The sequence below is a fragment of the Oerskovia sp. NPDC057915 genome, assembly GCF_042887685.1.
In the GTDB taxonomy this organism is placed as follows: domain Bacteria; phylum Actinomycetota; class Actinomycetes; order Actinomycetales; family Cellulomonadaceae; genus Oerskovia.
The window spans coordinates 56,402-112,374 of record NZ_JBHVOS010000015.1 but is presented as its reverse complement, the minus strand read 5'-3'; the positions used below and the strand labels follow the sequence as shown (position 1 = coordinate 112,374).

Below are 55,973 nucleotides of genomic sequence, written 5' to 3'. Positions count from 1 at the left end.
CACCCGCTGACGAGCAGCATCGCGAGCACCGCCGCCGTCGCGGCCATCCAGGTCTTCCTGGTCGATCGATCCCTCATGCACGTTCCCCCTCGACGTGGAGACCTCCGCGGGTCCCCTGTGACCACGGTCCCACGGTGTCGCGGGGCATGGCGTGCCCAGGGCGCAGGGGTTGTGGAATCGTTGTGAAACGAGGCTTCGGGGTGGTGGCCCCGGTAGCCGTTGTCGGAGAGGCCGGCCGGCGGGCGCTGCCCGGGCCTACCGGCCTCGGTCGCCGTGGCCGCGCAGGAGCTCCCCGCGCACGAGGTCGAGGATCGCGTCGTCGTCCAGGCCGGCCTCGCGCACGGACGCCACGAAGGTGCGTGCAGCCTGCCGGGCGACGACGTCGGCGGGCGCCACGCCGTCGGACACGACCGTTCCCGCGCGCCGGTTCGTCGTCGTGACGCCCGCCGCCTCGAGCTCGCGGTAGGCGCGCGCGACGGTGCCCGCCGCGAGCCCGAGGTCGGTCGCGAGCGCACGGATCGTCGGGAGCCGGTCGCCGACGAGGAGCCGCTCGGAGGCGACGTGCGCGACGACCTGCGACCGGATCTGCTCGTACGGCGGGACGCCTGAGGCGACGTCGATCTCGAGGTGCAGCCCGCGGCCCGCGGGAGGGTGCTCGGTGGAGGACACGTTCAGGCTCCCTGGGTGGAGTGGGTCGGCGGCTGCACGGGGTGGACGTCCGGAGCGACCCGGGACCGTCGGACCGCGGGCTCCTCGACGACCGAGGTTTGTAGCGCGATGTCGATACAATGGCAGCCTGCTCGCGGCGATGTCAACAGCCGCGTCCCGCCGCCGATGCCGACAGCCGCGTGAGAGGACTCTCACGCAGCCCTCATGTGCCCATCACACCCGGACGGTGTGCTCGCTCCCATGGACACCGCTGCGCAGCTCCTCACCGGCCCCCGGGCGGGAGACCTCCTCGAGGCAGCGCTCGCGATCGACCACGTGACCCTCGGATCGTGGCGCGTGCACCAGGTGCACGCCCGCCCGGGCGCCGAGGTGAGCGTGGGGTACGAGGTCACGGTCCGTGGCGACACCGACGGCGCGCGGACCCCGCCCGGACGCCCCGAGTACCTCGTGGCCACCACTGCGGACCTCCCTCCGGACGTCGTCGAGCGGCGGGGGATCCTGCGGCTCGTCGACGGTGAGCAGACCGTCCACGTGTGGCGCCACCCCGTGGACCCGCTGCTGCCCGGTCTGGCGACGGCCTGCGACCCTGCGGTCCTCACCGACCGGTGGCGCTCGCTCGACCCCCACGCGCCCCTCGTCCTGGGGCTCGACCTCGTGACGTACCGTCCGCTGCGACGCGCGGTGCTCCGCGCGCGCACCACCGACGGCGACGTCTACCTCAAGGTGGTCCGCCCCGACCGCGTCACCGACCTCCGCATCCGTCACGACCTCTTCCTCGTCGCGGAGGCGGCGCCCATGGGCTACGTGCTCTCGGCCCCGCCCGCGGCCCCCCGCGTGCTCGCCTCGCTCGGAGAGGGCATCCTCGTGCTCGCAGCTCGGCCCGAGGAGACGCTGGCCTCGGCGATCGCGTCCACCCCACGGCACGAGCAGCCGTCGACGATCGACCCGCACGAGCTCCTCCGCGCCCTCGTCGCCCTGCCGCAGGACGCGGTCCTGCTCGAGCGCCGGGCCGCGTGGGCCGAACGCTCCGAGCACTACGCGCGCGCCGCCGTCGGACGCCTGCCCGCCCGTGCCGGACGCATCGAGGCCCTCGAACGCTCCCTGCGCCGGATCGTGGCCGACCGCGACCCCGGACCGGTCGTCGCGACGCACGGTGACTTCTACGAGGCCAACGTCCTGCTCGTGGGCGGCGCCGGGTGCCGCCGTGTCGCCGCGGTCCTCGACGTCGACACCCTCGGCCCCGGCCACCGCATCGACGACCTGGCGTGCATGACGGGCCATCTCGCGGTCCTCGAGACCCTCGCACCCCAGGTCTACCCGGGAGTCCAGGGCCTGGTCGACCGCTGCCTCGCGGTGTTCGGCGAGGCGACCGACCCGATCGGGCTGCGTGCACGCAGCGCCGGCGTCGTCCTGTCGCTCCTGCCCGGCGCACCCCGCGAGGCGCTCGCGGAGGCCTGGCTCGGCGTGGCCGAGGAACTTCTCGCGGGAGCCGAGACGCGTCTGAGAGTCCTCTCACCTCCACCTCCTCCTCCTCTCACGTCAGGGCGTGAGTGTCGTGACGACGGGGCGGCAGCACGGCCGCTCATCGTCTGAGGAGGTTGGGCAGCATGGACGCTCGCAGGATCTGGATCGCCACGGGAACGCTCGGGGTGCTCGGCGTCGGGCTCGGCGCGACGATGGCCGCCGCGGAAGCGCGCGCGGACGTCGACGCCCCGGCCGTCGTCGAGTCCGGCGACGACGCGACGACCGCGCCAGGCGGAAGCACGAACCCGAGCCCCTCGGACCTGGACCCGTCGAGCTCCACGACGACCGTGTCCACCGTCACCGCGGCGTCGGCGGTCTCCGCACGGACCGCGACCACGGCTCCGAGCCCGGTGAGCGCGCAGAGCCCGGTCTCGGCACAGACGACCCCGTCGGCGCCCACCCCCTAGGGAAGGGCGCCCGGCGGGGCGACTCGACGGTCGGCGCGTCACCGACCGTTCGTGAGAGGGCGGAGGCACACGGGCCTCCGCCCTCTCGTCGTCCCGGTCTCGTCGTCCCGGTCTCGCCGGGGCGTCCTGCGTCTCGTGTCCTGCGGACCCAGTTCGGCGTCCCGCGGACCGCGCACGGAGGATCAGGCCGCCGGGTCCGCCAGGCGGTAGCCCATGCCGCGTACCGTGACCACGCGCTCGGCACCCAGCTTGTTGCGCAGGTACCGCACGTACACGTCCACGACGTTGGAACCCGGGTCGAAGTCGTAGCCCCACACCCGTGACAGCAGCTGTTCGCGGCTGAGGACCTGACCGGGGTTGCGCAGGAACGTCTCGGCCAGCGCGAACTCGCGGGCGGACAGGTCGACCTCGCGGTCCTCGGTGCGGGCCCGGCGGGTGCGCAGGTCGAGGCTGAGCGAACCGTGCGAGAGCACCGTGACCTCCCCGGCAGGCTCCGTCCGCAGACGCAGCCGGATACGGGCTAGGAGCTCTTCGAAGCGGAACGGCTTGACCATGTAGTCGTCGGCGCCCCCCTCGAGCCCGGCGACGGTGTCCGTCACGGACGAGCGGGCCGTGAGGATGATGACCGGGATGGTGCTGCGGGACGCGCGCAGGCGGCGCAGGACGGTGAAGCCGTCCTGGTCGGGCAGACCGAGGTCGAGGATCATGAGGTCGTACTCCCCGGTCTGGGCCAGGTCGTACCCCTCCCGACCGGTGGTCACGGCCACGCTCGCGTACCCTGCGGCACGCAGCCCCTTGGTCACGAACGACGAGATCCGGGTCTCGTCCTCGACGACGAGGATCTGGCTCACAACGATGTCCTTTCACCCTGACGTGCCCGAGAGGTGACCGGGATCTCCATGGTGAGGGGTGTCTCGGTCGTGCTGGTGAGTGGTGACCTCGGGAGGAGGGGGGATCCACCCGTGGCGCCGTGGTCGGCCGGTTCGGGGACGGGAGGGGCGTGTCCGGGGTCGAGCGGGAGGTCGAGCGTGAAGGTCGAGCCGAAGCCTCGGGTCGAGGAGACCTCGACCCGTCCCTCGTGCCCGCCGGCGATCGCGCTGACGATCGCCAGTCCGAGGCCCGCGCCGTCGCGGAACGCCGGCTCGCGCTCGGCCTGCGCGAAGCGGACGAAGATGCGTTCGAGCTGGTCGGGGGAGACGCCGATGCCCTCGTCGCGCACCCACAGACGGATCCGACCGTCGCGGACCGAGGACCCCAGGGTGATCCTGGAGCCGGGCGCGGAGAACTTCACGGCGTTGGAGGCGAGCTGCAGCCAGGCCTGCGTGAGGCGCTGCTCGTCGACGTGAGCCGTCGCCCCGGTGCGCGCGTCGACCGTCCACCGGCGGTCGCCCAGGAGGCGTGCCTTGTCGAGGATGTCGTCCGTGAGCCGGCCGAGGTCGGTCTCCTCGAGCCGCACGAACCCGGGGCTGCCCGCCGTGGCGAGGGTCATGAGGTCGTCGACGAGCCGGTGCATCCGGTCGAGCTCGTCGAGCGCGAGGTCGCGCGTGCTCGCGGCGTCCTCCGGGTCGTCGGGGTCCATGAGCTCGAGGTGTCCCCGCACGATCGTCAGGGGCGTGCGCAGCTCGTGCCCGACGTCGTCGAGCAGCTCGTGCTCGGCGTCGAAGGCCGCTGCCAGGCGGTCCAGCATCTCGTTGAAGGCGTGCGTGAGCTCCGAGACGTCGTCGTTGCCCGTGACGGGGATGCGTTCGGACGTGTGGGTGTCGCTGATGCGCCGGGCGGTCTGGCCCAGGAGCCGCACGGGGCGCAGGAGACGCCCGGCGACGAGCCAGCCCACGCCGGCGATCAGCAGCAGGGCCACGACGGCGATGACCGCGTAGGTGCGGAAGACCTGGTCGAACTCGGCGTGCTCGGCGCTGCGGTCGAACGCCAGGACGAGCGCGGACGGGACGTCGCCGTCGGTCACGGGCACGACGAGGACCCGGTAGCTGGTGGTGGGTGTCGAGATCTCGCGCACGACGACGCGGTCGCCCGTGGTCAGGGGCTCGAGCGCGTCCATGAGGGAGTCGTCGTCCTCGAGCCGCAGGGGCACGGGTGTCGCGGCGATCCACTGGGCGCGGCCGCCGCGGAACCCGACCATGCCCTCGTGCGGGGCGGGGACGGTCTGCCGCATCGCGGTGTTCACGAGGTCGTCCGACGACGTGAACCGTTCACCGGTCGCGGGGTGCACGCCGTCGTGGGCCAGCGCCTCGAACTCCTCGAGCGAGCGCATGAGCGACTGGTCCATGCGGTCGTCGACGTGCGCGCGCTGGGCCGTGTACGCGACCCCGCCCGCGATGATCAGGCCGAGCGCGGCCAGGGCGAGGACCGCCCCGAGGATCCGGGCGCGGACCGTCTGGATCCTGGAGGGCGCCCGGCGAGGCGCGGGCTCGGTGCCCGGTGTGTGCTGCGCCATCATCCGTTCCCTGTGTCTGGGGTCCACATGCCGTCGTCGTACTCGTCGGACGGGCGGTACATGCCGTCGTCGTACTGGTCGCCCGGGTGGTACATGCCGTCGTCGTAGGGCTGGTCGGGGGTCTTGCCGACCGTGTCCGTGCCGCTGCGGGGCGGGGCGGGCTGCACGGGGACGAGCGGCGAGGTCGGGGTCGCCGGCTCGTCCTCGCCTGCCTCGCCGTCGTCCTCCGGCTCGTCGTCGGTCTCGTCGGGCGGCGGGGTGGGGGTCGGAGACGGCAGGGTGGTCTCCTGGGGGGTGGGGGCGGGAGTGAGGACGACGAGCCCCCGCAGGTCACGGTCCGGGGGGCTCGCGGAGACGAGGGCGACGGCGCCCGCGCCGGCGCCGAGTGCGACCAGCACGAGCGTGATCACCCACACCGTCGTCCGTCGCATGGCGCGAGTATCTCGGGTACGCATGAGAGACGGATGAGAGCGTGTGTCACCCGGAGCCTTGCCGTCCGCTCCGCCGTCGGCCCGGTGACCGCCCCGGTCGTCCGTCCCGCCGCCGACCCCTCGTGTCACCGCACCGACCGCCCGCCGGAGGCGGGGGCACCCTCCGGGGCCGCGGGGTCCTCCGCGAGCCAGGAGTCGACGCCGGCGAGCAGCCGGGCCCGCGTGGACTCTCCGGCGCGGCTCGCGCGGATCGAGGACCGGGCCAGGTCTGCGAGGTCCTCGTCGGAGAACCCGTGCTCGGTCCGCGCGGACTCGTACTGCGCCACGAGGCGCGAGCCGAAGAGCAACGGGTCGTCGGCGCCGAGCGCGACCTGGGCTCCCGCGTCGACGAGCGCCCCGAGCGGGACCTGCGCGCCGTCGTCGTACACCCCGAGCGACACGTTCGAGGCGGGGCACACCTCGAGCGCGACCCCGCGCTCGACGACCTGCTCGAGGACACGCGGGTCCTCGACCGAACGCACCCCGTGCCCGATCCGGTCGGGGTCGAGGTCCGTGAGCACCTCGCTCACGTGGTCCGGACCGAGGAGCTCGCCCCCGTGCGGGACGAGCGCGAGGCCCGCCCGGCGGGCGATCGAGAAGGCCGGGGCGAAGGCCGCGGTGTCCCCGCGCCGCTCGTCGTTGCTCAGCCCGAAGCCCAGGACCTCGCCCGGGCCGTCGCCCACGTACTGGGCCGCGAGGCGTGCGAGGGTCCGCGCGTCGAGCGGGTGGCGCATGCGCGACGCCGCGACGATCACCCCGACCTCGGTCCCGGTCGCCGCGCTGGCCTCCCGCGCCGCGTCGAGCACGATCTCCACCGCGGGCGAGATGCCGCCCACGAAGGGGGCGTACGACGTGGGGTCGACCTGGATCTCGAGACGGCCAGACCCCTCCGCGGCGTCGTCCTGCGCCGCCTCGAGCACGATCCGGCGCATGTCGGCCTCGGAGCGCACGCACGCGCGCGCCGCGTCGTACAGGCGCTGGAACCGGAACCAGCCACGCTCTGTCGCGGGCAGGCGCAACGGGTCGCCGTCGAGCAGGGCCGACGGGAGCCGTACGCCGTACTGCGCGGCGAGGTCGTGCAGCGTCGCCGGTCGCATGGAACCGGTGAAGTGCAGGTGGAGGTGGGCCTTGGGGAGCTTCGCCAGATCACGCACAGAGGCAGTCTCGCACCCCGCCCGCACCGCTCGAGGGCCCGGCCCGTCCCCCGGTCCGCGCGGACCGGGTGAGATCACGCCCCCGGCAGGATGCCCCGCTCGATCGCGACCGTGACGGCGCGCGTGCGGTCGTCGACCCCGAGCTTGGCGAAGGCGCGCAGCAGGTGCGTCTTGACCGTGGCCTCGGAGATGAAGAGCTCGCGCCCGATCGCCGGGTTGCTCAGCCCCCGCGCGACGAGGCCCAGGACCTGGGCCTCTCGCGCCGTCAGACGCTCGCCCGCGCCCCGCACGGTCGTGACGAGCCGTGTCGCGACCGTGGGTGCGAGGACGGTCTCGCCGCGGGCCGCGGCGCGGATGCCCGCGACGAGCACGTCGCGCGGCGTGTCCTTGAGCAGGTAGCCCGTCGCGCCGGCCTCGACGGCGCGCAGGATGTCGGTGTCGGTCTCGTACGTCGTGAGCACGACGACGCGTGGCCGCCTCGCCCCCGGCGCAGGGGAGGCGAGGATCTCGGCCGTCGCGCCCACGCCGTCGAGCACGGGCATGCGCAGGTCCATGAGGACGACGTCGGGTCCCAGCTCGCGCGCGAGGGTCACGCCCTCGCGGCCGTCACCCGCCTCGCCGACCACGACGAGGTCCGGCTCGGCCATGAGCATCCCGACGAGCCCCGAGCGCACCACCGGATGGTCGTCGACCACGAGGACCCGCACCGGGGGAGCCGACGACGGCGCACCGGTCCCGGGGGCGGCGGCGGTCGCCATGGCGTGGGTGGGTGAGGGGGACGGGTGGTCGGCGGGCGAGGTCACGGCTGGCTCCGGGGGAGAGGGGCGGGCAGGGGCGGGGCGTCGGCAGGGTGGTCGGCGGGCACGGGCAGCTCGACCCGGACGCGCGTCCCGCCTCCCGGCGCAGACACGACGGTCACCGTGCCGTCGCCTGCGGCGACGCGCTCACGCATGCCGCGCAGGCCGAACCCTTCCACGACCCCCGGGCCCAGCCCCTGACCGTCGTCCGTGACCTCGAGGACGACCGTGACGCCGTCGGGCACCGTGGTCCCGGGGCGACCACGCCCCAGGGAGACGACGACGGCGGTCGCCTGCGCGTGCCGGCGCACGTTCGCCAGGGCCTCCTGCGCGGACCGCAGCAGGACCACGTCCTCGGCGCTGCCGAGCCCCGGCACGGCCGACAGGCGCAGCGTCACCGCGACCCCCGACTCGTCCTCGAAGCGGGCGGCCAGGCGCTCGATCGCCTCGACGAGCGTCGCGCCCTGCAACGGCAGGGGAGCGAACGCCGTGACGAGGGACCGAGCCTCGGCCAGGTTGTCGCGGGCCGTGGCCTCGACGAGCGCGAGCCGGTCCCGGGCCGCGCCCACGTCGTCACGGTCGAGGTCGGCGCTCGCGGCCTGGGCCAGCATGACGACGCTCGTGAACCCCTGCGCCAGGGTGTCGTGGATCTCGCGCGCCATGCGCTCGCGCTCGGCCGCGACCCCGGCCGCGTGGTGGACCGTCCCGAGCTCTGCCTGCGCGGCGTTGAGGTCGTCGACGAGCTGGGCGTGGCGCGCCGTCTGGAGCATCGTCTGGCCCACCCACACCCCGAGCATGGTCGAGAAGGCCAGGGCGATGCCCATCTGCGGTGCCGTCTCGACGAGGGCCTCGCGGGAGAACCCGGACGGAGCGGTCAGGGCGAAGGTCGTGCCCACCGCGAGCAGGGTCGAGAGCGCGAGGCTCACCCACCGGCGCTCCGACAGCATCCAGATCTGGGTGAACGCGACGAACAGCAGGAACGTCCCGAGCTGGTTCTGGATCACCGCGACGTCGGTCGCGACGATCAGGATCAGCAGGTAGGCGACGGCCAGGCGCTGGTCCCGGTTCCGGGCGGCCCGCCGGCCCAGGACCGTGTAGGCGACCAGGATCACGGCCATCGCGCCCAGGGCCCGGGTGAGCCGGTCGGGCTCGATCCCGGCCGAGACGAGGGCCAGCGCGCTCAGCCCCACGACCACGTAGAAGCCGACGTCCCACCACACGACGATCCGGTCCCACGAACCCTCGACCCGGTCGAGGGCCGAGCCGGGGGCGGGCGCAGGGCCGGGACCGGGCGCCGGGCCGGGAGCGAGCGGGGCGGGCGCGCCCGTGGCGGCCGAGCCGGAGGGCCCCGCCGCCACGGACCCCGTCGCCGGACGGTCCACCGGGCTCTCAGCCGTCGTCACGCCGCCTCCACCTGAACGTCCGGACCCCCACCACGAGGCCCACGACGAGCCACGCCACCAGTACAGCAGCCGTCGCGCCGTGCTGCCACGACCCGGTCGTCTCGAGGGTCACGGCCTCGGGCGGCAGGAACACCGAGCGCATGCCCTGCGCGAGCCACTTGAGCGGGAAGACCGACGCGACCTGCTGCATCCAGGACGGCAGGGCGAAGAACGCGAAGAACACGCCCGAGATGAACTGCAGGACCAGGACGATCGGGGTCACGACGGCGCTCACGGACTTCCCGGACCGGGGGACCGAGGAGAAGGCGACGCCGAGCACCGAGCCGGTCGCGGTGCCGAGCACGAACACCCACGCGAACGTCGCCCAGGCCGACGCGGTCGAGGGCATCGGGACGTCGAACGCCGTGGCGGCGAGCAGCAGCAGCGCCGCAGTCTGGACGGTGGTCACGAGCAGGACCTGCCCGATCTTCCCCAGGAAGTACGAGGTCGCAGGGAGCGGGGTCGCGCGCAGGCGCTTGAGCGTGCCGTCGTCGCGCTCGACCGAGATCGAGATCGCGAGGTTCTGGAAGCTCGTGAGCATGACGCCCGTGGCGACCATGCCCGGGAGGAAGTACTGCGCGTAGGGCACGGATCCGGCGGCGTTCCCCTGCTCCTCCTGCCCGAACACCGTCGCGAAGATCGCCATGAGGATGAGCGGGTAGGCCAGGATGAAGACCACCGCGTCGCGCTCGCGCAGGAACGCGAGCAGCTCGATCCAGGTCCGCCGCAGACCGGTGCGCACGACGCCGGGCAGGGGGCGCCCGGCAGGCAGCGCGCGGGCGGGGACGGTCTGGGTGCTCATCGGGAGGCCTCCTGGGTGAGGGACGAGGACGTGGTGGCCTGCGTCGTGGGGGACGGATCGACGGTGCGGGATGCGGGCGGGATGCTCGGGAGCGCCCCGATCAGATCGAGGTAGACCTCCTCGAGGCTCGGCTGGAGCACCCGCAGGCCGGGCACCTCGCCGTCGGGTCCGGCCAGGCGTGCCGCGAGCGACGCGACCAGCGCGGTCGGGTGGTCGGTGCGCTCGGCGTGCGCGACGCCGTCGGACTCCCACCGCACGACGGGGCGCAGCGCGTCGGGCCCGCCCAGGTCGGCCGGCGCCCCGAGGGCGACGACCTTCCCGTCGCGCACGACGGCGGCGCGGTCGGCCAGGTGCGCGGCCTCGTCGAGGTAGTGGGTCGTCAGCAGGATCGTGGTGCCGCCCTCGCGCAGGGCCAGGACGAGGTCCCAGAAGCTGCGGCGGGCCTGCGGGTCGAACCCGGTCGTGGGCTCGTCGAGGAACAGCAGCTCGGGGTCGCCCACGATCCCGAGCGCGACGTCGAGGCGGCGCCGCTGACCGCCCGAGAGCTGGCGGGCACGCGTGGACGCCTTCTCCAGCAGCCCGACGGCGGCGATCACCTCCTCGGGGTCGCGCGGGGCGGGGTAGAACGTCGCGAAGTGGTGCACGAGCTCGCGCACCGTGAGCTCGGCCTGGTCGCGCGAGTCCTGCAGGACGACGCCGATGCGGCTGCGCCACGCCCGGCCCGCGAGCGCGGGGTCCTCGCCCAGGACCTGGACCTGGCCACCGTCCCGCTTGCGGAAGCCCTCGAGGATCTCGACCGTCGTGGTCTTGCCCGCGCCGTTGGGGCCGAGGACCGCGAAGATCTCGCCGCGCTCGACCGTGAGGTCCAGGCCGTCGACGGCCTGTTTCACGACGCCGCCGCGCTGCGTGTACCGCTTGGTGAGCCCGTGGACCTCGATGGCCGGGGAGCCCGTTCCTGCTCGGGGAGGTGTCCTGTCTCTGCTCATGGCCCCAGCCTGGTCGGCGGTGGCGGGGCGGCGCGACGACCGGTCGGGGGGACGTGGGGTCCACCGACCGGTGGACCCCGAGGGCGACGGCCGTGCCCGCCGAGGGTGACGGACCCGTCTGCCGAGGGTGACGGGCCCGTTGGCCGAGGGTGACGGACCCACCTGCCGAGGGCGACGGCCGCGCCCGCCGAGGGTGACGGACCCGTCGGCCGAGGGTGACGGCCGCGCCCGAACCGTGGACGCCGAGGGTGCCAGCACGGGGCGGTCCTCTAGGCTGGGGGTGAAGGAACGGTGACGCAGGTCGCCGTGGCGCGGCGCCGGGAGGCGTGGGACGAGGCCGGTTCGACCACGGCGCTCGGTTCGCGTACAGTATTCCTTCGGTGGCAGGTGTCCACCCGATGTTCTCTGCCTTCACGGCAGGTGCACGGGTGGTGCCGATCACGAAGGGCAGTGGCGCAATTGGTAGCGCAGCGGTCTCCAAAACCGCAGGTTGCAGGTTCGAGCCCTGTCTGCCCTGCAAGGCGTCGTCCCTCCCGGGGCGTGCGCGTAGTCCGGTAACGGGTTACACCACGAGAGGTCAGCATCGGTTTCGGTTTCAACGTCACGTAGTGGGGATGAACAGTGAGCGAATCGCCATCAGAGGCGCTGGGTGCTGAAGGCGTGCGCGCCGGCGGTGACAAGAAGAAGGGCGACGCGAAGAAGGGCAACATCTTCTCGCGCATCGCGCTCTTCGTCCGCCAGGTGATCGCCGAGCTCAAGAAGGTCGTCACCCCCACTCGTTCCGAGCTGATCACCTACACCACCGTCGTCCTCGTCTTCGTGGCCGTGGTCATGGCGTTCGTGACGGTGCTCGACTTCGGGATCGGCAAGGCCGTCCTGTGGGTCTTCGGGGGCTGATCCCCGGAGGGCGCCCCGTGCCGCGGGCTTCTCGCGGCACCGGAGCAGTTCGCGCCCGGAGCGTATGGACCGGTACCGGTCCCGTCAGTTGCATGTTCGCGTAGTCAGCAGAAAGCAGGTTCGTTCGTGTCCCAGGAGTCGCTGGACCAGGCGGAGAACGTCGATCCCACCGAGCCCGTCGCCGAAGGCGCCGAGGCCGAGCTCGACGCGCCCGAGGCTGCCATCGACGAGGTCGAGGCGGACGACGACGCACAGGACACCCCGGACACCGAGGTGGGGGACGAGGAGTCGGCCGAGGCTGACGACGAGTCCCGCGTCGACGAGGACGGCGACGTCCTCGACGACCTCGACCCGGTCGAGGAGTTCAAGAAGGACCTGCGCACCAAGCCCGGTGACTGGTTCGTCATCCACTCCTACGCGGGTTACGAGAACCGTGTGAAGGCCAACCTGGAGAACCGCATCCAGAGCCTCAACATGGAGGACTTCATCTTCCAGATCGAGGTTCCCATGGAAGAGGTCGCGGAGATCAAGAACGCGCAGAAGAAGATCGTCCGTCGCGTCCGTATCCCCGGCTACGTGCTGGTGCGCATGGACCTGACCGACGAGTCGTGGGGCGCGGTGCGCCACACGCCCGGCGTCACCGGCTTCGTGGGGCACACCCACCAGCCCGTGCCGCTGACGCACGACGAGGTCTTCTCCATGCTGGCCCCGACGATCGAGCCCAAGGCCGAGGCCGGCAAGCCTGCCGCGACCGCCAAGGCGCCGTTCGAGGTCGACTTCCAGGTCGGCGAGTCGGTCACCGTCACGGACGGTCCGTTCGACACGCTCCCCGCGACGATCTCCGAGATCAACGCCGAGGGTCAGAAGCTCAAGGTCCTCGTCTCCATCTTCGGCCGGGAGACCCCGGTCGAGCTGTCGTTCAACCAGGTCGCCAAGATCTGACCCTGCTCGACAGCACCTGCAACCGGGTCATCGCCCACGGCGTCGGCCCAGACACAGAAAGCACGGATTTCTCATGCCTCCCAAGAAGAAGGTCTCTGGGCTGATCAAGCTCCAGATCAAGGCCGGCGCTGCAACTCCCGCCCCGCCGATCGGCCCCGCGCTCGGTCAGCACGGCGTCAACATCATGGAGTTCTGCAAGGCGTACAACGCCCAGACCGAGTCGCAGCGCGGCAACGTCATCCCCGTGGAGATCACGGTGTACGAGGACCGCTCGTTCACCTTCATCACGAAGACGCCCCCGGCTGCGGAGCTCATCAAGCAGGCCGCCGGCGTCGACAAGGGATCGCCCACGCCGCACACGGTCAAGGTCGCGAAGCTGACGTCCGCGCAGGTGCGCGAGATCGCTCAGACCAAGCTCGAGGACCTCAACGCGAACGACCTCGACGCTGCGACGCTCATCATCGCGGGCACCGCCCGTTCGATGGGCATCACCGTCGAGGGCTGAGCACCACCCCCTCCGGACCGGTTCGTACCGGTCCGTCGGTCGGTCTCGCGGCCGACCAATCATGAATCATCAGGTCCCGGCGGGTTCGCCCGCCGGGACAGTGGCAGGGTCCGCGCGGACCCGTAGACCACGACTGCTCGAGAAGGAGAAGCAGATGGCAACGCGCAGCAAGGCGTACCGCGCCGCAGCGGAGAAGATCGACCACGACGAGCTCTACTCCCCGCTCCAGGCCGTGCGCCTGGCGAAGGAGACCTCGCCCACCAAGTACGACGCGACCGTCGAGGTCGCCTTCCGTCTCGGTGTCGACCCCCGCAAGGCGGACCAGATGGTCCGTGGCACGGTCAACCTCCCCCACGGCACGGGCAAGACCGCCCGCGTCCTGGTCTTCGCGAACGGTGAGAAGGCGGAGCAGGCTCGTGCGGCCGGCGCCGACATCGTCGGTGGCGACGAGCTCATCGAGAAGGTGGCCGCAGGCTTCACGGACTTCGACTCCGCGGTCGCTACCCCGGACCTCATGGGCAAGGTCGGTCGTCTCGGTAAGGTCCTCGGCCCCCGTGGTCTGATGCCGAACCCGAAGACCGGCACCGTCACGATGGACGTCGCGAAGGCCGTCGAGGACATCAAGGGCGGAAAGATCGAGTTCCGCGTCGACAAGCACGCGAACCTCCACTTCATCATCGGCAAGGTCTCGTTCGACGAGAAGGCGCTCGTGGAGAACTACGCCGCAGCGATCGAAGAGGTCCTGCGTCTGAAGCCGTCCTCCTCGAAGGGCCGCTACATCACCAAGGCGACGCTCTCGACCACGATGGGCCCCGGCATCCCGCTGGACCAGTCCAAGGTCTCGAAGCTCCTCGAGGACGACGCGGCCTGATCGCCTCGTCCTTCTGCCCGACGGCGTCTCTCCCCTTCACGGGGAGGGGCGCCGTCGGTCTTTTGTCGTCCTGGAGCCCTGGAGCCCTGGAGCCCTGGAGCCCTGGAGCCCTGGAGTCCTGGAGCCCTGGAGTCCTGCGGTGCTCCGCGAAGACGCCGCGGTGTGCCGAGAGGACGATTTGCCCGATACCTCCCTCCGGTGACGCGATTCACCGGGGGACGGCCGGAGACGTTCACTGTCCCGATCGTCCTGGTTCATCACCGGTCTGCTTGGTGCGGTCAGAGTGATGCCTGTCTGGACAAGTGAGTCTCGCGACGCCGTCCGGACATCGCATCCATGACGTGCACCATGACGACTGAAGGGTTGGACATGCGCAAGATCGCACACCTGGCACTCGCCGGGAGCCTGGCGGCGGGGACGTTCCTCGTGCCGGCGGCCGCGTTCGCGACTGAGGGGGACGCCCCTGTCCTGCAGGGAACTCGTACGGACAAGACGCTCGTGATCGGCTTGGACGGCGCGCGCCTCGACAAGATCGAGGCAGCGTCGACCCCGAACCTGCACGCGCTCATGCAGCGCGGGACGTACGGGCACAGCCTCCTGTACGCCACGAGCGACGCGCCGGAGGTGAGCCAGCGCGGGGCCCAGACGGTGTCGGGCGCGGGCTGGTCGACGATCCTCACGGGCGTGTGGACGGACAAGCACAACGTCCGGGACAACTCGTTCGCGGGCAAGAACTACGCGCAGTACCCGAGCTTCCTCGACCGCCTCGAGCAGGTCGACCCGAGCATCGCGACGTTCGCGGCATCGACCTGGGCGCCGATCACGTCGTCGGCGAGCAACGGGGACATCGTCTCGGCCGGCATCGACCTGCGTCTCGCGACGGGCTCCGACGTCAAGACCGAGCAGGCTGCGATCACCTACCTCGGGACGCAGAACCCGGACGTGACCTTCCTCCACCTCGACGACATCGACGGCGCGGGCCACAGCCATGGCGCGGACGCCGCCCAGTACACGGCCGAGCTCGAGGTGCAGGACGCCCGCATCGGACGGATCCTCGCGGCGGTCGAGGCGCGCTCGACTCGCGCGACCGAGCGCTGGAACGTCATCGTGACGGCCGACCACGGGCACCTGCCCACGGGCGGTCACGGGGGCCGGGCCCAGACCGAGCGCGCGACGTTCGTCATCGCTGCGGGTGACGGCATCGAGGCGCGGGGCAGGCAGGAGAACCTCGCGATCACGGACATCGCTCCGACCGTCCTGCGTCAGGCAGGTGTCGCGGTGGACCCCGCGTGGGGCCTCGACGGCACAGCGATCGGCGACGACGTCACGGACGACTTCGACGCCCTGCGCCCCGCCCTCTCGGCGCGCGTCGACGAGACGGGGGTCCCTGCCGGGACGCTCGGCTTCACGACGACGCCGCCGTCCGGCTGGAGCGTGGACAACTCGGCCATGCCGTCAGGTGGCGTGACCGAGTGGCGTGGCTGGTCGTTCACGACCCAGACGTTCTGGTCCGCGGCGGAGCCGGGGCAGGCGCGCGAGAACTTCACGCGTGGCCGCGACGTGATCGCGGTCGCGGACTCGGACGAGTGGGACGACAAGAGCCACGGCGCGGGGAAGTTCGACTCGACGCTCGTGACGCCGGCGTACCCGGTCGCGGGCAAGGAGCAGGCGGTGCTGAGCTTCGAGCACTCCTACCGTCACGACCGTGCGCAGGTCGCGGAGGTTCTCGTGAGCTTCGACGGCGGAGCGCCGGTCCAGGTCGCCGCGTTCCCAGCGAGCGACAACGGGAAGCGCACGATCGTCACGGAGGTCCCGGCCGGGGCGAGGACCGCGCAGTACCGCTTCCACTACAGCGGCACGAACGACTGGTTCTGGGCCCTCGACCAGGTGCGCTTCGCGGCGCAGGGTGGGACCGACCCGGCCGGTTCCGAGGGCATCGCGCTCCAGGCCCTCGTCGAGGAGCCCGTCGTCGAGGGCAGGCTCTCGATGACGGTGGCGAGCGACGGTGCGCCCGTGGTTCTCGCGGGCGGCCTGGACGGTGACCACCTGACGTACACCGCGGCGCTGCCTGTGGTGAGCGTCTCCGACACCCGCCTCGAGGCCGCGGGGTGGGCGGTGTCCGGGCAGTCGACCGCGTTCTCCGCGGGATCGACGACGTTCGGTGCCGAGCAGCTCGGCTGGACGCCTCGCCTGGTGGCGGACAAGCCGGGTGTCGTCGTCGGGCAACGTGTGTCCTCGGCACTGGACAGGGGAGCGGGGCTGTCGGTCCCGCAGTCCCTCGCTGGTGCTGACGCGATCGGCCGCAAGGGCACGTCCGACGTCACGGCCGATCTGGCGCTCGAGCTCCCGGCCGACACGGCGCCGGGTGCGTACGGTGCGACGCTGACGATGTCGCTCTTCCCCGTGGACTGACCTGCGATCGGGAGCGCCTCCCGGGCCCCCGGCCCACCGACGGCGCACAGCACCGAGCCGCTCGGTTCTCCACTCCCTGGGCGGGGTGGAGGACCGAGCGGCTCGGGTGGTGCAGGGGCGGGAGGCGGCCCGCCCCTGCGAAGGGGCGTCAGCAGGCGCCGAGGTCCTTCCACACGCCCCAGTCGCTGGGAGCAGGAGCGTCGCCGCGGGTCCACCACTTGGCCTGCCACGTGCGGCCGTTGTGGGAGACGGTGTTGCCGCCCGTGTAGATGGTCGTCGCGCTCCAGGGCGCGGCCGAGCAGGTGGCACCGGTGGTGCCGCCCGTGGTGCCGCCGGTCGTGCCACCCGTCGTTCCGCCGGTCGTGCCACCCGTGGTGCCGCCGGTGGTTCCACCCGTGGTTCCGCCGGTCGTCCCGCCGGTCGTTCCGCCCGTGGTGCCGCCGGTCGTCCCACCCGTCGTTCCGCCGGTCGTGCCTCCGCCCGAGCCCGTGCCGAGGCGCGCGCCCACGGCCGTCGCGAGGGCGTAGTTGTTCTTCTTGTCCCAGTTGATCGACCAGGTCATGACCCCGCCGATCTTGCCGTACGGCGTCGCGGGCTTGAAGGCGCCACAGTTCGTCCCGGTCTCGAGGCAGTCGACGGCCTTGATGACGTTCGCGATGGGCTGGTAGCCGCCGCCGGCCGCGGCCTGGACCGCGGGGACGCCGATGCCGACCTGGTCGGGACGCAGGCCCATCTCGAGCTGGATGCAGGAGAGCGAGGTGAGGAAGTCGATGCTGCCCTGGCTGTAGACCTGCTGGTTGCAGCCCATCATCGCGCCCGAGTTGTAGTACTGGGTGTTGACGATCGTCAGGATGTCCTTGATGGCGAGCGTGAGCTGGTAGTAGCCCATCGAGGTGGCCTGGTAGTCGATCGTCTGGGGGGCCATCGCGATGATGAGGTTCGGGCCCGCCTTGGCCGAGAGCTGGTGCAGCGCGCTCGACATGTACGTGGCGTTGATGCCGTGCTCGAGGTCGATGTCGACGCCGTCGAAGCCGTACTCCTGCATGAGGGCGTACGCGGTGTCGGCGAAGTTCTTCGCCTCGGTCGCGTTGGAGACGATGACGTTCCCCTTCTCGCCTCCGACGGACAGGATGACCTTGCGCCCCTGTGCCCGGATCGCGGCGATGTCGGCCTTGAACTGGGGCACCGTGTACCCGTTGAGCTCTGCGGTCGACAGGTTGAACGTGATGCCGCCGGGCGTACCGGTCAGGTTGTCGGCGAACGCGACGGCGACCAGGTTGTAGGCGGGCGGGATGTCGCTCAGCGGCATGACGACCGAGCCGTTGTTGAAGTTGTGCCAGTAGCCGGTGAGCCACTGGTGGCCCGGAGCGGCGGCGGTCGCGACGGTCGACGGCTGCGCCGCGGGCTGCGGGGCTGCCTGGGCGCTCGTTCCGGCGAGCGCGAGCCCGCCGAGGGCGACGGTGGCGGCGGTCAGTGCCGCGAGCAGGCGGGCCGGACGGCGGGCGCCGTCGGCGGGGTGACGATGGGTTCTCACGTGGTGCTCCTCTAGCAAGGGGTCCGGGACGTCGTCGTCTCACCGGGACCGTCCGAGTGGCCGATCATGGTCGGCCATGCCGACGTTACGTGAGCCGCGTCACGCCTGTGATGAGGGATTTCACCACTCTCTGCCCGCGGGCGGTACGGGGATCCCCCTACGTGCCGGGCACCCGTACGTGCGAGGTCCGGTCGCCCGACGACGTCGCGCGGGTCGCGTGGGGCGGGTCGCCGACGCCGTCGACAGACTTTCGAGAAGGACCTCCGGGTGCGTGTATCAAACGCGGCGCCGGTCCCTCTCTCCCGGCAGGAAGGGGTCCGGTGCACCACCGGCCCGCTGGGTCGAGCGTGTCTGAGCATGGGGTGAAGGGAGGTCCTGCGGTGGCGGAAATGCTTGTCCCACCTGGGCAGACGCCCCTAGACTCGGGTTCCCCCGAAGTACCCGAGCACGACCGAGAGCAGACGGCGCACCCAGCCATGACACGGATCACCGAGGACGTCCCGGAAGTCGACGAGCCGGAGGTGAGTCTCGGAGATCGTGCCGCGGCCGCCCTGCTCGACTACCGCGAGGGCAAGCACCAGGCGCTGGCCGACTTCGTGAGAGAGGCGACCCCGTTGCTGTGGCACACGGTACGGGCGCAGGGAGTCGTCCGTGAGCAGGCTGACGACATCGTCCAGAACACCTGGATGGCCCTGGTGCGCAACGCTCACACCATCCAGGAGCCTCACGCCGTGCTCAAGTGGCTCCTCGTGACCGCCAAGCGCGGGGCCTGGGAGGCCGTCCGCAAGCACCGTGACGACCAGAAGCGCCGGACCGAGCTGCCCGACGACATGCTCGACGGGCCCACGGGCACCCTGCCCTCGTCCGACCCCACCCCCGAGACCCAGGTTCTCGAGGTGGAGCGCGACCGCTACCTGTGGCGCGCTGTCCTCCAGCTGCCGGACCGCTGCCAGCAGCTGCTCCGGCTCATCTCGTTGGCGGACCGACCCGACTACAAGTACATCTCGAGCGCCATCGGTATGCCGGTGGGCAGCATCGGGTCCAACCGTGGGCGGTGCTTGGCCAAGCTCCGCGACATCATCGAGAGCGAGCAGGGGGACAGGACATGGGAAACATCATGAGCGCACCGTTGGGGTACAGCCCCGAGGAACCGCTGGACGCCGTCGACCTCGAGATCCTGGCGGATCTCGCCCGTATCCACACGATGCTCGACCCGGTGCCGGACGGGCTCGTCGAGCGGTCGCTGTTCGCGATCACGCTCGCCGGTCTGGAGGCCGAGGTCATGGACCTCGAGTACGTCCGTGTGCCGGAGATGTCCGTCCGGGGCGAGGCGCCGCCGATCGAGGCGCGCACCATCACCTTCACGGCCGAGTCCCTCACCGTCATGATCACGTTGTCCGGTCGTGACGACGGTCTGATCCGCATCGACGGCTGGGCCGCGCCGGCCGGAGAGCTGACGGTCGAGCTGCACCGCCCGGACGGGATGGTCTCGACCGTCGCCGACGAGGACGGTCGGTTCGTCTTCGACGCCGTCGGGCCCGGGCCGGCGAGCCTGCTCCTGCGTGCTCCCGGTGACGACGGCGACGCCGTGACGACGCCGATCATCGAGCTGTAGCCGCACGGCTCGTCTCTTTCTCCTTCGGAACGCCGGGCCGATCGGCCCGGCGGGTAGTCCCCTTCGTGCATTGGAGCACCGATGAGTGAGACCCCTGAGCAGCCTGTCGTCCCGCAGGGGCGACCGGCGTTCGGCGATCGTCCGAGCCGCCTGCAGTGGCGTACCCGGACCCTCGACCCGATCACCGCACCGCGCGGGGCGGGCAAGGCGTCACCGCACCCCACGTGGTACGTCGGTGACCGCATCCTCCTGCCCGCGTCCCCCGAGGACCTGACGGCCGAGGGGCCGCTCCGCCGGCTCAGGGAGGCTGCGGCGCGCTACGGGCTCACCGTCGAGGTCGAGGAGTCGAGCGAGCAGGACGCCGCACTGCTCGTCGAGGCGGATCTCGACCCCGAGACGACGAGCGACCTCCGACAGGTCTTCGGCCTGTCGGTCCGTCTGCGCAGGGCCGAGGGGAACAACGGGCCGCTGCCCGACGCGTGGGAGGTGATCGAGGATCTCGGTGGTCGCCTGCGCGCCGACGACGACCGCAGCTTCCGGGTCGCTCTCGACCACATGATCGCCCCGGCCCCGTACATCGGCGGGCAGCCCGCCATCCAGCCGTTCCCGTACACGCAGGGTCACCCGTACACGCAAGGGCATCCCTACACGCAGGGTCACCCGTACACGCAGGGCCACCCCTACACGCAAGGACATCCCTACACGCAGGGCCACCCCGCCGGCACGGCGGAGTACTCCCTGCCGGGGTGGGGCGGACGCACCCCGGTCAACTGGATCGGTCCGGTTCCTGCCCGGGCCCGGGGCCGCGGGGCCGACGACTTCACCGACTCCGAGGGTGAGCGGCGCCCGGTCGTCGCGGTGCTGGACACCGGGGTCGGCAAGCACCCGTGGTTCGACGACGACCTGGACGTGCGTGGCACGGTCGTCGTGCGTGACCCGGAGCTGCTGGGACAGCCGTTGTCGATCCTCCCGGAGACGGAGTACGAGTACGAGAACCCGGAGATCGGCGGGGTGTCGATCTCGCCCCTGACCGGCCCGCTCGACCCGGTCGCGGGCCACGGCACGTTCATCGCCGGCCTCGTGCACCAGAAGTGCCCGGACGCGGTCGTCCTCGCTCCCCGGCTCTACGGCGGGTCCGGCGTCGTCCCGGAGCGGGACCTCCTGCGGTCGCTCCGGCGGCTCCTGCTCTGGCACGTGCTCGGGCTCAGCGGACGCTCCGGCTACGCCCCGGTCGACGTCCTGGTCCTGTCGTTGGGCTATTACCACGAGCGCCCCGAGGACGCGGCGTTCGACGCTCCGTTCGGTACGGTCATCCGGGCGCTGCGGCGCTACGGCGTCCTCGTCGTGGTGTCGTCCGGCAACGACGGCCAGGTCCGCCCGATGTACCCCGCGGCGTTCGCCCCGCACATCGACCGCAAGGTGAAGCCTCCTGTGGCCCTGGACCCCTCGGAGCTGCTCCTCGCGGAACCGCCGGTCATGGCCGTCGGTGCGCAGAACCCTGACGAGACGACGGCGCTCTTCAGCAACGACGGCCCGTGGGTGACCTGCGTCCGCCCCGGTGCGGCGCTCGTCTCGACCGCCCCGACCACGATCGACGGCGCCGTCGCCCCCTCGAGGTGGGTCAAGGAGCTCTGGTCGGACGGGCGTCGAGCGACGATCGACCCCGAGGGGTTCCAGGGAGGATTCGCGTCCTGGAGCGGGACCTCGTTCGCTGCGCCGGTGCTCGCGGGTGAGCTTGCGGCGACCCTGCTGGCCCGTCGAGCGCAGGACCCGACGTCGCCCGCCGTGATCGAGCCCGGTCGTGGGGCGCCGCGACGCTGCGCCTGGCTGTGGGGATCCGTTACCCTGGCGACGGGGCTGGTGCCCGGAGATCCGGCGGTAGACATGGGGTGATCGGCGTGGCGCGTCGTGTGCCGGTGAGCGTGCTCGAGGCATGGTCGACTGCCCAGTACGTCAACTCCCAGGGGCAGCACGCGCGGGCCGCGCGACTCTTCCGGCAGATCACGAGCCGGGTCGGCGAGCCCGTGCCCGGGGAGCAGCGGGAGATCGCGTACGTCCGGGTCCGGGCGCTCGTCGGCTACGCGCAGACGCAGTTCGAGCTGACCGGGTCCCTGGCGGCCTCCTTGGAGACGCTCGACACGGCCGCACGGTGGGTCGAGACGTCCCGGCTGCCCGAGCTCGAGCTGATCGTGCACGGGCAGCGCGGCCTCCTGCTCCTCCGGACGGGGCGGGCGGTCGAGTCGCTCGCCGAGCTGGATGCCGCCGCTGTCGGTCAGCGGGACGCAGACCCGTTGGACGCTGCCGTGCTGCTCCTGAACAGGGGATCCCTCCACCTGGAGCTCGGCAACCTCGAGCGTGCGTCCGCGGACCTGGCCGGGGCCGCCCGGTACGCGGACGACATGGGCGACCAGCTGCTGCTGTCCAAGGCGAAGCACAACCTCGGCTACGTGGAGTTCCTGCGCGGTGACCTGCCGACGGCTCTGCGTGCCATGGAGGAGGCCGAGCACGGCGCGCCCGAACGGCACGCCTCGGTCGGGCTCATCGACAAGGCGCAGGTCCTGATCGAGGCGGGCCTGCTCTCCGACGCCGACGCGGCGCTCGCCGAGGCGCGCGAGCACCTCGCCCGCAACCGGATGGTCAGGGACGTCGCCGAGGTCGAGCTCCTGCGCGCACAGTGCCTCGTGGGCCTGCGCCGCTACACCGAGGCTCAGCGGCAGGCCCGTGCGGCCGCGGCCCGGTTCGACCGGATCGGCAACGGCCCGTGGGCGGCGCGCGCTCGGGTCGCGGAGCTCCAGGCGCGGCTCGCCGAGGACCGGTCGGTGGGCATCTCGGCCGGCGTGGCGCGTCGCCGGGCCGTGCGGGCGCTCGCGCTCGCCGACGTCGGTGTCGAGCTCGGGGACGCCGCGGGGCGTGGGGTGACCGTCCCCGCGCAGCTTCTCGCTGTCGAGTGGCTCCTCGCGGCGACCGACCTGGCCGGCGCACGGGAGGTCCTCGCGAGGGTGCCCCGCCAGCTGGGGCGCGCTGCGCTGCCGCTGCGGCTGCAGCACCAGGCAGTGTCGGCGCAGCTGGCGTTCGCCGCCGGGGAACGGGGGACGGCGCTCCGTGCCGTGCGCAAGGGGCAGCGGATGCTGGCCGAGCATCGTGAAGGCCTGGGGTCGGTCGATGCCGTGACGGCCTCCGCGGTGCACGGTGTGCGGCTGGGGCACGTCGACGTCGCGGCCGCCCTCCGTACCGGCAGCGCTGCGGCCCTGCTCGACGCCGTCGAGCGTGGACGGGCGACCGTCGCCGGGAGCGGCCGGGTCCGACCGCCTTCGGACTCGCGGTCGGCCGAGCTGCTCACCGCGGCGCGCCAGGAGATCGAGTCGGCCCGTCTCCTGGGGGCGAACCTCTCGGGCGAGCAGCTCGAGCGCCGTCGTGCACACCTGAGCGAGGCGCGGCGGCTGCAGGAGGCCGCACGGCGTCGGGCCTGGCAGGACGGCGGGGGAGCGGCGACGCCGACCGCGGTCACGGCGCGTCGCCTGCGCCGCGCCCTGTCGTCGGCGAACCCGTCGACCGTCGTCGCGGACTTCGTCGTGGCCGACGAGACGCTCCGCGTGCTGCGCGCGGACTCCTCGGGGCTGAGCATGATCCGGCTGGCCCCGATGGCGGAGGTCGGTGAGCGTATCCGACGGGCGCGCGCGGACCTCGACGTCCTGTCGAACGTGCTGATCCCGGCGCCGATGCGCGCCGCCGCCCGGGCGTCGCTCGACCGGAGCCTGGCGTGGCTGGACCGTGAGGTCCTCGCACCGATCGACGCGCAGGGCGACCTGCACATCGCGGCTCGCGACCTGCTGCTCGCGGTGCCGTGGTCCTCGTTGCCCTCGCGCGCGGGACGTCGGACCTGGGTCAACTCGTGGATCGACCTGCAGGAGGCGACCGGCGAGCGTGCCAAGCCCGACGTCGTGGTGGTGGCCGGTCCCGGGCTGCGGGCCGCGGCGTCCGAGGTCGTGGCGGTGGCCCGGACGTGGGAGCGTGCGACGGTCCTGGCCGGCGACGAGGCCACGTGCGCGGCCACGGTCGAGCGTCTCCCGTCGGCCGCGGTCGTCCATCTCGCGACCCACGGTCGGCACGAGACCGACAACCCGTTGTTCTCCTCGCTGCGGCTCGCGGACGGTCCGTTGTTCGCGCACGAGCTCGACGGTGTGGACCTGCGAGGTGCCGTGGTCGTCCTCTCGGCCTGCGAGGCGGGCCTGTCGACGGTCCGGATCGGTGGTGAGCCTCTGGGGCTCACGAGCGTCCTGCTCCGGCTCGGGGCGGCGGCCGTCGTGTCGAGCGTCGCCCCGTTGCGGGACGACGTCGCCGCGCGCGTCATGCCCGAGTTCCACGGCGAGCTGCGGGCCGGGGCCACGCCGGGCGACGCCCTCGCGACCGCGGTCGCGCAGGAGGACGAGCCCGTGCCCCTGGTCTGCTTCGGGCCGCTCACGGTCTGAGGAGCGGGAAGGTCCGGTCGGGGCGCAGCACGGCCTCCCCGACGCCCGACGTCGAGCGCTTCGCGACGCCGTCGGACCGGATTTGGACCATGCGCCGCCGTCGCGTACCCTGTTCCAGTACCCAAGACCGCCGGTCGTACCGTCCTGCCCGTTGACTCGTCAGCTGCAGTCCGGACCGAAGTCCCGCAGAAGTGCGGAGGCCAGCGCAGGTGAGAGTTCACGGAGCGGGCGAGAGCCTGCACTTCGAGCCCCGCGCCTGCGCGGGGCTCTTCTCGTCTCCGCAGGACCTCACCCCCCAGGGCCCCCGCCCTGCGGAGACCGGTGGCACCACCACCGGAAGGATTGCCATGGCGAGGCCGGACAAGGCAGCCGCAGTCGCAGAGCTCACGGAGAACTTCCGCGAGTCGAACGCGGCCGTGCTGACCGAGTACCGCGGGCTCACCGTCGCGCAGCTCAAGCAGCTGCGTCGGTCGCTCAGCGGCAACGCAACCTACGCCGTGGTGAAGAACACGCTGACCGCCATCGCGGCCAAGGAAGCCGGCATCGAGATCGACGCCGACTTCAAGGGCCCCTCGGCCATCGCCTTCGTGACCGGTGACCCGGTCGAGGCGGCCAAGGGCCTGCGTGACTTCGCCAAGGCGAACCCCGCACTGGTCATCAAGGGCGGTGTCCTCGACGGGCGCTCCCTGACCGCTGCGGAGATCACCAAGCTCGCGGACCTCGAGTCCCGCGAGGTCCTGCTGGCCAAGCTGGCCGGCGCGTTCAAGCAGCCGCTCTACCAGGCGGCATACCTGTTCAACGCGCCCGCTTCGCAGGCCGTCCGCACCATCGATGCCCTGCGCCTCAAGCAGGAATCGGAGAGCGCTGCCGCCTGACCCTCCTCGGAGGATCATGCAGCACGCACCCACCCCCTCTGCTTCCAGCAGGGCTCTGTGGATCGTTGACAGGGCTGCTGCCGAGCACCAACCGAAAGGACCGCCATCATGGCGAAGCTCAGCACCGAAGAGCTCATCGAGCAGTTCAAGGGCCTCTCCCTCATCGAGCTCTCCGAGTTCGTGAAGGCGTTCGAGGACGCTTTTGAGGTCACCGCGGCCGCTCCGGCCGCCGTCGCCGTCGCAGGCCCCGCGGCCGCTGCCGCCGAGGAGGTCGAGGAGAAGACGGAGTTCGACGTCATCCTCGAGGCTGCCGGCGACAAGAAGATCCAGGTCATCAAGGAGGTGCGTGCCCTCACGAGCCTCGGCCTGAAGGAGGCCAAGGACCTCGTTGACGGCGCCCCCAAGCCCGTCCTGGAGGCCGTTGCCAAGGACGCCGCTGACAAGGCCAAGGCTGCCCTCGAGGGCGCCGGCGCGACCGTCACCGTCAAGTGATCGCTGCCCTCCGGGGCGGTATCGCATGACGGGTCGCCTCGCGCGGCCTGACAGGTAGCACAGGCGACGAGGCCCGTACCCCCCTGGGGTGCGGGCCTCTCGTCGCCTCTTCGTCTCCCGGCCCGACGCCGGAGCTCGCCTTCCCCCGGGAAGGTGGCGGACGCCGTCGGGCAGGGAGTTTCTTCGTGTTCTTGGGCGGCATATGGCGGCCACCGAGAAGATGTCCTCACCGGCCCGGTGGGGGAGTGCAGTAGGCGTGAAGACGGTCTTGACAGGCCGCGATTTCGCGTCGCTGGACACGCTTGACTGGGCCGGGTATGCTAGCGCTTTGCGCTCGCGTGTGCCCTCGGCACCCTCTGAACTGCCCGGACCGTCTTCGGTGTGCGTCCATCGTGCACCACGGCAGCCTCAGGGGGAAGAGGTCCTCCAGCCACGCAGCGTACAGCGTGCAATCGATCTGCAGGGAAGGACCCCTCTTGGCTGCCTCGCGCACCCCTTCTGCTCCGTCCGCCGACGCTATCGCGAACCGCACCGCTTCCCGGCGCGTATCTTTCGCCAAGATCTACGAGCCTCTCGAGGTGCCCGACCTGCTCGGGCTCCAGACCGAGAGCTTCGACTGGCTGCTGGGCAACCCGGCGTGGCGCGCACGCGTCGACGCCGCGGCCGCCGCCGGTCGCCAGGACGTCCCCGCGACGTCGGGTCTCGAGGAGATCTTCGAGGAGATCTCCCCGATCGAGGACTTCGGCTCCTCCATGTCTCTCTCCTTCTCCAACCACCGCTTCGAGCCCCCGAAGTACACGGCCGAGGAGTGCAAGGAGAAGGACTTCACCTTCGCCGCGCCGCTCTTCGTCACCGCGGAGTTCGTGAACTACAACACCGGTGAGATCAAGAGCCAGACGGTCTTCATGGGCGACTTCCCGCTCATGACCGCACGCGGCACCTTCATCATCAACGGCACCGAGCGCGTCGTCGTCTCGCAGCTCGTCCGTTCGCCCGGTGTGTACTTCGAGCGCCAGGCCGACAAGACCAGCGACAAGGACATCTACTCCGCGAAGATCATCCCGTCGCGCGGTGCGTGGCTGGAGTTCGAGATCGACAAGCGTGACGCCGTCGGCGTCCGCGTCGACCGCAAGCGCAAGCAGTCCGTCACGGTGCTGCTCAAGGCCCTCGGCCTGACCGAGTCGCAGATCCGTGAGGAGTTCGCGGACTTCCCCTCGGTGCTCGACACCCTCGAGAAGGACCACGTCCACACCGAGGAAGAGGCGCTCGTCGACCTCTACCGCAAGATCCGTCCGGGCGAGCCGCCCACGGTCGAGGCCGGTCGCTCGCTCCTCGAGAACTTCTACTTCAACCCCAAGCGCTACGACTTCGCGAAGGTCGGCCGCTACAAGGCGAACAAGAAGCTCGGCGTCGACGCGCCCCTCGGCGATTCCACGCTGTCCGTCACGGACATCGTCGCGACGATCAAGTACCTCGCGGCCCTGCACGCCGAGGTCACGACCCTCCCCGGCACGCGTGCCGGCGAGCCCGTCGAGATCCGCGTCGAGACCGACGACATCGACCACTTCGGCAACCGTCGTATCCGCGCCGTGGGTGAGCTCATCCAGAACCAGGTCCGCACGGGCCTGTCGCGCATGGAGCGCGTCGTGCGTGAGCGCATGACGACCCAGGACGTCGAGGCGATCACGCCCCAGACCCTGATCAACATCCGCCCCGTGGTGGCGTCGATCAAGGAGTTCTTCGGCACCTCGCAGCTCTCGCAGTTCATGGACCAGAACAACCCGCTCGCCGGCCTGACGCACAAGCGTCGTCTGTCCGCGCTGGGCCCGGGTGGTCTGTCCCGTGACCGCGCCGGCATGGAGGTCCGTGACGTCCACCCGTCGCACTACGGCCGCATGTGCCCCATCGAGACCCCCGAGGGCCCGAACATCGGTCTGATCGGCTCGCTCGCGTCCTACGGGCGCATCAACCCGTTCGGGTTCATCGAGACGCCGTACCGCAAGGTCGAGGCGGGCAAGGTCTCCGACGAGGTCGTCTACCTGACGGCCGACGACGAGGACCGCTACGTCATCGCCCAGGCGAACACCGAGCTCAACGCCGACGGGTCGTTCCGTGCCGAGCGCGTCCTGGTCCGCACCAAGGGTGGCGAGACGGCCGACGTCCTCGGCACCGAGGTCGACTACATGGACGTCTCGCCGCGACAGATGGTGTCGGTCGCGACCGCGCTCATCCCGTTCCTCGAGCACGACGACGCCAACCGCGCACTCATGGGTGCCAACATGCAGCGTCAGGCCGTGCCCCTGGTCCGTTCCGAGGCCCCGCTCGTGGGTACCGGCATGGAGCGTCGTGCAGCCATCGACGCCGGTGACGTCATCGTCGCCACCAAGCCCGGTGTCGTCACCGAGGTCTCCGCGGACCTGATCGTCGTCGCGAACGACGACGCGACCACGACGAGCTACCGTGCGGCGAAGTTCCGCCGCTCGAACCAGGGAACGTCGTACAACCAGCGCGTCGTCGTCGACGAGGGTGCTCGCGTCGAGGTCGGCTCCGTGCTGGCCGACGGCCCCGCGACGGACGAGGGCGAGCTCTCGCTCGGCCGCAACCTGCTCGTCGCGTTCATGTCCTGGGAAGGCCACAACTACGAGGACGCGATCATCCTGTCGCAGCGCCTCGTGCAGGACGACGTCCTGTCCTCGATCCACATCGAGGAGCACGAGGTCGACGCCCGCGACACGAAGCTCGGCCCCGAGGAGATCACGCGGGACATCCCGAACGTCTCCGAGGACGTCCTGGCGGACCTCGACGAGCGCGGTGTCATCCGCATCGGTGCAGAGGTCGGCGCGGGCGACGTGCTCGTCGGCAAGGTCACGCCCAAGGGCGAGACCGAGCTGACCCCGGAGGAGCGCCTCCTGCGCGCCATCTTCGGCGAGAAGGCCCGTGAGGTCCGCGACACGTCGCTCAAGGTCCCCCACGGCGAGTCCGGCACCGTCATCGGCGTCCGCGAGTTCAACCGCGAGGACGGCGACGAGCTGCCTGCCGGCGTCAACCAGCTGGTCCGCGTGTACATCGCGCAGCGACGCAAGATCACGGACGGCGACAAGCTCGCCGGCCGTCACGGCAACAAGGGTGTCATCTCGAAGATCCTCCCCGTCGAGGACATGCCCTTCCTCGAGGACGGCACCCCGGTGGACGTCATCCTCAACCCGCTGGGTGTCCCCGGTCGTATGAACGTCGGCCAGGTCCTCGAGACCCACCTCGGGTGGGTCGCGAAGCAGGGCTGGGACATCTCCCAGACCGACGGCGCAGCAGGCGAGGGCGACCTCTCCTGGAAGGAGCACGTCCCCGCGGTCGCTGCTTCGTCCGAGCCGGGCCGCCCCGTCGCGACGCCCGTCTTCGACGGGCTCGAGGAGGAGGCTCTCACGGGTCTGCTCTCCACGACGCTCCCGAACCGTGACGGCAACCGCATGGTCGGCCGCGACGGCAAGGCACGTCTGTTCGACGGCCGCTCCGGCGAGCCGTTCCCGGAGCCGGTCTCCGTGGGCTACATGTACATCCTGAAGCTCCACCACCTGGTGGACGACAAGATCCACGCCCGCTCGACCGGTCCGTACTCGATGATCACGCAGCAGCCGCTGGGTGGTAAGGCGCAGTTCGGTGGACAGCGTTTCGGCGAGATGGAGGTGTGGGCGCTCGAGGCATACGGCGCGGCGTACACCCTCCAGGAGCTGCTGACGATCAAGTCCGACGACGTCCCGGGCCGTGTGAAGGTCTACGAGGCGATCGTCAAGGGCGAGAACATCCCCGACTCGGGCATCCCGGAGTCCTTCAAGGTCCTCCTGAAGGAGATGCAGTCGCTGTGCCTGAACGTCGAGGTGCTCTCGAGCGACGGTGTCTCCATCGAGATGCGTGAGTCCGACGACGACGTGTACCGCGCTGCCGAGGAGCTCGGCATCGACCTGTCGCGTCGCCCCAACGCAGCATCCACGATCGACGAGATCTGATCTCGGAAGCGGTGGGGGCGTCCGTGAACGAACGCCCCCACCGCCACCCGACACTCTGTAGCACCTCCACCGCGCCGGCCGGGACGAACCCCGGACAGGCCGGCAGACGAAGGAAGTAGGACCACCTTGCTCGACGTCAATGTCTTCGACGAGCTGCGTATCGGACTGGCCACGGCAGACGACATCCGTGACTGGTCTCACGGCGAGGTCAAGAAGCCTGAGACCATCAACTACCGCACCCTCAAGCCCGAGAAGGACGGACTCTTCTGCGAGAAGATCTTCGGCCCCACCCGGGACTGGGAGTGCTACTGCGGCAAGTACAAGCGAGTGCGCTTCAAGGGCATCATCTGCGAGCGCTGCGGCGTCGAGGTGACGCGCTCGAAGGTGCGCCGTGAGCGCATGGGCCACATCGAGCTCGCCGCCCCTGTCACGCACATCTGGTTCTTCAAGGGTGTGCCCTCCCGCCTCGGTTACCTCCTCGACCTGGCGCCGAAGGACCTCGAGAAGGTCATCTACTTCGCCGCCTACATGATCACGTCGGTCGACGTCGAGGGCCGTCAGGAAGACCTCCCCAACCTCCAGAACGAGATCGACCTGGAGAAGAAGGAGATCACGGACCGTCGCGACAACGACATCAACACCCGTGCCCAGAAGCTCGAGGCCGACCTGGCCGCGCTCGAGGCCGAGGGTGCTCGCGCCGACGCCCGCCGCAAGGTCCGTGACTCGGCCGAGCGCGAGATGGCCTCGATCCGCAAGCGGGCCGACGCCGAGCTCGACCGCCTGGACCAGGTCTGGGACCGCTTCAAGAACCTCAAGGTCGCCGACCTCGAGGGCGACGAGATGCTCTACCGCGCCCTCCAGGACCGCTACGGCAACTACTTCGAGGGCTCGATGGGCGCCGCGGCGATCCAGAAGCGTCTCCAGGACTTCGACCTGGTCGCCGAGGCCGAGCTCCTTCGCGAGATCATCCGCAGCGGCAAGGGCCAGAAGAAGACCCGTGCGCTCAAGCGCCTCAAGGTCGTCAACGCGTTCCTGACCACCACCAACTCGCCCACGGGCATGGTGCTGGACGCCGTCCCGGTCATCCCGCCGGACCTGCGCCCCATGGTGCAGCTCGACGGTGGCCGCTTCGCGACCTCGGACCTGAACGACCTGTACCGCCGCGTGATCAACCGGAACAACCGCCTCAAGCGTCTCCTCGACCTGGGCGCCCCGGAGATCATCGTCAACAACGAGAAGCGCATGCTGCAGGAAGCTGTGGACTCGCTCTTCGACAACGGCCGTCGTGGTCGCCCGGTCACGGGCCCCGGCAACCGTCCCCTGAAGTCGATCTCCGACATGCTCAAGGGCAAGCAGGGTCGTTTCCGTCAGAACCTGCTCGGCAAGCGTGTCGACTACTCGGGCCGTTCGGTCATCGTGGTCGGCCCGCAGCTCAAGCTGCACCAGTGCGGTCTGCCCAAGCAGATGGCCCTCGAGCTCTTCAAGCCCTTCGTGATGAAGCGCCTCGTGGACCTGAACCACGCGCAGAACATCAAGAGCGCCAAGCGCATGGTCGAGCGTGCTCGCCCGGTCGTGTGGGACGTCCTCGAAGAGGTCATCACCGAGCACCCCGTGCTGCTCAACCGTGCACCCACGCTGCACCGTCTCGGCATCCAGGCCTTCGAGCCCCAGCTGGTCGAAGGCAAGGCCATCCACCTGCACCCGCTCGTGTGTGCCGCGTTCAACGCGGACTTCGACGGTGACCAGATGGCCGTGCACCTGCCGCTGTCGGCCGAGGCCCAGGCCGAGGCACGCATCCTCATGCTCTCGAGCAACAACATCCTGAAGCCGTCGGACGGCCGTCCGGTGACCATGCCCTCGCAGGACATGATCATCGGTCTGTACCACCTGACGAACGACAAGAAGGACGCCAAGGGTGCGGGGCGTGCGTTCAGCTCGGTCGCCGAGGCCATCATGGCCTTCGACTCCGGCTCGCTGGACCTGAACGCCGAGGTCAGCATCCGCATGAACGGTCTGGTCTTCGCCGAGGGCGAGGCCCCCGAGGGCTTCGTCCCCGGAGAGCCGTTCGTGTTCGGGACGACCCTCGGTCGCGCGCTCTTCAACGAGACGCTGCCCGTCAGCTACGGCTACGTGAACGGCATCGTCGACAAGAAGAAGCTCTCGACGATCGTCAACGAGCTCGCCGAGACCTACCCCAAGGTCGAGGTCGCTGCCTCGCTCGACGCGCTCAAGGAGGCCGGCTTCCGCTGGGCCACCCGTTCGGGTGTCACCATCGCCATCTCCGACGTCGCGACCCCCGCGGCGAAGGCGGCGATCCTGGAGGAGCACGAGGCTCGTGCCCTGAAGGTGCAGCAGGAGTACGACCGCGGTCTGATCACCGACGACGAGCGTCGCCAGGAGCTCATCGAGATCTGGACGCAGGCCACCGACAAGGTCGCGACCGCGATGCGTGCGAGCTTCCCGGAGCGCAACACCGTCTACACGATGGTCGGCTCGGGTGCTCGTGGTAACTGGATGCAGGTCCGTCAGATCGCCGGTATGCGCGGTCTCGTGGCGAACCCGAAGGGTGAGATCATCCCTCGCCCGATCAAGTCCAACTACCGTGAGGGCCTCTCGGTCCTCGAGTACTTCATCGCGACGCACGGTGCCCGCAAGGGCCTCGCCGACACCGCACTGCGCACCGCCGACTCGGGCTACCTGACCCGTCGTCTGGTGGACGTGTCGCAGGACGTCATCGTCCGCGAGGAGGACTGCGGCACCGAGCGTGGCCTGACGCTGCCCGTGGGCGAGAAGATCGGCGACCGACTGGTCCGTCACGACAAGGTCGAGACGAGCATCTACTCGCGCACCCTCGCCTCCGACGTGGAGGACGCGGACGGCAACGTCATCGCCAAGGGTGGGGAGGACGCCGGTGACCTGGTCATCGACGCACTGCTCGCCGCCGGCATCGACACGGTCAAGGTCCGGTCGGTCCTGACCTGCGAGTCCCGCGTCGGAACCTGCGCCAAGTGCTACGGCCGTTCGCTGGCCACGGGCAAGCTCGTCGACATCGGCGAGGCCGTCGGCATCATCGCGGCCCAGTCGATCGGTGAGCCCGGCACGCAGCTGACGATGCGTACCTTCCACACCGGTGGTGTGGCCTCGGCAGACGACATCACGCAGGGTCTGCCCCGTGTGACCGAGCTCTTCGAGGCGCGTACCCCGAAGGGTGAGGGCCCCATCGCCGAGTTCTCGGGTCGCATCACGATCGACGAGGCGGAGCGTACGCGCCGCATCGTCCTGACCCCGGACGACGGCTCGGAGGAGCTCGCCTACCCGGTGACGAAGCGTTCGCGCCTCCTCGTCAGCGACGGCGACCACGTCGAGGTCGGTACCCAGCTCGTCCAGGGTGCGGTCGACCCCAAGAAGGTCCTGCGCATCCTCGGCCCCCGCGCCACCCAGAAGCACCTGGTGGACGAGGTCCAGGAGGTCTACCGCTCGCAGGGTGTGGACATCCACGACAAGCACATCGAGGTCATCGTGCGGCAGATGCTGCGTCGCGTGACCGTGCTGGACTCTGGCGACTCGCAGCTGCTCCCGGGCGAGCTCGCGGAGCGTGGACGGTTCGAGGACCTCAACCGTCGTGCGGTGGCGGAGGGTGGCCAGCCGGCCTCCGGTCGCCCCGAGCTGATGGGTATCACGAAGGCGTCGCTCGCGACCGACTCGTGGCTGTCGGCAGCCTCCTTCCAGGAGACGACGCGCGTCCTCACCGAGGCGGCGATGAGCGGTCGTCGTGACCCGCTCCTCGGCCTCAAGGAGAACGTCATCCTCGGAAAGCTCATCCCGGCCGGTACGGGTCTGCCCCGTTACCGCAACGTCGAGGTCGAGCCCACCGAGCAGGCCAAGACCGAGCTCTACCCGAGCTTCGGCTACGACGAGATCGACTTCCAGGGGCTCGGCATGGGCTCCGGCGAGGCGATCCCGCTCGAGGACCTGGACTTCGGCGACTACCGCTGATCCCGGCGTCACGGCCCGGCGACCCTCCGTCGTCGGGCCGTGACGCACCGAGTAGCACAAGGGGTGATCCCGGCGCGCTGGACGCGCCGGGATCACCCCTTCTCTCTTTGACTACCTGCCGGGTGGCAGGTATCGTTGGAGACCGTGCCCGCGCCGTCGAGCTCGCTGTGTCGTTTCCAGCGCGCCGATGTGAGTGCGCGAGCATTCCGGTGCCTGAGCTCGTCGGACGATCCCCGGATCGTCTCCGAACCCAGCCCGGACCATCGAGCCGGTGGTACGTGGCGATTGCGACGCTCAGCGTCGCAGGTGCCGTTTGCCGTCGGCGCCCACAGCCCGTAGAGACCACCGCCGGGGAACACCCCGGTCCAGCTCGAGAAGACACGGAGACGTAGTGCCTACGATCCAGCAGCTCGTCCGCAAGGGGCGGACCTCGAAGGTCGGGAAGTCCAAGACTCCCGCCCTCAAGGGTTCCCCGCAGCGGCGTGGTGTGTGCACCCGTGTGTACACCACCACCCCCAAGAAGCCGAACTCCGCACTGCGCAAGGTCGCACGCGTGAAGCTGTCCTCGCAGGTCGAGGTCACCGCGTACATCCCCGGTGTCGGCCACAACCTCCAGGAGCACTCCATCGTGCTCGTCCGCGGTGGTCGTGTGAAGGACCTCCCCGGTGTCCGCTACAAGATCGTCCGTGGCGCGCTCGACACCCAGGGCGTCAAGAACCGCAAGCAGGCTCGCAGCCGCTACGGTGCCAAGAAGGAGAAGAGCTAATGCCTCGTAAGGGCCCCGCCCCGAAGCGGCCGCTCATCGTCGACCCTGTCTACGGTTCCCCGGTCGTCACCCAGCTCATCAACAAGGTCCTCCTGGACGGCAAGAAGTCGACCGCCGAGGCGATCGTCTACGGTGCCCTCGAGGGTGTCCGCGCGAAGACCGACGGCGACCCCGTCGTCGTCCTCAAGCGTGCTCTCGAGAACGTGCGCCCGGCCCTCGAGGTCCGTTCGCGCCGTGTCGGTGGCGCGACCTACCAGGTCCCCGTCGAGGTGCGCCCCACGCGTTCCACGACGCTGGCGCTGCGCTGGCTCACGGACTACTCGCGCGCTCGTCGCGAGAAGACCATGACCGAGCGCCTCATGAACGAGATCCTCGATGCGAGCAACGGCCTCGGTGCCGCGGTCAAGCGTCGTGAGGACATGCACAAGATGGCCGAGTCCAACAAGGCCTTCGCGCACTACCGCTGGTAGTCCGCCCGACCGGCCCTGGGGGTTCACCCCCGGGGCCGTCGGCGGGTCCGGCCGGCTTCGGTAGAAGCAGCGCCCCCGACTCAACCCACACAAAGGGGAAGTACCCGTGGCACTTGACGTGCTGACCGACCTGAACAAGGTCCGCAACATCGGCATCATGGCCCACATCGATGCCGGTAAGACCACGACCACCGAGCGCATCCTGTTCTACACCGGGGTGAACTACAAGATCGGTGAGACGCACGACGGCGCATCGACGACCGACTGGATGGAGCAGGAGAAGGAGCGCGGCATCACGATCACGTCTGCCGCCGTGACCTGCTTCTGGAACAAGAACCAGATCAACATCATCGACACCCCCGGCCACGTGGACTTCACGGTCGAGGTCGAGCGCTCCCTGCGTGTGCTCGACGGCGCTGTTGCTGTCTTCGACGGCAAGGAGGGCGTCGAGCCCCAGTCCGAGACCGTCTGGCGCCAGGCCGACAAGTACAACGTCCCGCGCATCTGCTTCGTCAACAAGATGGACAAGCTCGGCGCGGACTTCTACTTCACGGTCGACACCATCGTGAACCGTCTCAAGGCCAAGCCGCTGGTCATCCAGCTGCCGATCGGCTCCGAGAGCGAGTTCACGGGCGTCGTCGACCTGCTCGAGATGCGTGCCCTCGTGTGGCGCGGCGAGACGAAGATGGGCGAGGCCTACGAGATCGAGGAGATCCCTGCGGACCTCCTCGAGAAGGCGCAGACCTACCGTGCCGAGCTCGTCGAGAACGTCGCCGAGGCCGACGAGGAGCTCCTCGAGAAGTACCTCAACGGCGAAGAGCTGACGATCGCGGAGATCAAGTCGGCGATCCGCAAGCTCACCGTCTCGGGCGAGGCCTTCCCGGTGCTCTGCGGCTCCGCGTTCAAGAACAAGGGCGTCCAGCCCATGCTCGACGCGGTCATCGACTTCCTGCCCTCGCCCCTCGACGTCCCGGCCATCAACGGCCACGACGTCAAGGACGAGGAGAAGGTCGTCGAGCGCCACCCGGACGCGACCGAGCCTTTCGCCGCGCTCGCGTTCAAGGTCGCCTCGCACCCGTTCTTCGGCAAGCTGACGTACGTCCGCGTCTACTCCGGCCAGGTCACGCCGGGCACCCAGGTGCTCAACGCGACCAAGGGCAAGAAGGAGCGTCTGGGCAAGATCTTCCAGATGCACTCCAACAAGGAGAACGCGGTCGAGCTCGGCAGCGCCGGGCACATCTACGCGTTCATCGGCCTCAAGGACACGACGACCGGTGACACCCTGTGTGACATCGCGAGCCCCGTCGTCCTCGAGTCGATGACCTTCCCGGAGCCCGTCATCGACGTGGCCATCGAGCCCAAGACGAAGGCCGACCAGGAGAAGCTCTCGGTCGCCATCCAGAAGCTCGCCGAGGAGGACCCGACCTTCCGCGTCAAGCTGGACGAGGAGACCGGCCAGACCGTCATCGGCGGCATGGGCGAGCTCCACCTCGACATCCTCGTCGACCGTATGCGTCGCGAGTTCAACGTCGAGGCCAACGTCGGCAAGCCGCAGGTCGCGTACCGCGAGACGATCCGTCGCGCCGCGGAGAAGATCGACTACACGCACAAGAAGCAGACCGGTGGTTCGGGTCAGTTCGCCAAGGTGCAGGTCACCTTCGAGCCTCTCGACCTGACCGAGGGCGGCGAGCTCTACGAGTTCAAGAACGCCGTCACCGGTGGCCGCATCCCGCGTGAGTACATCCCGTCGGTCGACGCCGGTATCCAGGCCGCCCTCCAGCTGGGTGTCCTCGCCGGCTTCCCGCTCGTGGGCGTGAAGGCTACGCTCATCGACGGCGCGTACCATGATGTCGACTCTTCGGAGATGGCGTTCAAGATTGCCGGCTCGATGGTCCTCAAGGAGGGCGTCAAGCGGGCGGACCCGGTTCTGCTGGAGCCGGTCATGGCGGTCGAGGTGCGTACGCCCGAGGAGTACATGGGCGACGTGATCGGTGACCTCAACTCTCGTCGCGGCATGATCCAGTCCATGGAGGACGCGACGGGTGTCAAGGTCATCCGTGCTCAAGTACCGTTGTCCGAGATGTTCGGGTACATCGGCGACCTGCGGTCCAAGACCCAGGGTCGTGCTGTGTACTCGATGTCATTCGACAGCTACGCCGAGGTTCCTCGGAACGTTGCCGAAGAGATCATCAAGAAGACCCGGGGCGAGTGAGTCCCCACAGGTCGAAGACCCTGTAACAACCATCAACCTGTAGCGACCCGCACGCCCCGCAGATGTCTTGCGCATCTGCATCGTTCGGCACAACTACCCAAGTCCCAGGAGGACCCCAGTGGCGAAGGCCAAGTTCGAGCGGACCAAGCCGCACGTCAACGTCGGAACCATCGGTCACGTCGACCACGGTAAGACCACGCTGACGGCAGCTATCTCCAAGGTGCTGCACGACAAGTACCCGGACGTGAACCCCGAGTTCAAGTTCGACGAGATCGACAAGGCTCCGGAAGAGAAGCAGCGCGGTATCACGATCAACATCGCGCACATCGAGTACGAGACGGAGAAGCGTCACTACGCTCACGTCGACGCTCCCGGTCACGCCGACTACATCAAGAACATGATCACCGGTGCTGCTCAGATGGACGGCGCGATCCTCGTGGTCGCGGCGACCGACGGCCCGATGGCCCAGACGCGTGAGCACGTTCTGCTCGCCCGCCAGGTGGGTGTCCCCTACCTGCTGGTCGCGCTGAACAAGTCCGACATGGTCGAGGACGAGGAAATCCTCGAGCTCGTCGAGATGGAGGTGCGCGAGCTCCTCTCCTCGCAGGGCTTCGACGGTGACGAGGCCCCCGTGGTCCGCGTCTCCGGCCTGAAGGCTCTCGAGGGCGACCCCGAGTGGGTCAAGTCCGTCGAGGCGCTCATGGAGGCTGTGGACGAGAACGTCCCCGAGCCCGTCCGTGAGCTCGACAAGCCCTTCCTCATGCCCGTCGAGGACGTCTTCACGATCACCGGTCGTGGCACCGTCGTCACCGGCAAGGTCGAGCGCGGCACCCTCGCGGTCAACTCCGAGGTCGAGATCGTCGGCATCCGCAACCCGCAGAAGACCACGGTCACGGGTATCGAGACGTTCCACAAGCAGATGGACGAGGCTCAGGCCGGCGACAACACCGGTCTGCTGCTCCGCGGCATCAAGCGCGAGGACGTCGAGCGCGGCCAGGTCGTCGTCAAGCCGGGTTCGATCACCCCGCACACCGACTTCGAGGCTCAGGTCTACATCCTGGGCAAGGACGAGGGTGGGCGTCACAACCCGTTCTTCTCGAACTACCGCCCGCAGTTCTACTTCCGCACCACCGACGTCACCGGCGTCATCACGCTGCCCGAGGGCACCGAGATGGTCATGCCCGGCGACAACACCGAGATGACGGTCGAGCTGATCCAGCCGATCGCCATGGAGGAGGGCCTCGGCTTCGCCATCCGTGAGGGCGGCCGTACGGTCGGATCGGGCCGTGTCACGAAGATCATCAAGTGATCTTCTGATCTCCTGATCCACCCCGGCAGCACCTGAGCCTCGTGCTCGGGAGCTCCGGGAAGGATTGAGCGAAGGGCCCGGGTACCGCAAGGTACCCGGGCCCTTCGTCGTACCTGGGGGAGCGGGGCGCGCCGTCGCGGGCCCGGCGGGCCGGCCCGGAGGGCGGCACGCGGTCGAGCTGGACCCGAGGGGGCTGCGCCGGGGGCACCCCGGGCGGTCGACGTCACCTGGCGGAGGCTGTGGCGCCCCGCAGAGCCCCGGGTCGGCGCAGCGCGCGGACGCGGCACGTCTCAGCGCCCGGCGGCGACGCAGGACCGCGGGGGAGTGTGCGGCTCGATCCGTCCGGTCCGGGGGAGAGCACGCCCGACGGCGCCGCTCGCCGAGGTCGTCGGGTGCGCCGGGTACGATCCCGGCGTCGGGCGGCGTCGGGCGGCGTCGCCGGGCCGCTCGACCGGTCCCCTGCTCCTCTGCCGACCCGGCAGGGAGGGCCGAGCGGACGACGTGCGACCGATCCGAACGCTCCGTGGTCGGCGGCTGCGGCATCGAGGCGGGTGGCCAGGATGCGACCGAGCCGGCATCCCCGCTGGTGAGGGACGCGTGGGCCACGCTGTGCGCCGGGTGGGTCGGTGCGGCCGCTGCCCGTCGACCGGTGGCTCTGGTCACAGAGTTCGTGCGATCGGGCCCCGGGCGGTTACCCTGGACGGACGACGTGCCCGCTCGACGCGTGCGCACGTCGGTCGTCGCGTGAAGGTCGGTCCGTGTGGCTGGTGCCTCACGTACGACGATTGGTCTTCCACGGGTTCCTGTGGCAGACTGTTCAGGTTGCCTGTTACGGGTGCGCTCTTTCATGTGTCGAACAGTGTGTTGAACCGCTAAGCATGCGGACCTCGGTGTACCGAGGTTGCCGCGGGTTGAACTCTCTGTCGACACAGATCGAGGACCCCGCGGAGCTCAGGTTCTGCACAGGCTCGACAACGTTGTGAACGGCTGTGACGCCGTCGGGCGCCAGAAGTTGGCCCGATGTGTCAGCGGTTCACATATCCAACGGCCCTGCACCGTTCTCGGTGCGTGCGCTCGGTAGGTCGCGATAGGCGACACGCCCGAACGCGGGGGTCGGACAGCTAGCGGTTCGAGAGAGAGAGTCAGACGACGCCATGGCGGGACAGAAGATCCGCATCCGGCTCAAGTCCTACGACCACGAGGTGATTGACAGCTCGGCGCGCAAGATCGTCGACACTGTCACCCGCGCTGGTGCAACGGTCGTGGGCCCGGTGCCGCTGCCGACGGAGAAGAACGTCTTCTGCGTCATCCGGTCGCCTCACAAGTACAAGGACAGCCGCGAGCACTTCGAGATGCGCACGCACAAGCGGCTTATCGACATCATCGATCCCACGCCGAAGGCCGTCGACTCGCTCATGCGTCTCGACCTGCCTGCGGACGTGAACATCGAGATCAAGCTCTGAGGCGGGAGGACAACATGACTACGCCCCAGCAGAACGAGCGGCCCGTCACGGCCGTGCTCGGCACGAAGCTCGGCATGACCCAGCTCTGGGACGAGGCAGGCCGCCTGGTCCCCGTCACGGTCGTCGCCGTGGGCACGAACGTCGTGACCCAGGTCCGCACCGCGGACACCGACGGTTACGCCGCGGTCCAGCTGGCCGCAGGCCAGATCGACCCGCGCAAGGTCACGAAGCCCCTCAAGGGCCACTTCGAGAAGGCCGGCGTCACGCCGCGCCGTCACGTGACCGAGATCCGCACCACCGATGCCGGTGAGTACACCCTCGGCCAGGAGATCACCGCGGAGGCCTTCGAGGCCGGCGCGAAGGTCGACGTCGTGGGCACCACCAAGGGCAAGGGCACCGCCGGTGTCATGAAGCGTCACGGCTTCCACGGCGTGGGTGCCTCCCACGGTGCGCACCGCAACCACCGCAAGCCTGGTTCGATCGGTGGGGCCTCGACCCCGTCGCGAGTCTTCAAGGGCGTGCGCATGGCTGGTCGGATGGGCTTCGACCGTCAGACCACGCAGAACCTGACCGTCCACGCGGTCGACGCAGAGAAGGGCCTGCTGCTCGTCAAGGGCGCAGTGCCCGGCCCCAAGGGCGGCGTCGTCCTCGTGCGTAGCGCCGTGAAGGGAGCATGACACTCATGGCAGCTCTCACTGTCGACGTCCTCGACGCCACGGGCAAGAAGGCCGGCACGACCGACCTTCCCGCCGAGGTGTTCGACGTCCAGACGAACGTCCCGCTGATCCACCAGGTTGTCGTCGCGCAGCTCGCTGCAGCCCGCCAGGGCACGCACGACACCAAGAGCCGCGGCGAGGTCCGCGGTGGTGGACGCAAGCCGTACAAGCAGAAGGGCACCGGCCGCGCCCGTCAGGGTTCGACCCGTGCACCTCAGTTCGCCGGTGGTGGGGTCGTCCACGGCCCGACGCCGCGCGACTACAGCCAGCGCACCCCCAAGAAGATGAAGGCTGCTGCACTGCGCGGCGCCCTCTCCGACCGGGCTCGTGCCGGCCGTGTCCACGTCGTGACCGGCTTCGGGATCGACGGCCAGCCGTCGACCAAGGCCGCGATCAACTCGCTCGCCAACCTCTCTCCCCGCAAGCACGTGCTCGTGGTGCTGGAGCGCGGCGACGAGCTGACGAGCAAGTCCCTCCGCAACGCGGAGCAGGTGCACCTCCTGGTCGCTGACCAGCTGAACACCTACGACGTGCTCGTCTCCGACGACGTGGTCTTCACCGAGGGCGCACTCGCTGCGTTCCTCGCCGGACCCGCCACGGGCTCTTCGGTCAAGGCCGTCGCGTCCGAGTCGGAAGCAGCTGACGAGGCCGAGGAGGCCGCGAAGTGACCGCCGTGACGAAGGACCCCCGCGACATCCTGCTCGCGCCGGTGGTCTCCGAGAAGAGCTACGGGCTCCTCGACGAGGGTAAGTACACCTTCCTCGTGGACCCGCGGGCCAACAAGACCGAGATCAAGATCGCCGTCGAGCAGATCTTCTCGGTCAAGGTTGCCTCCGTGAACACGATCAACCGCAAGGGCAAGACCCGGCGGACGCGTTTCGGACTGGGCAAGCGCAAGGACACCAAGCGTGCGATCGTCACCCTCCGCGAGGGCACGATCGACATCTTCGGCGGGCCGGTCGGCTGAGGCCGGACGAGAGCAGATTGAGGACAGATCCCCATGGGAATCCGTAAGTACAAGCCGACGACGCCCGGCCGCCGCGGCTCGAGCGTTGCCGACTTCGTCGAGATCACGCGCTCGCAGCCGGAGAAGTCGCTGGTCCGTCCGCTCACCAAGAGCGGTGGCCGCAACAGCACCGGTCGCATCACCACCCGTCACAAGGGTGGTGGCCACAAGCGCGCATACCGCGTCATCGACTTCCGTCGTCACGACAAGGACGGCGTGCCCGCGAAGGTCGCTCACATCGAGTACGACCCCAACCGCACGGCACGCATCGCGCTCCTGCACTACGCGGACGGCGAGAAGCGCTACATCATCGCGCCGAACAAGCTGAAGCAGGGCGACGTCATCGAGAACGGCGCCGGCGCCGACATCAAGCCCGGCAACAACCTGCCGTTGCGCAACATCCCGACCGGTACGGTCATCCACGCCATCGAGCTCAAGCCCGGTGGCGGCGCGAAGATCGCCCGTTCGGCTGGTGCCTCCGTGCAGCTCGTCGCCAAGGACGGCCCCTACGCCCAGCTGCGTATGCCGTCGGGTGAGATCCGCAACGTCGACCTGCGCTGCCGCGCGACGGTCGGCGAGGTGGGCAACGCCGAGCAGTCGAACATCAACTGGGGCAAGGCCGGCCGCATGCGTTGGAAGGGCAAGCGCCCCTCCGTCCGTGGTGTCGCCATGAACCCGATCGACCACCCTCACGGTGGTGGTGAAGGCAAGACCTCCGGTGGACGTCACCCGGTCAGCCCCTGGGGCCAGGCCGAAGGTCGTACCCGCCGTCCCAACAAGCCGAGCGACAAGCTGATCGTGCGTCGTCGCCGTACCGGCAAGAAGCGCTGATAGGAGCCTGACAGATGCCACGCAGCCTGAAGAAGGGCCCCTTCGTGGATGGACACCTTCAGAAGAAGGTGGACGTCCAGAACGAGAAGGGGACCAAGAACGTCATCAAGACCTGGTCCCGTCGGTCGGTCATCACGCCCGACTTCCTCGGTCACACTTTTGCCGTGCACGACGGACGCAAGCACACTCCGGTGTTCGTCACCGAGTCGATGGTTGGCCACAAGCTCGGCGAGTTCGCACCCACCCGGACCTTCCGCGGCCACGTGAAGGACGACAAGAAGGGCCGTCGTCGCTGATCTGCGTGCAGACGCAGATCACGAGACGACGACTCCGAACGTCATGACGAGACAAGAAGGCAGGACAGCAATGGAAGCCAAGGCGCAGGCGCGGTTCGTCCGTGTCACGCCCCAGAAGGCCCGGCGCGTCGTGGACCTCATCCGTGGCAAGCAGGCCACCGAGGCCGTCGCGGTGCTGAAGTTCGCACCGCAGGCCGCGAGTGAGCCGATCCGCAAGGTCGTGGAGAGCGCGATCGCGAACGCACGGGTGAAGGCCGACCGCGCGAGCGTGGCATTCGACGAGCAGGAGCTCGTCGTTGCCCAGGCGTTCGTGGACGAGGGCCCGACCCTCAAGCGGTTCCGGCCTCGCGCTCAGGGGCGCGCGAGCCAGATCCTCAAGCGGACGAGCCACATCACCGTGGTCCTCGTTCCGCGCGAAGACACGAAGGGAAGGGCCCGATAGTGGGACAGAAGGTTCACCCGCACGGGTACCGCCTCGGCATCACCACCGACCACCGGTCGCGTTGGTTCGCCGACAGCACCAAGCCCGGACAGCGGTACCGCGACTACGTCCGCGAGGACGTGCAGATCCGCAAGCTCATGGCCACGGGCCTCGAGCGTGCCGGCATCTCCAAGGTCGAGATCGAGCGCACCCGTGACCGTGTGCGTGTGGACATCCACACCGCACGCCCGGGAATCGTCATCGGCCGCCGTGGCGCAGAGGCAGACCGCATCCGCGGCGAGCTCGAGAAGCTCACGGGCAAGCAGGTCCAGCTCAACATCCTCGAGGTCAAGAACGCTGAGATCGATGCTCAGCTCGTGGCCCAGGGGATCGCGGAGCAGCTCGCGAGCCGTGTGTCGTTCCGTCGTGCGATGCGCAAGGGCATGCAGTCCGCGCAGCGCGCCGGCGCCAAGGGCATCCGCGTGCAGTGCTCGGGTCGTCTCGGCGGCGCCGAGATGAGCCGTTCGGAGTTCTACCGCGAAGGCCGTGTGCCGCTGCACACGCTCCGCGCGAACATCGACTACGGCTTCTTCGAGGCCCGCACCACCTTCGGCCGTATCGGCGTCAAGGTGTGGATCTACAAGGGCGACATGACCGAGAAGGAGTTCGCTGCGCAGCAGGCGACCGCCGCTCCCCGCCAGGGCCGTGGTGGCCCCCGCGGTGGCGACCGTCCTGACCGTGGTGGAGACCGTCGTGGCGCCGGCCGTCGCAACGAGCGTCCGGCACAGTCCGAGGCACCTGCAGCTGCAGGGGCGGAGGCACCTGTCGCCGAGAAGGCTCCTGAGTCCGGAACGGAGGCCTGAGCATGCTTATCCCGCGCAGGCTGAAGCACCGTAAGCAGCACCACCCCTCGCGCTCCGGCGCCTCGAAGGGTGGCAACCAGATCGCGTTCGGCGAGTTCGGCATCCAGGCTCTCGAGCCTGCGTACGTCACGAACCGCCAGATCGAGGCTGCTCGTATCGCGATGACCCGTCACATCAAGCGAGGCGGAAAGGTCTGGATCAACATCTACCCGGACCGCCCGCTGACCAAGAAGCCGGCGGAGACCCGCATGGGTTCTGGTAAGGGTTCGCCCGAGTGGTGGATCGCCAACGTCAAGCCCGGCCGCATCGTCTTCGAGCTGGCCGGTGTCCCGGAGCCCCTGGCTCGCGAGGCCATGCGCCGCGCGATCCACAAGCTCCCGATGAAGTGCCGTTTCGTGGTGCGCGAGGGTGGTGGCAACTGATGGCTATCGGAACCAAGGAACTGGCTTCGAGCGAGCTTGACACGTTCGACGACGAGAAGCTCGTCGCCGAGCTGAAGAAGGCCAAGGAGGAGCTTTTCAACCTCCGTTTCCAGTCGGCCACCGGCCAGCTGGAGAGCCACGGTCGCCTGAAGGCCGTGCGCCGCGACATCGCGCGGATCTACACGATCCTGCGCGAGCGCGAGCTCGGTATCCGTACCGCACCGAGCGTGAGTGAGTGAGGCTGGAATGAGCGAGAACGCAACGAACGCCGCACCGGTGACCGAGACGGCCGCTGACCAGCGCGCCAACCGCAAGACGCGGCGCGGCTACGTGGTGAGCGACAAGATGGACAAGACCGTCGTGATCGAGGTCGAGGACCGGGTCAAGCACCCGCTCTACGGCAAGGTCATCCGGCGCACGAGCAAGGTCAAGGTCCACGACGAGCAGAACGCTGCTGGTGTCGGTGACCTCGTCCTCATCATGGAGACCCGCCCGCTGTCCGCGACCAAGCGGTGGCGCCTGGTGGAGATCCTCGAGAAGGCCAAGTAGGCCCTGCGCCTACCAGGTCGTGACGGGCGGGGGTCCCGCCCGTCACGACCGGTCTCGGGCCGCACCAAGGTGCGGCAACCAGTAGACAGAGCGGCGGGACCCCGTCGCCCTGGCCGGTTCACCCGCAAGGGACCCGGCACTGACAGCTATCCGTTCGGCAAGGCTCGCCTGGCGAGAACCAGCTCGACGACAGGAGTTCACTAAATGATCCAGCAGGAGTCGCGACTTCGCGTCGCCGACAACACGGGTGCCAAGGAGATTCTCTGCATCCGTGTTCTCGGTGGTTCGGGCCGTCGCTACGCCGGAATCGGCGACGTCATCGTCGCAACCGTCAAGGACGCTATCCCCGGTGGCAACGTGAAGAAGGGCGACGTCGTCAAGGCTGTCGTCGTGCGTACCGCCAAGGAGCGCCGTCGTCCGGACGGTTCCTACATCAAGTTTGACGAGAACGCGGCCGTGATCCTCAAGAACGACGGCGAGCCCCGTGGCACGCGTATCTTCGGCCCCGTGGGCCGGGAGCTGCGTGACAAGCGGTTCATGAAGATCATCTCGCTGGCTCCGGAGGTGCTCTGAACATGGCGAAGATCAAGAAGGGCGACCTGGTGGTCGTCATCTCTGGCAAGGACCGCGCAAGCCAGGGTCGCGTGCTCGAGGTCCTCACGGACTCCGACCGCGTGATCGTCGAGGGCATCAACCGCGTCACGAAGCACACCAAGGTGGGTCAGTCCCAGCGCGGGACGCGTACCGGTGGCATCGAGGTCGTCGAGGCGCCGATCCACGTGAGCAACGTGATGGTCGTCGACCCGGAGACCAAGAAGGGCACCCGCGTCGGGTACCGCACCGAAGAGGTCGAGCGTGACGGCCGTACGCGCAAGGTTCGCGTGCGCGTCGCCAAGCGTTCCGGTAAGGACATCTGATGAGCACTGAACTGCAAGCCCCTGAGATCGCGCGTCTCAAGCAGCGCTACCGCGACGAGATCGTCGCCGGCCTCCTCGAGGAGTTCGGCCACGAGAACGTCAACCAGGTTGCACGACTGACGAAGATCGTCGTCAACATGGGTGTCGGCGACGCCGCCAAGGACTCGAAGCTCATCGAGGGTGCCATCCGCGACCTCTCGGCCATCACCGGCCAGAAGCCGCAGGTCACCAAGGCCCGCAAGTCCATCGCTCAGTTCAAGCTGCGTGAGGGCATGCCGATCGGCGCGCACGTCACGCTGCGTGGCGACCGCATGTGGGAGTTCCTCGACCGCCTGCTGTCCATCGCCCTGCCCCGTATCCGCGACTTCCGCGGACTCTCGGCCAAGCAGTTCGACGGCCACGGCAACTACACCTTCGGTCTCACGGAGCAGTCGATGTTCCACGAGATCGACCAGGACAAGATCGATCGCGTCCGCGGTATGGACATCACGATCGTGACGACGGCGACGACCGACGACGAGGGCCGCTCCTTGCTGCGCCGTCTCGGCTTCCCCTTCAAGGAGAACTGACATGGCGAAGAAGGCCCTGGTCAACAAGGCAGCCGCGAAGCCTAAGTTCGCGGTCCGCGCCTACACTCGCTGCCAGAAGTGCGGTCGCCCGCACTCCGTGTACCGCAAGTTCGGCCTGTGCCGTATCTGCGTCCGCGAGATGGCACACCGTGGCGAGCTTCCCGGCGTCACCAAGAGCAGCTGGTAACAACTACGTCGCAGGTCTGGCACGGTTCCCCTCGGGGAACCGGCCAGATACCCCGGCGAGGAAGGGCTGAAGCCCAATGACGATGACCGACCCGATCGCAGACATGCTGACCCGTCTGCGTAACGCGAACTCGGCTTACCACGAGACGGTTCAGATGCCGTTCTCGAAGCTGAAGTCGCACATTGCTGAAATCCTGCAGGCCGAGGGCTACATCTCCGGCTGGACCGTCGAGGACGCGCCCGTGGGCAAGTACCTGACGATCGAGCTGAAGTTCGGCCCGAACCGCGAGCGCTCCCTTGCCGGGATCCGCCGCGTGTCGAAGCCCGGTCTGCGTGTGTACGCGAAGTCGACCAACCTGCCCAAGGTTCTCGGTGGCCTCGGCGTGGCGATCCTGTCCACGTCCTCCGGCCTCCTGACCGACCGTCAGGCAGCCAAGAAGGGCGTGGGCGGAGAAGTCCTCGCCTACGTCTGGTAATCGGAAAGGAGAGATACGCCATGTCTCGTATCGGCAAGATCCCCGTTCCGGTTCCCGCCGGAGTGGATGTCACGATCAGCGGCGCACTGGTGACGGTCAAGGGCCCGAAGGGTTCCTTGGAGCACACCATCCCCGCCCCCATCGAGGTCTCCCAGGACGCCGACACCCTCGTGGTGACGCGCCCGAACGACGAGCGTGCATCGCGCGCTCTGCACGGCCTGACCCGCACCCTCCTCGCGAACCTGGTGACCGGTGTCACCCAGGGCTACGAGAAGAAGCTCGAGATCGTCGGTACCGGTTACCGCGTGACCGCGAAGGGCACTGACCTGGAGTTCGCTCTCGGTTTCAGCCACCCCGTCGTGGTCTCCGCACCGGCCGGCATCACCTTCGCTGTCGAGTCCCCGACCAAGTTCTCGGTCTCGGGCATCGACAAGCAGCAGGTCGGCGAGGTCGCTGCGAACATCCGCAAGATCCGCAAGCCCGAGCCGTACAAGGGCAAGGGTGTGCGGTACGCCGGCGAGGTCGTCCGCCGCAAGGTCGGAAAGGCTGGTAAGTAACGATGGCTCTCAAGGTTCTCGGCAAGGGCAAGGCAGTCTCGCGCAAGCGTCGCCACCTCCGCCTGCGCAAGAAGATCGCTGGCACGGCTGCTCGTCCCCGTCTCGTCGTGACGCGCTCCGCGCGCCACATCACGGCGCAGATCGTGGACGACACGATCGGTCAGACCGTTGCTTCCGCATCCACCATCGAGGGCGACCTGCGGTCGTTCGACGGTGACAAGAGCGCGAAGGCCCGCAAGGTCGGCGAGCTCGTCGCCGAGCGTGCCAAGGCCGCTGGTGTCGACTCGGTCGTCTTCGACCGCGGTGGCAACAAGTACCACGGCCGGGTGGCTGCAGTCGCCGACGGGGCCCGCGAAGGCGGTCTGTCCCTGTGATGATGGCCGAAACCACCACCGTGTACACGGTACGGAAGCAAAGGATTCTCTGATGGCTGCAGGGCAGCGCAGCAACACCGGCGCCCCTACGGGTGCCGCCAACGAGTCGACCGACCGCAACTCCGGAGGCCGCGGCGACGCTCGTCGCGACGGTCGCCGTGGTGACGGTCGCCGTGGTGACGCCGCCGAGAAGAACGCCTTCGTCGAGCGCGTCGTCACCATCAACCGCGTGTCCAAGGTCGTCAAGGGCGGCCGCCGCTTCAGCTTCACCGCGCTCGTCGTGGTGGGCGATGGCGACGGTACCGTCGGTGTCGGCTACGGCAAGGCGAAGGAAGTCCCCGCGGCGATCGCCAAGGGTGTCGAGGAGGCCAAGAAGAACTTCTTCAAGGTTCCCCGCATCCAGGGCACCATCCCTCACCCCATCCAGGGTGAGGCAGCCGCCGGTGTCGTCTTCCTGCGTCCGGCAGCCCCGGGTACCGGTGTCATCGCCGGTGGTCCGGTCCGCGCCGTGCTGGAGTGCGCGGGCATCCACGACGTCCTGAGCAAGTCGCTCGGTTCGTCCAACGCGATCAACATCGTGCACGCGACGGTCGAGGCACTGCGCAACCTGGAGCAGCCTGAGGCTGTTGCAGCGCGTCGTGGCCTGCCGCTCGAGGCCGTGGCTCCGGCCGCGCTCCTTCGTGCACGCGCAGCTGGGGTAGGTGCGTGATGGCTCGACTCAAGGTGACCCAGACGAAGTCCGCCATCGGCGGCAAGCAGAATCAGCGCGACACGCTGCGCACTCTGGGCCTCAAGCGGATCGGCGACACCGCCGTGAAGGAGGACCGCCCGGAGATCCGCGGCATGGTCGCAACGGTGGCGCACCTCGTCGCCGTTGAGGAGGTCGAGTGATCATGGCTGAGAAGGCCAAGAAGGAGACCGCGGTCGAGGCTTCGACCGACGCTCCGAAGAAGAAGGCTCCCGCCAAGAAGGCTGCTGCGACCGAGGCCCCCAAGGCCGAGGCACAGCAGACCGTCGGCGCTGGTGGCACCCTCAAGGTCCACCACCTCCGTCCCGCCCCCGGCGCCAAGAAGGCCAAGACCCGTGTGGGTCGTGGTGAGGCGTCGAAGGGTAAGACGGCCGGCCGTGGTACCAAGGGCCAGAAGGCTCGTTACCAGGTGCCGGAGCGCTTCGAAGGTGGACAGATGCCGCTGCACATGCGTCTGCCCAAGCTTCGTGGCTTCAAGAACCCGTTCCGCACGGAGTACCAGGTCGTGAACCTGGACAAGCTCTCCGCGCTGTACCCCGAGGGTGGCTCCGTCACCGTCGAGGACCTGGTCGCCAAGGGAGCCGTCCGCAAGGGCGAGCTCGTCAAGGTGCTGGGCACGGGTGAGGTCACCGTCAAGCTCGAGGTCGCGGTCGACGCGTTCTCGGCTTCCGCCAAGGACAAGATCCTTGCGGCCGGTGGCTCCGTCTCGGAGGACTGACACGTAGGACAGGGCCGATAGCGCGATGCGCTGTCGGCCCTGTCTGCGTCTGGGGGTGGTCCGCCGGTGCCGCCGCTGCTCGGGGGAACGTAGAATCATCGCCGGTTGTCTCAATTTGCCGTCCATCGCGGCGCAGCGGCTAAGGTGCCCCATGGCGTCCCGTGCCGGGTGCGTCACATCTCGCCGACCAACCGGCGACACGACATCCCGCCTCGGCGGGCCAGGAGGATAGGTGCTCAGCGCATTCGCCCGGGCTTTCCGGACACCTGACCTGCGGCGCAAGCTGCTGTTCACGATCGCCATCATGGCGATCTTCCGTGTGGGCTCGTTCATCCCGACCCCTGGTGTGGACTACGCCAACGTCCAGCAGTGCATCGACACGCAGGGCCAGAACAACCTCCTGGGCATGGTGAACCTGTTCAGCGGTGGCGCCCTGCTCCAGCTCTCGATCTTCGCGCTCGGCATCATGCCGTACATCACCGCGAGCATCATCGTGCAGCTGCTCCGTGTGGTCATCCCTCACTTCGAGGCGCTGCACAAGGAGGGCCAGTCCGGTACCGCGAAGCTCACGCAGTACACGCGCTACCTGACGATCGCTCTCGCCGTCCTGCAGTCGACGACCGTCATCACGACGGCCCGCAGCGGGCTGCTCTTCCCGGGCTGCCCCGTCCCGGTCATCCCGGACAACAGCTTCCTGACGTCCGCGATCATGGTCATCACCATGACGGCGGGCACCGGCCTCATCATGTGGCTCGGCGAGCTGATCTCCGAGCGCGGTGTCGGCAACGGCATGTCGCTCCTCATCTTCACGTCGATCGCGGCCAGCTTCCCGCTCGCTCTCTGGTCGATCGCGGGCGGCTCGAACGGCGCGATCAACTTCACGATCATGATCGCCGTCATCGTCCTCGTCATCGGCCTGGTCGTCTTCGTCGAGCAGTCCCAGCGTCGTGTGCCCGTCCAGTACGCGAAGCGCATGGTCGGGCGCAAGATGTACGGCGGCTCGAGCACCTACATCCCGATCAAGATCAACATGTCGGGCGTCATCCCGGTCATCTTCGCGTCGTCGCTGCTCGCGGTCCCCGGCCTCATCGCCCAGTTCGGCGACACGACGGCAGGGTGGGTCCAGTGGGTCACCAAGTACCTCGCGGACCCGGCGTCGCCGATCCACATCTCGATCTACGTGGTCCTCATCGTCTTCTTCTGCTTCTTCTACACGGCCATCACGTTCAACCCGGACGAGGTCGCCGACAACATGAAGAAGTACGGCGGCTTCATCCCGGGCATCCGGGCCGGCCGCCCCACGGCGGAGTACCTCGACTACGTCATCACCCGCATCACCTCGGCGGGTGCCATCTACCTCGCGCTCGTTGCGCTCATCCCGACGCTCGTCCTGGTCCTGCTGGGGGTGAGCACCAACATCCCGTTCGGTGGTAGCTCGATCCTCATCGTGGTGGGCGTCGGCCTCGAGACGGTCAAGCAGATCGACTCGCAGCTGCAGCAGCGTCACTACGAAGGGTTCTTGCGTTGACCGACACGACTCCCGTCGCGGGCACCTCGTCCGAGGCCTCCGCGCGCTTGATCATCATGGGTCCCCAGGGGGCCGGCAAGGGCACCCAGGCGGCTCGCCTGGCGGCGCACTACGGCATCCCGGCGATCTCCACGGGCGACATCTTCCGTGCCAACATCAAGGGCGGCACGGAGCTGGGCAAGCTGGTGCAGGAGTACACGGCCAAGGGCGAGCTCGTCCCCGACTCGGTGACGAACGACATGGTCCGTGACCGCCTCGCGCAGGACGACGTCGCTCGCGGCTTCATCCTCGACGGCTACCCGCGCAACGCGGCCCAGGTCGTCGAGCTCGACGGCATCCTCGCCGACCTCGGCGTCGAGCTGGACGCCGTGCTCGAGCTCACCGCGGACCGCGACGAGCTCCTGGCCCGCCTGCGCAAGCGTGCGGAGATCGAGGGCCGTGAGGACGACACCGAGGAGGCGATCGCCCGCCGTCTCGACATCTACGCCGAGCAGACCGCTCCGCTGACGTCCGCGTACGCCGAGCGGGGCCTCCTGGCCCAGGTCGACGGCATCGGCGAGATCGACGACGTGACCGAGCGTCTCGTCGAGGCGCTCGCGCCTCTCGTCGGCTGACCCGGGGACGGTAGGAACGCGAAGTGTTCGGTCGCGAGAAGGTCGAGTACAAGACGGTCGACCAGGTGCGCACGATGCGCCGGGCGGGGCTGGTGGTCGCCGACGCGCTCGCCACGGTCCGCTCGGCGGTGCGTCCGGGCATGACGACCGCGGACCTGGACGCGCTGGCGGCGGCCGTGATCGGCGACGCCGGTGCGACGCCGTCGTTCCTGGGGTACCACGGGTACCCGGCGACGCTCTGCGTGTCCGTGAACGACGAGGTCGTGCACGGCATCCCGGGGACGCGTGAGCTGCTCCCGGGCGACGTCGTGTCGGTGGACTGCGGCGCGATCGTCGACGGCTGGCACGGGGACTCCGCGTTCTCGTTCGTCCTGCCCGAGGCCGACGCGGCGGACGTCGCGCTCGTCGAGGCGACCGAGCGGGCGCTCTGGGCCGGCATCGCCGCCCTGGCGACCGGAGAGCGCCTGGGGGACGTCGGCAACGCGGTCGAGGACTCGATCGAGGCGTCGGCCGCGGCCGACGGCGTCCCCTACGGGATCATCGAGGAGTACGTGGGGCACGGCATCGGTACGTCGATGCACCAGCCGCCGGACGTCCTCAACTACCGCACGCGCGAGCGCGGGCCGCGGCTCAAGCCGGGCATGTGCCTGGCCATCGAGCCCATGGTGACCCGTGGCGAGCGCTTCACGCAGGTGCTCGAGGACGACTGGACCGTCGTGACCGACGACGGTGCGCGCGCAGCCCACTGGGAGCACAGCGTCGCCATCCTCGAGGACGGCATCTGGGTCCTGACGGCCCCCGACGGCGGTGCGGCGAAGCTCGCAGAGCTCGGCGTCACCGTCGCCCCGCTCGAGGGCTGAGGATCGTTCTTCGCGGCCGGCCCGTTCCCTACCTGACCAGGCAGGGAGCGGGCCGTCCGCGCGTCCCTGCCCGCGTGGTCGGTTCCCCCCAGGGGGGCCCGCGCACCGTCCTCGACGAGGCGCCGCGCAGGGGAGCGGGGGCGACCGATCAGGGGTCGGGCGGGCACGTGTCCGGGGGCACACCACCTCCGGTTCCTTCTGGCGGATCGATGCCGTAGGATAGTCCGCTGGGTGTAGTCCGCGTTCCCTGTTCGAGTTCAACCGACCGGGCAGCAGGGCGGAATGCACACGACGTCCACTCACCGGTCCTCGCAGAGCACAGGTGAGTGGGAAGCAGTTCGGACGAGAGTTAGCGGAGGATATGGCAAAGAAGGACGGTGTCATCGAGATCGAGGGCAGCGTGGTCGAGGCCCTGCCGAACGCGATGTTCCGCGTGGAGCTGGCCAACGGGCACAAGGTTCTGGCTCACATCTCGGGCAAGATGCGACAGCACTACATCCGGATCCTCCCCGAGGACCGAGTGGTGGTGGAGCTGAGCCCGTACGACCTGTCCCGTGGCCGGATCGTCTACCGCTACAAGTAGTCGTCAAGAATCCACCACTCGAAACAACTGCTGCCGCAGGCCTGGGTTCGCCCGCGCGTGCGTGCGGCGGCGGAGGAACAGACTGATGAAGGTCAAGCCCAGCGTCAAGAAGATCTGCGACAAGTGCAAGGTGATCCGCCGGCACGGTCGCGTCATGGTGATCTGCGAGAACCTGCGTCACAAGCAGCGCCAGGGCTGAGTCCCCGGCGCTCCGGCGCACGGTGATGCAGGTCTGCGAGAGCGGACCGATCGCCGGCACCCTCGGGTGCCAACCAGCGCACCACCACGAACCTCACGGTCGGGCCGCACAGGCCCACTGAGGGGAACCCCCGGCTCGGAGGCCGGGGCCCGCAGCTCCGCGGGAAGATGGTGCGGTAGACCTCCGAACGAAGTAACAGGAGCCGGAAGGCACATGGCACGTCTTGTCGGCGTCGACCTCCCCCGCGAGAAGCGGCTCGAGATCGCGCTCACCTACATCTACGGCGTCGGCCGTACCCGCGCCCAGCAGACGCTGGCCGCCACCGGGATCTCCCCGGACGTTCGCGTGAAGGACCTCGGTGACACCGAGCTCGTCGCGCTGCGTGACTACCTCGAGGGCAACTACAAGCTCGAGGGTGACCTCCGCCGTGAGGTGGCTGCTGACATTCGCCGCAAGGTCGAGATCGGCTGCTACGAGGGCCTGCGTCACCGCCGCGGCCTGCCCGTCCGCGGGCAGCGCACCAAGACCAACGCGCGTACCCGCAAGGGACCCAAGCGCACCGTGGCCGGCAAGAAGAAGGCCCGCTAAGCAGTAGTCCGTGGAACGCGTGCAGCCCGCCTGAGCCTCGTGCTCACCCGCGCGGCGCACGCCGACCCGGTCCGAACACCTCAGACCAGGAGAAGATCGAGAAATGCCTCCCAAGACTCGCGCCACCGCGGCCCGCAAGCCGCGCCGCAAGGACAAGAAGAACGTCCCCCACGGCCAGGCGCACATCAAGAGCACGTTCAACAACACGATCGTGTCGATCACCGACCCGACCGGTGCCGTCATCGCCTGGGCCTCGGCCGGGCACGTCGGCTTCAAGGGCTCGCGCAAGTCGACGCCGTTCGCCGCGCAGCTCGCTGCTGAGTCCGCGGCCCGCCGCGCCCAGGAGCACGGCGTCAAGAAGGTCGACGTCTTCGTCAAGGGCCCCGGCTCCGGCCGTGAGACCGCGATCCGTTCGCTCACCGCGACCGGCCTCGAGGTCGGCTCGATCCAGGACGTGACGCCCCAGGCTCACAACGGCTGCCGCCCCCCCAAGCGTCGCCGCGTCTGATCCTCTGCTCCGCTCGTCGTCGCGCTGCCCCCGGCCCTGCCGGCCGGCGCGACGACGGGCGCAGCACCCTGGCCGGGTGGACAGAGTCCCGTCCAGGAGCACGCGTTGCCCGTGATGCGTCAAATAGCGGACGCACACCGAAAGGAACACACCAGTGCTGATCGCACAGCGCCCCACCCTGACCGAAGAGGTCATCTCGGAGAACCGTTCGCGCTTCTCCATCGAGCCGCTCGAGCCTGGCTTCGGCTACACCCTCGGCAACTCGCTTCGTCGCACGCTGCTCTCGTCCATCCCGGGCGCTGCAGTGACCTCGATCCGCATCGACGGTGTCCTCCACGAGTTCACCACCGTTGCCGGTGTCAAGGAAGACGTTACCGAGATCATCCTCAACATCAAGAACCTCGTGGTCTCCTCGGAGAACGACGAGCCGGTCGTGATGTACCTGCGCAAGCAGGGTGCTGGCGCGGTCACCGCCGCGGACATCGTCCCGCCGGCGGGCGTGGAGGTCCACAACCCGGACCTGCACATCGCCACCCTCAACGACAAGGGCAAGCTCGAGATCGAGCTGACGGTCGAGCGTGGACGTGGCTACGTCTCCGCGAACCAGAACAAGTCCTTCGACGCCGAGATCGGCCGTGTTCCCGTCGACTCGATCTACTCGCCGGTCCTCAAGGTCACGTACAAGGTCGAGGCGACCCGTGTCGAGCAGCGCACCGACTTCGACAAGCTGATCGTCGACGTCGAGACGAAGCAGGCGATCTCCCCGCGCGACGCGCTGGCCTCGGCCGGCAAGACGCTCGTCGAGCTCTTCGGCCTCGCCCGTGAGCTCAACGTCGAGGCCGAGGGCATCGAGATCGGCCCGTCCCCGACGGACGCCGCGCTCGCTGCGGACCTCGCGCTCCCGATCGAGGAGCTCAACCTCACGATCCGTTCGTACAACTGCCTCAAGCGTGAGGGCATCCACCAGGTCGGCGAGCTCGTCGCTCGCAGCGAGGCAGACCTGCTGGACATCCGGAACTTCGGCGCGAAGTCCATCAACGAGGTCAAGGAGAAGCTCGCAGAGCTCGGCCTGAACCTCAAGGACTCGCCGCTGGACTTCGACCCCTCCACGGCGGACTACTACGAGGCCGACGAGGACGAGGCGACGTTCTCCGACGGGCAGCAGCAGTTCTGACCTTCCGTGCTCGCGGCTCGGCCGCACGCACGATCCACTTCTAAGGAGCAAGATCAATGCCTACCCCCACCAAGGGTCCGCGGCTCGGCGGTGGCCCGGCTCACGAGCGTCTCATCCTCGCGAACCTGTCCACGCAGCTCTTCGAGCACGGCCGCATCACGACGACCGAGACCAAGGCCAAGCGTCTGCGTCCGGTGGCCGAGCGCCTCATCACGTTCGCGAAGCGCGGTGACCTGGCGGCTCGTCGTCGCGTCATGACCGTCGTCCGCGACAAGTCCGTCGTGCACACGCTGTTCACCGAGATCGCCCCGCAGATGGCGGAGCGCAACGGTGGCTACACGCGCATCACGAAGGTCGGCAACCGCAAGGGCGACAACGCCCCCATGGCCGTCATCGAGCTCGTGACCGAGCCCGTCAGCCCCAAGCAGGCCGTCGTCCGCGAGGCCGAGAAGGCTGCGAAGAAGGCCAGCAAGCCCAAGGCCGCCAAGGTCGAGGCTCCCGTCGAGGACGCCACGATCGAGGACGCGCCCGTCGTCGAGGACGCTCCCGTCGTGGAGGACGCCCCCGTCGAGGACGCGAAGGCTTCGAAGGAGGACTGACCCGTCCCCGGCTCTGCCGGACGGGCTTCCCCTTGAAGGGCCCGGCACCATCTGGTGCCGGGCCCTTCGTCGTGCCCGCCGGCGGACGCCCGAAGCCCCCGGCCGGCGGACGCCCGACGGCACCCCGGCCGGCGGACAC

Annotated in this window: 60 protein-coding genes and 1 tRNA gene (1 of these 61 cut by a window edge); 50 read left to right on the top strand and 11 right to left on the bottom strand. The window is 69.3% G+C overall.

The window, feature by feature from the left end:
- Together ACFVQ3_RS11830 and ACFVQ3_RS11825 are read right to left on the bottom strand one after the other, a co-directional pair.
- On the bottom strand, nt 1–47 hold the start of the coding sequence (locus ACFVQ3_RS11830) for a L,D-transpeptidase family protein (protein WP_387639008.1). Its footprint begins 847 nt before the window's first position; 47 of the gene's 894 nt are visible here — the first part of the coding sequence; the start codon lies at nt 45–47; its stop codon lies off the left edge, out of view.
- A 208-nt stretch (nt 48–255) separates the two neighbouring features.
- Nucleotides 256–669 (bottom strand): GntR family transcriptional regulator, encoded by a 414-nt coding sequence (locus tag ACFVQ3_RS11825; RefSeq protein WP_387639005.1) that lies wholly within the window; start codon nt 667–669, stop codon nt 256–258.
- Between the two features lie 240 nt (nt 670–909).
- On the opposite strand from ACFVQ3_RS11825, the gene ACFVQ3_RS11820 reads away from it, so the two are divergent.
- Both ACFVQ3_RS11820 and ACFVQ3_RS11815 read left to right on the top strand, forming a co-directional pair.
- Entirely contained in the window at nt 910–2,262 is a 1,353-nt protein-coding gene (locus ACFVQ3_RS11820) for a phosphotransferase family protein (protein ID WP_387639002.1), read from the top strand.
- 14 nt (nt 2,263–2,276) lie between these two features.
- Nucleotides 2,277–2,600 carry a hypothetical protein gene (locus ACFVQ3_RS11815; RefSeq protein WP_387638999.1) on the top strand — a complete coding sequence of 108 codons (324 nt, stop codon included), beginning with the start codon at nt 2,277–2,279 and terminating at the stop codon, nt 2,598–2,600.
- 182 nt (nt 2,601–2,782) lie between these two features.
- On the opposite strand, the gene ACFVQ3_RS11810 is transcribed toward ACFVQ3_RS11815, so the two are convergent.
- From ACFVQ3_RS11810 to ACFVQ3_RS11775, 8 genes are all read right to left on the bottom strand, one after another.
- Nucleotides 2,783–3,451, bottom strand: a complete 669-nt coding sequence (locus ACFVQ3_RS11810) for a response regulator transcription factor (RefSeq protein ID WP_030151967.1) — start codon at nt 3,449–3,451, stop codon at nt 2,783–2,785.
- Nucleotides 3,448–5,052: a sensor histidine kinase gene (locus tag ACFVQ3_RS11805; RefSeq protein ID WP_387638996.1), complete on the bottom strand. Its 1,605-nt coding sequence runs from the start codon at nt 5,050–5,052 to the stop codon at nt 3,448–3,450. The genes ACFVQ3_RS11810 and ACFVQ3_RS11805 overlap by 4 nt, the downstream gene beginning before the upstream one ends.
- Nucleotides 5,052–5,483, bottom strand: coding sequence for a hypothetical protein (locus ACFVQ3_RS11800; protein WP_387638994.1), 432 nt, complete (start codon nt 5,481–5,483; stop codon nt 5,052–5,054). The genes ACFVQ3_RS11805 and ACFVQ3_RS11800 overlap by 1 nt, the downstream gene beginning before the upstream one ends.
- Before the next feature lie 125 nt (nt 5,484–5,608).
- Nucleotides 5,609–6,676, bottom strand: a complete 1,068-nt coding sequence (locus ACFVQ3_RS11795; protein WP_387638991.1) for an adenosine deaminase — start codon at nt 6,674–6,676, stop codon at nt 5,609–5,611.
- A gap of 74 nt (nt 6,677–6,750) precedes the next feature.
- A complete protein-coding gene (locus ACFVQ3_RS11790) occupies nt 6,751–7,434 on the bottom strand; it encodes a response regulator (protein WP_387639048.1) in 684 nt (227 codons plus the stop codon).
- Nucleotides 7,435–7,475: 41 nt separating this feature from the next.
- Nucleotides 7,476–8,876 (bottom strand): sensor histidine kinase, encoded by a 1,401-nt coding sequence (locus ACFVQ3_RS11785; RefSeq protein WP_387638988.1) that lies wholly within the window; start codon nt 8,874–8,876, stop codon nt 7,476–7,478.
- Nucleotides 8,863–9,717 carry an ABC transporter permease gene (locus ACFVQ3_RS11780; protein ID WP_387638985.1) on the bottom strand — a complete coding sequence of 285 codons (855 nt, stop codon included), beginning with the start codon at nt 9,715–9,717 and terminating at the stop codon, nt 8,863–8,865. Before ACFVQ3_RS11780 ends, ACFVQ3_RS11785 begins: the two co-directional genes overlap by 14 nt.
- The gene (locus ACFVQ3_RS11775; RefSeq protein WP_387638982.1) at nt 9,714–10,703 is read right to left on the bottom strand and encodes an ABC transporter ATP-binding protein; all 990 of its coding nucleotides are present in this window, start codon (nt 10,701–10,703) and stop codon (nt 9,714–9,716) included. Before ACFVQ3_RS11775 ends, ACFVQ3_RS11780 begins: the two co-directional genes overlap by 4 nt.
- Nucleotides 10,704–11,147: 444 nt before the next feature.
- On the opposite strand from ACFVQ3_RS11775, the gene ACFVQ3_RS11770 reads away from it, so the two are divergent.
- The 6 genes from ACFVQ3_RS11770 (at nt 11,148) to ACFVQ3_RS11745 (ending at nt 16,330) form a co-directional block, all read left to right on the top strand.
- Nucleotides 11,148–11,220, top strand: a tRNA-Trp gene (locus ACFVQ3_RS11770).
- Between the two features lie 104 nt (nt 11,221–11,324).
- A complete protein-coding gene (gene secE / locus ACFVQ3_RS11765) occupies nt 11,325–11,600 on the top strand; it encodes a preprotein translocase subunit SecE (protein ID WP_138825573.1) in 276 nt (91 codons plus the stop codon).
- A gap of 126 nt (nt 11,601–11,726) precedes the next feature.
- Entirely contained in the window at nt 11,727–12,542 is an 816-nt protein-coding gene (gene nusG / locus ACFVQ3_RS11760) for a transcription termination/antitermination protein NusG (RefSeq protein WP_387638979.1), read from the top strand.
- 73 nt (nt 12,543–12,615) lie between these two features.
- A complete protein-coding gene (gene rplK, locus ACFVQ3_RS11755) occupies nt 12,616–13,047 on the top strand; it encodes a 50S ribosomal protein L11 (RefSeq protein ID WP_387638976.1) in 432 nt (143 codons plus the stop codon).
- 154 nt (nt 13,048–13,201) lie between these two features.
- Nucleotides 13,202–13,918: a 50S ribosomal protein L1 gene (gene rplA / locus ACFVQ3_RS11750; RefSeq protein ID WP_191791553.1), complete on the top strand. Its 717-nt coding sequence runs from the start codon at nt 13,202–13,204 to the stop codon at nt 13,916–13,918.
- A 369-nt stretch (nt 13,919–14,287) separates the two neighbouring features.
- On the top strand, nt 14,288–16,330 hold the full coding sequence (locus ACFVQ3_RS11745) for an alkaline phosphatase family protein (protein ID WP_387638973.1): 2,043 nt from the start codon (nt 14,288–14,290) through the stop codon (nt 16,328–16,330).
- Between the two features lie 148 nt (nt 16,331–16,478).
- Here the strand turns inward: ACFVQ3_RS11745 and ACFVQ3_RS11740 are convergent, their stop codons facing one another.
- A complete protein-coding gene (locus tag ACFVQ3_RS11740) occupies nt 16,479–17,864 on the bottom strand; it encodes a glycosyl hydrolase family 18 protein (RefSeq protein ID WP_387638970.1) in 1,386 nt (461 codons plus the stop codon).
- Between the two features lie 521 nt (nt 17,865–18,385).
- On the opposite strand from ACFVQ3_RS11740, the gene ACFVQ3_RS11735 reads away from it, so the two are divergent.
- The 42 genes from ACFVQ3_RS11735 (at nt 18,386) to rplQ (ending at nt 55,834) form a co-directional block, all read left to right on the top strand.
- Entirely contained in the window at nt 18,386–18,985 is a 600-nt protein-coding gene (locus ACFVQ3_RS11735) for an RNA polymerase sigma factor (RefSeq protein ID WP_387638967.1), read from the top strand.
- Entirely contained in the window at nt 18,982–19,479 is a 498-nt protein-coding gene (locus ACFVQ3_RS11730) for a hypothetical protein (protein ID WP_387638964.1), read from the top strand. Before ACFVQ3_RS11735 ends, ACFVQ3_RS11730 begins: the two co-directional genes overlap by 4 nt.
- Nucleotides 19,480–19,560: 81 nt before the next feature.
- Nucleotides 19,561–21,372, top strand: a complete 1,812-nt coding sequence (locus ACFVQ3_RS11725; protein ID WP_387638961.1) for a S8/S53 family peptidase — start codon at nt 19,561–19,563, stop codon at nt 21,370–21,372.
- A gap of 5 nt (nt 21,373–21,377) precedes the next feature.
- Nucleotides 21,378–23,948, top strand: a complete 2,571-nt coding sequence (locus ACFVQ3_RS11720; RefSeq protein ID WP_387638958.1) for a CHAT domain-containing protein — start codon at nt 21,378–21,380, stop codon at nt 23,946–23,948.
- A gap of 347 nt (nt 23,949–24,295) precedes the next feature.
- Nucleotides 24,296–24,823: a 50S ribosomal protein L10 gene (gene rplJ / locus ACFVQ3_RS11715; RefSeq protein WP_191791537.1), complete on the top strand. Its 528-nt coding sequence runs from the start codon at nt 24,296–24,298 to the stop codon at nt 24,821–24,823.
- A 108-nt stretch (nt 24,824–24,931) separates the two neighbouring features.
- The gene (gene rplL / locus ACFVQ3_RS11710; protein WP_387638955.1) at nt 24,932–25,315 is read left to right on the top strand and encodes a 50S ribosomal protein L7/L12; all 384 of its coding nucleotides are present in this window, start codon (nt 24,932–24,934) and stop codon (nt 25,313–25,315) included.
- A 476-nt stretch (nt 25,316–25,791) separates the two neighbouring features.
- Nucleotides 25,792–29,316: a DNA-directed RNA polymerase subunit beta gene (gene rpoB, locus ACFVQ3_RS11705; RefSeq protein WP_387638953.1), complete on the top strand. Its 3,525-nt coding sequence runs from the start codon at nt 25,792–25,794 to the stop codon at nt 29,314–29,316.
- 126 nt (nt 29,317–29,442) lie between these two features.
- On the top strand, nt 29,443–33,312 hold the full coding sequence (locus tag ACFVQ3_RS11700; RefSeq protein ID WP_387638950.1) for a DNA-directed RNA polymerase subunit beta': 3,870 nt from the start codon (nt 29,443–29,445) through the stop codon (nt 33,310–33,312).
- Between the two features lie 391 nt (nt 33,313–33,703).
- Entirely contained in the window at nt 33,704–34,078 is a 375-nt protein-coding gene (rpsL, locus tag ACFVQ3_RS11695; RefSeq protein ID WP_021479869.1) for a 30S ribosomal protein S12, read from the top strand.
- Complete coding sequence (gene rpsG / locus ACFVQ3_RS11690; protein ID WP_030151942.1) at nt 34,078–34,548, top strand: 30S ribosomal protein S7; 471 nt, start codon at nt 34,078–34,080, stop codon at nt 34,546–34,548. Before rpsL ends, rpsG begins: the two co-directional genes overlap by 1 nt.
- Nucleotides 34,549–34,654: 106 nt before the next feature.
- Complete coding sequence (gene fusA / locus ACFVQ3_RS11685) at nt 34,655–36,760, top strand: elongation factor G (protein ID WP_387638948.1); 2,106 nt, start codon at nt 34,655–34,657, stop codon at nt 36,758–36,760.
- A 118-nt stretch (nt 36,761–36,878) separates the two neighbouring features.
- Nucleotides 36,879–38,069: an elongation factor Tu gene (tuf, locus tag ACFVQ3_RS11680; RefSeq protein ID WP_138825549.1), complete on the top strand. Its 1,191-nt coding sequence runs from the start codon at nt 36,879–36,881 to the stop codon at nt 38,067–38,069.
- A gap of 1,154 nt (nt 38,070–39,223) precedes the next feature.
- Nucleotides 39,224–39,532, top strand: a complete 309-nt coding sequence (gene rpsJ / locus ACFVQ3_RS11675; RefSeq protein WP_012867945.1) for a 30S ribosomal protein S10 — start codon at nt 39,224–39,226, stop codon at nt 39,530–39,532.
- A 14-nt stretch (nt 39,533–39,546) separates the two neighbouring features.
- Complete coding sequence (gene rplC, locus ACFVQ3_RS11670; protein ID WP_191791530.1) at nt 39,547–40,209, top strand: 50S ribosomal protein L3; 663 nt, start codon at nt 39,547–39,549, stop codon at nt 40,207–40,209.
- Nucleotides 40,210–40,214: 5 nt separating this feature from the next.
- On the top strand, nt 40,215–40,916 hold the full coding sequence (rplD, locus tag ACFVQ3_RS11665) for a 50S ribosomal protein L4 (protein ID WP_138825547.1): 702 nt from the start codon (nt 40,215–40,217) through the stop codon (nt 40,914–40,916).
- Entirely contained in the window at nt 40,913–41,215 is a 303-nt protein-coding gene (rplW, locus tag ACFVQ3_RS11660) for a 50S ribosomal protein L23 (protein WP_030151937.1), read from the top strand. Before rplD ends, rplW begins: the two co-directional genes overlap by 4 nt.
- Nucleotides 41,216–41,248: 33 nt before the next feature.
- Nucleotides 41,249–42,085 (top strand): 50S ribosomal protein L2, encoded by an 837-nt coding sequence (rplB, locus tag ACFVQ3_RS11655; protein WP_056653766.1) that lies wholly within the window; start codon nt 41,249–41,251, stop codon nt 42,083–42,085.
- A 14-nt stretch (nt 42,086–42,099) separates the two neighbouring features.
- Nucleotides 42,100–42,381: a 30S ribosomal protein S19 gene (gene rpsS / locus ACFVQ3_RS11650; RefSeq protein ID WP_012867940.1), complete on the top strand. Its 282-nt coding sequence runs from the start codon at nt 42,100–42,102 to the stop codon at nt 42,379–42,381.
- Nucleotides 42,382–42,451: 70 nt separating this feature from the next.
- Nucleotides 42,452–42,823 (top strand): 50S ribosomal protein L22, encoded by a 372-nt coding sequence (gene rplV, locus ACFVQ3_RS11645; RefSeq protein ID WP_030151935.1) that lies wholly within the window; start codon nt 42,452–42,454, stop codon nt 42,821–42,823.
- The gene (gene rpsC / locus ACFVQ3_RS11640; RefSeq protein WP_030151934.1) at nt 42,823–43,665 is read left to right on the top strand and encodes a 30S ribosomal protein S3; all 843 of its coding nucleotides are present in this window, start codon (nt 42,823–42,825) and stop codon (nt 43,663–43,665) included. The genes rplV and rpsC overlap by 1 nt, the downstream gene beginning before the upstream one ends.
- Before the next feature lie 2 nt (nt 43,666–43,667).
- Nucleotides 43,668–44,087 (top strand): 50S ribosomal protein L16, encoded by a 420-nt coding sequence (gene rplP / locus ACFVQ3_RS11635; RefSeq protein WP_030151933.1) that lies wholly within the window; start codon nt 43,668–43,670, stop codon nt 44,085–44,087.
- Complete coding sequence (gene rpmC, locus ACFVQ3_RS11630; protein WP_030151932.1) at nt 44,087–44,326, top strand: 50S ribosomal protein L29; 240 nt, start codon at nt 44,087–44,089, stop codon at nt 44,324–44,326. The genes rplP and rpmC overlap by 1 nt, the downstream gene beginning before the upstream one ends.
- A gap of 7 nt (nt 44,327–44,333) precedes the next feature.
- Nucleotides 44,334–44,636: a 30S ribosomal protein S17 gene (gene rpsQ / locus ACFVQ3_RS11625; RefSeq protein ID WP_056653775.1), complete on the top strand. Its 303-nt coding sequence runs from the start codon at nt 44,334–44,336 to the stop codon at nt 44,634–44,636.
- A 204-nt stretch (nt 44,637–44,840) separates the two neighbouring features.
- Complete coding sequence (gene rplN / locus ACFVQ3_RS11620) at nt 44,841–45,209, top strand: 50S ribosomal protein L14 (RefSeq protein WP_021480431.1); 369 nt, start codon at nt 44,841–44,843, stop codon at nt 45,207–45,209.
- 2 nt (nt 45,210–45,211) lie between these two features.
- The gene (gene rplX, locus ACFVQ3_RS11615) at nt 45,212–45,553 is read left to right on the top strand and encodes a 50S ribosomal protein L24 (protein WP_030151930.1); all 342 of its coding nucleotides are present in this window, start codon (nt 45,212–45,214) and stop codon (nt 45,551–45,553) included.
- Entirely contained in the window at nt 45,553–46,122 is a 570-nt protein-coding gene (rplE, locus tag ACFVQ3_RS11610; RefSeq protein WP_030151929.1) for a 50S ribosomal protein L5, read from the top strand. The genes rplX and rplE overlap by 1 nt, the downstream gene beginning before the upstream one ends.
- A gap of 1 nt (nt 46,123) precedes the next feature.
- Nucleotides 46,124–46,309, top strand: a complete 186-nt coding sequence (locus ACFVQ3_RS11605) for a type Z 30S ribosomal protein S14 (protein WP_012867931.1) — start codon at nt 46,124–46,126, stop codon at nt 46,307–46,309.
- A 76-nt stretch (nt 46,310–46,385) separates the two neighbouring features.
- Nucleotides 46,386–46,784: a 30S ribosomal protein S8 gene (gene rpsH / locus ACFVQ3_RS11600; RefSeq protein WP_387638942.1), complete on the top strand. Its 399-nt coding sequence runs from the start codon at nt 46,386–46,388 to the stop codon at nt 46,782–46,784.
- A gap of 20 nt (nt 46,785–46,804) precedes the next feature.
- Nucleotides 46,805–47,341 carry a 50S ribosomal protein L6 gene (rplF, locus tag ACFVQ3_RS11595; RefSeq protein ID WP_387638939.1) on the top strand — a complete coding sequence of 179 codons (537 nt, stop codon included), beginning with the start codon at nt 46,805–46,807 and terminating at the stop codon, nt 47,339–47,341.
- Nucleotides 47,342–47,343: 2 nt separating this feature from the next.
- Nucleotides 47,344–47,715 carry a 50S ribosomal protein L18 gene (gene rplR / locus ACFVQ3_RS11590; RefSeq protein ID WP_030151926.1) on the top strand — a complete coding sequence of 124 codons (372 nt, stop codon included), beginning with the start codon at nt 47,344–47,346 and terminating at the stop codon, nt 47,713–47,715.
- 52 nt (nt 47,716–47,767) lie between these two features.
- On the top strand, nt 47,768–48,424 hold the full coding sequence (rpsE, locus tag ACFVQ3_RS11585; RefSeq protein ID WP_030151925.1) for a 30S ribosomal protein S5: 657 nt from the start codon (nt 47,768–47,770) through the stop codon (nt 48,422–48,424).
- Entirely contained in the window at nt 48,424–48,606 is a 183-nt protein-coding gene (rpmD, locus tag ACFVQ3_RS11580; protein WP_030151924.1) for a 50S ribosomal protein L30, read from the top strand. The genes rpsE and rpmD overlap by 1 nt, the downstream gene beginning before the upstream one ends.
- A gap of 2 nt (nt 48,607–48,608) precedes the next feature.
- Nucleotides 48,609–49,181 (top strand): 50S ribosomal protein L15, encoded by a 573-nt coding sequence (gene rplO / locus ACFVQ3_RS11575; protein WP_138825543.1) that lies wholly within the window; start codon nt 48,609–48,611, stop codon nt 49,179–49,181.
- A gap of 232 nt (nt 49,182–49,413) precedes the next feature.
- On the top strand, nt 49,414–50,709 hold the full coding sequence (gene secY, locus ACFVQ3_RS11570) for a preprotein translocase subunit SecY (RefSeq protein WP_138825541.1): 1,296 nt from the start codon (nt 49,414–49,416) through the stop codon (nt 50,707–50,709).
- The gene (locus tag ACFVQ3_RS11565; RefSeq protein WP_387638935.1) at nt 50,706–51,323 is read left to right on the top strand and encodes an adenylate kinase; all 618 of its coding nucleotides are present in this window, start codon (nt 50,706–50,708) and stop codon (nt 51,321–51,323) included. Before secY ends, ACFVQ3_RS11565 begins: the two co-directional genes overlap by 4 nt.
- Before the next feature lie 23 nt (nt 51,324–51,346).
- Nucleotides 51,347–52,183, top strand: a complete 837-nt coding sequence (map, locus tag ACFVQ3_RS11560; RefSeq protein WP_387638932.1) for a type I methionyl aminopeptidase — start codon at nt 51,347–51,349, stop codon at nt 52,181–52,183.
- Between the two features lie 361 nt (nt 52,184–52,544).
- Nucleotides 52,545–52,766, top strand: a complete 222-nt coding sequence (infA, locus tag ACFVQ3_RS11555; protein ID WP_012867920.1) for a translation initiation factor IF-1 — start codon at nt 52,545–52,547, stop codon at nt 52,764–52,766.
- 85 nt (nt 52,767–52,851) lie between these two features.
- On the top strand, nt 52,852–52,965 hold the full coding sequence (gene rpmJ, locus ACFVQ3_RS11550; RefSeq protein WP_009740505.1) for a 50S ribosomal protein L36: 114 nt from the start codon (nt 52,852–52,854) through the stop codon (nt 52,963–52,965).
- Between the two features lie 213 nt (nt 52,966–53,178).
- The gene (gene rpsM, locus ACFVQ3_RS11545; RefSeq protein WP_030151919.1) at nt 53,179–53,553 is read left to right on the top strand and encodes a 30S ribosomal protein S13; all 375 of its coding nucleotides are present in this window, start codon (nt 53,179–53,181) and stop codon (nt 53,551–53,553) included.
- 103 nt (nt 53,554–53,656) lie between these two features.
- Nucleotides 53,657–54,061 (top strand): 30S ribosomal protein S11, encoded by a 405-nt coding sequence (gene rpsK, locus ACFVQ3_RS11540; protein ID WP_030151918.1) that lies wholly within the window; start codon nt 53,657–53,659, stop codon nt 54,059–54,061.
- Nucleotides 54,062–54,215: 154 nt separating this feature from the next.
- Nucleotides 54,216–55,235 (top strand): DNA-directed RNA polymerase subunit alpha, encoded by a 1,020-nt coding sequence (locus ACFVQ3_RS11535; RefSeq protein ID WP_030151917.1) that lies wholly within the window; start codon nt 54,216–54,218, stop codon nt 55,233–55,235.
- A gap of 56 nt (nt 55,236–55,291) precedes the next feature.
- Nucleotides 55,292–55,834, top strand: coding sequence for a 50S ribosomal protein L17 (gene rplQ, locus ACFVQ3_RS11530; RefSeq protein ID WP_387638929.1), 543 nt, complete (start codon nt 55,292–55,294; stop codon nt 55,832–55,834).
- Nucleotides 55,835–55,973: the final 139 nt, after the last annotated feature.

Coding starts and splice junctions, on each gene's coding strand:
- ACFVQ3_RS11820 (WP_387639002.1), top strand. CDS start 910: ATGGACACCGCTGCGCAGCTCCTCACCGGCCCCCGGGCGGGAGACCTC.
- ACFVQ3_RS11815 (WP_387638999.1), top strand. CDS start 2,277: ATGGACGCTCGCAGGATCTGGATCGCCACGGGAACGCTCGGGGTGCTC.
- ACFVQ3_RS11805 (WP_387638996.1), bottom strand. CDS start 5,052: ATGGCGCAGCACACACCGGGCACCGAGCCCGCGCCTCGCCGGGCGCCC.
- ACFVQ3_RS11800 (WP_387638994.1), bottom strand. CDS start 5,483: ATGCGACGGACGACGGTGTGGGTGATCACGCTCGTGCTGGTCGCACTC.
- ACFVQ3_RS11790 (WP_387639048.1), bottom strand. CDS start 7,434: ATGGCGACCGCCGCCGCCCCCGGGACCGGTGCGCCGTCGTCGGCTCCC.
- ACFVQ3_RS11780 (WP_387638985.1), bottom strand. CDS start 9,717: ATGAGCACCCAGACCGTCCCCGCCCGCGCGCTGCCTGCCGGGCGCCCC.
- ACFVQ3_RS11775 (WP_387638982.1), bottom strand. CDS start 10,703: ATGAGCAGAGACAGGACACCTCCCCGAGCAGGAACGGGCTCCCCGGCC.
- rplK (WP_387638976.1), top strand. CDS start 12,616: ATGCCTCCCAAGAAGAAGGTCTCTGGGCTGATCAAGCTCCAGATCAAG.
- rplA (WP_191791553.1), top strand. CDS start 13,202: ATGGCAACGCGCAGCAAGGCGTACCGCGCCGCAGCGGAGAAGATCGAC.
- ACFVQ3_RS11745 (WP_387638973.1), top strand. CDS start 14,288: ATGCGCAAGATCGCACACCTGGCACTCGCCGGGAGCCTGGCGGCGGGG.
- ACFVQ3_RS11730 (WP_387638964.1), top strand. CDS start 18,982: ATGAGCGCACCGTTGGGGTACAGCCCCGAGGAACCGCTGGACGCCGTC.
- ACFVQ3_RS11725 (WP_387638961.1), top strand. CDS start 19,561: ATGAGTGAGACCCCTGAGCAGCCTGTCGTCCCGCAGGGGCGACCGGCG.
- rplJ (WP_191791537.1), top strand. CDS start 24,296: ATGGCGAGGCCGGACAAGGCAGCCGCAGTCGCAGAGCTCACGGAGAAC.
- rplL (WP_387638955.1), top strand. CDS start 24,932: ATGGCGAAGCTCAGCACCGAAGAGCTCATCGAGCAGTTCAAGGGCCTC.
- rpsG (WP_030151942.1), top strand. CDS start 34,078: ATGCCTCGTAAGGGCCCCGCCCCGAAGCGGCCGCTCATCGTCGACCCT.
- rpsJ (WP_012867945.1), top strand. CDS start 39,224: ATGGCGGGACAGAAGATCCGCATCCGGCTCAAGTCCTACGACCACGAG.
- rplC (WP_191791530.1), top strand. CDS start 39,547: ATGACTACGCCCCAGCAGAACGAGCGGCCCGTCACGGCCGTGCTCGGC.
- rplD (WP_138825547.1), top strand. CDS start 40,215: ATGGCAGCTCTCACTGTCGACGTCCTCGACGCCACGGGCAAGAAGGCC.
- rplB (WP_056653766.1), top strand. CDS start 41,249: ATGGGAATCCGTAAGTACAAGCCGACGACGCCCGGCCGCCGCGGCTCG.
- rpsS (WP_012867940.1), top strand. CDS start 42,100: ATGCCACGCAGCCTGAAGAAGGGCCCCTTCGTGGATGGACACCTTCAG.
- rplV (WP_030151935.1), top strand. CDS start 42,452: ATGGAAGCCAAGGCGCAGGCGCGGTTCGTCCGTGTCACGCCCCAGAAG.
- rplP (WP_030151933.1), top strand. CDS start 43,668: ATGCTTATCCCGCGCAGGCTGAAGCACCGTAAGCAGCACCACCCCTCG.
- rpmC (WP_030151932.1), top strand. CDS start 44,087: ATGGCTATCGGAACCAAGGAACTGGCTTCGAGCGAGCTTGACACGTTC.
- rpsQ (WP_056653775.1), top strand. CDS start 44,334: ATGAGCGAGAACGCAACGAACGCCGCACCGGTGACCGAGACGGCCGCT.
- rplN (WP_021480431.1), top strand. CDS start 44,841: ATGATCCAGCAGGAGTCGCGACTTCGCGTCGCCGACAACACGGGTGCC.
- rplX (WP_030151930.1), top strand. CDS start 45,212: ATGGCGAAGATCAAGAAGGGCGACCTGGTGGTCGTCATCTCTGGCAAG.
- rplE (WP_030151929.1), top strand. CDS start 45,553: ATGAGCACTGAACTGCAAGCCCCTGAGATCGCGCGTCTCAAGCAGCGC.
- ACFVQ3_RS11605 (WP_012867931.1), top strand. CDS start 46,124: ATGGCGAAGAAGGCCCTGGTCAACAAGGCAGCCGCGAAGCCTAAGTTC.
- rpsH (WP_387638942.1), top strand. CDS start 46,386: ATGACGATGACCGACCCGATCGCAGACATGCTGACCCGTCTGCGTAAC.
- rplF (WP_387638939.1), top strand. CDS start 46,805: ATGTCTCGTATCGGCAAGATCCCCGTTCCGGTTCCCGCCGGAGTGGAT.
- rplR (WP_030151926.1), top strand. CDS start 47,344: ATGGCTCTCAAGGTTCTCGGCAAGGGCAAGGCAGTCTCGCGCAAGCGT.
- rpsE (WP_030151925.1), top strand. CDS start 47,768: ATGGCTGCAGGGCAGCGCAGCAACACCGGCGCCCCTACGGGTGCCGCC.
- rpmD (WP_030151924.1), top strand. CDS start 48,424: ATGGCTCGACTCAAGGTGACCCAGACGAAGTCCGCCATCGGCGGCAAG.
- rplO (WP_138825543.1), top strand. CDS start 48,609: ATGGCTGAGAAGGCCAAGAAGGAGACCGCGGTCGAGGCTTCGACCGAC.
- infA (WP_012867920.1), top strand. CDS start 52,545: ATGGCAAAGAAGGACGGTGTCATCGAGATCGAGGGCAGCGTGGTCGAG.
- rpmJ (WP_009740505.1), top strand. CDS start 52,852: ATGAAGGTCAAGCCCAGCGTCAAGAAGATCTGCGACAAGTGCAAGGTG.
- rpsM (WP_030151919.1), top strand. CDS start 53,179: ATGGCACGTCTTGTCGGCGTCGACCTCCCCCGCGAGAAGCGGCTCGAG.
- rpsK (WP_030151918.1), top strand. CDS start 53,657: ATGCCTCCCAAGACTCGCGCCACCGCGGCCCGCAAGCCGCGCCGCAAG.
- rplQ (WP_387638929.1), top strand. CDS start 55,292: ATGCCTACCCCCACCAAGGGTCCGCGGCTCGGCGGTGGCCCGGCTCAC.